Origin of the sequence: uncultured Chitinophaga sp. (genome assembly GCF_902168175.1) — a bacterium.
Lineage (GTDB): Bacteria > Bacteroidota > Bacteroidia > Chitinophagales > Chitinophagaceae > Chitinophaga.
Genome location: NZ_CABHOU010000076.1, coordinates 115,344 through 173,014 on the forward strand (window position 1 = coordinate 115,344; position 57,671 = coordinate 173,014).

The 57,671-nt window shown below is 47.8% G+C and carries 46 protein-coding genes (1 of these 46 only partly in view); 18 read left to right on the forward strand and 28 right to left on the reverse strand.

Translation table 11 applies throughout. The features are described from left to right. From QZT80_RS17775 to ppsA, 8 genes are all read left to right on the forward strand, one after another. Positions 1–865 carry the end of an efflux RND transporter permease subunit gene (locus QZT80_RS17775; protein ID WP_295125027.1) on the forward strand. The gene continues 2,360 nt to the left of window position 1, outside the view, so 865 of the gene's 3,225 nt are visible here — the last part of the coding sequence; its start codon lies off the left edge, out of view; the stop codon is at positions 863–865. 30 nt (positions 866–895) lie between these two features. Further along, positions 896–1,981 carry an efflux RND transporter periplasmic adaptor subunit gene (locus tag QZT80_RS17780; protein WP_295125030.1) on the forward strand — a complete coding sequence of 362 codons (1,086 nt, stop codon included), beginning with the start codon at positions 896–898 and terminating at the stop codon, positions 1,979–1,981. 236 nt (positions 1,982–2,217) lie between these two features. Further along, a complete protein-coding gene (locus QZT80_RS17785; protein ID WP_295125033.1) occupies positions 2,218–2,619 on the forward strand; it encodes a response regulator in 402 nt (133 codons plus the stop codon). 23 nt (positions 2,620–2,642) lie between these two features. Next, complete coding sequence (locus tag QZT80_RS17790) at positions 2,643–6,110, forward strand: CheR family methyltransferase (RefSeq protein WP_295125036.1); 3,468 nt, start codon at positions 2,643–2,645, stop codon at positions 6,108–6,110. 253 nt (positions 6,111–6,363) lie between these two features. Then, positions 6,364–8,865, forward strand: a complete 2,502-nt coding sequence (locus QZT80_RS17795) for a cation-translocating P-type ATPase (protein WP_295125039.1) — start codon at positions 6,364–6,366, stop codon at positions 8,863–8,865. A gap of 125 nt (positions 8,866–8,990) precedes the next feature. After that, positions 8,991–9,437, forward strand: coding sequence for an Hsp20/alpha crystallin family protein (locus tag QZT80_RS17800; protein ID WP_295125041.1), 447 nt, complete (start codon positions 8,991–8,993; stop codon positions 9,435–9,437). Between the two features lie 185 nt (positions 9,438–9,622). Continuing rightward, entirely contained in the window at positions 9,623–10,294 is a 672-nt protein-coding gene (locus QZT80_RS17805) for a BON domain-containing protein (protein ID WP_295125044.1), read from the forward strand. A 37-nt stretch (positions 10,295–10,331) separates the two neighbouring features. Continuing rightward, positions 10,332–12,722, forward strand: coding sequence for a phosphoenolpyruvate synthase (gene ppsA / locus QZT80_RS17810; RefSeq protein WP_295125047.1), 2,391 nt, complete (start codon positions 10,332–10,334; stop codon positions 12,720–12,722). A 94-nt stretch (positions 12,723–12,816) separates the two neighbouring features. On the opposite strand, the gene QZT80_RS17815 is transcribed toward ppsA, so the two are convergent. The 5 genes from QZT80_RS17815 to QZT80_RS17835 form a co-directional block, all read right to left on the reverse strand. Further along, entirely contained in the window at positions 12,817–13,758 is a 942-nt protein-coding gene (locus QZT80_RS17815; RefSeq protein ID WP_295125050.1) for a 1-phosphofructokinase family hexose kinase, read from the reverse strand. Next, positions 13,755–14,300, reverse strand: a complete 546-nt coding sequence (locus tag QZT80_RS17820; RefSeq protein ID WP_295125053.1) for a flavodoxin domain-containing protein — start codon at positions 14,298–14,300, stop codon at positions 13,755–13,757. The genes QZT80_RS17815 and QZT80_RS17820 overlap by 4 nt, the downstream gene beginning before the upstream one ends. A gap of 9 nt (positions 14,301–14,309) precedes the next feature. Further along, positions 14,310–15,146 carry a universal stress protein gene (locus QZT80_RS17825; protein WP_295125056.1) on the reverse strand — a complete coding sequence of 279 codons (837 nt, stop codon included), beginning with the start codon at positions 15,144–15,146 and terminating at the stop codon, positions 14,310–14,312. A 122-nt stretch (positions 15,147–15,268) separates the two neighbouring features. Further along, positions 15,269–16,093 carry a universal stress protein gene (locus QZT80_RS17830; RefSeq protein WP_295125058.1) on the reverse strand — a complete coding sequence of 275 codons (825 nt, stop codon included), beginning with the start codon at positions 16,091–16,093 and terminating at the stop codon, positions 15,269–15,271. A gap of 35 nt (positions 16,094–16,128) precedes the next feature. Beyond that, positions 16,129–16,959: a universal stress protein gene (locus QZT80_RS17835; protein WP_295125061.1), complete on the reverse strand. Its 831-nt coding sequence runs from the start codon at positions 16,957–16,959 to the stop codon at positions 16,129–16,131. A 324-nt stretch (positions 16,960–17,283) separates the two neighbouring features. Between QZT80_RS17835 and QZT80_RS17840 the strand changes: the two genes are divergently transcribed. Further along, positions 17,284–17,937 carry a BON domain-containing protein gene (locus tag QZT80_RS17840; protein WP_295125064.1) on the forward strand — a complete coding sequence of 218 codons (654 nt, stop codon included), beginning with the start codon at positions 17,284–17,286 and terminating at the stop codon, positions 17,935–17,937. A gap of 17 nt (positions 17,938–17,954) precedes the next feature. Continuing rightward, on the forward strand, positions 17,955–18,410 hold the full coding sequence (locus QZT80_RS17845) for a pyridoxamine 5'-phosphate oxidase family protein (RefSeq protein WP_295125067.1): 456 nt from the start codon (positions 17,955–17,957) through the stop codon (positions 18,408–18,410). Between the two features lie 138 nt (positions 18,411–18,548). Here the strand turns inward: QZT80_RS17845 and QZT80_RS17850 are convergent, their stop codons facing one another. Continuing rightward, complete coding sequence (locus tag QZT80_RS17850) at positions 18,549–18,899, reverse strand: hypothetical protein (protein WP_295125070.1); 351 nt, start codon at positions 18,897–18,899, stop codon at positions 18,549–18,551. 133 nt (positions 18,900–19,032) lie between these two features. Here QZT80_RS17850 and QZT80_RS17855 point away from each other — a divergent pair, with 133 nt between their 5' ends. From QZT80_RS17855 to QZT80_RS17865, 3 genes are read left to right on the forward strand one after another with little or no spacing between them, the layout of a single operon-like run. After that, on the forward strand, positions 19,033–19,797 hold the full coding sequence (locus QZT80_RS17855; protein ID WP_295125073.1) for a TIGR00730 family Rossman fold protein: 765 nt from the start codon (positions 19,033–19,035) through the stop codon (positions 19,795–19,797). Between the two features lie 35 nt (positions 19,798–19,832). Next, positions 19,833–21,407, forward strand: coding sequence for a PAS domain-containing sensor histidine kinase (locus QZT80_RS17860; protein WP_295125075.1), 1,575 nt, complete (start codon positions 19,833–19,835; stop codon positions 21,405–21,407). Between the two features lie 55 nt (positions 21,408–21,462). Further along, positions 21,463–22,530 (forward strand): response regulator, encoded by a 1,068-nt coding sequence (locus QZT80_RS17865; protein ID WP_295125078.1) that lies wholly within the window; start codon positions 21,463–21,465, stop codon positions 22,528–22,530. On the opposite strand, the gene QZT80_RS17870 is transcribed toward QZT80_RS17865, so the two are convergent. From QZT80_RS17870 to QZT80_RS17880, 3 genes are all read right to left on the reverse strand, one after another. Beyond that, positions 22,524–22,910 carry a hypothetical protein gene (locus QZT80_RS17870; RefSeq protein ID WP_295125081.1) on the reverse strand — a complete coding sequence of 129 codons (387 nt, stop codon included), beginning with the start codon at positions 22,908–22,910 and terminating at the stop codon, positions 22,524–22,526. The genes QZT80_RS17865 and QZT80_RS17870 overlap by 7 nt on opposite strands. Positions 22,911–23,024: 114 nt before the next feature. Further along, positions 23,025–23,861: a universal stress protein gene (locus tag QZT80_RS17875; RefSeq protein ID WP_295125084.1), complete on the reverse strand. Its 837-nt coding sequence runs from the start codon at positions 23,859–23,861 to the stop codon at positions 23,025–23,027. Positions 23,862–24,414: 553 nt separating this feature from the next. Next, entirely contained in the window at positions 24,415–24,630 is a 216-nt protein-coding gene (locus tag QZT80_RS17880) for a DUF2892 domain-containing protein (protein ID WP_295125088.1), read from the reverse strand. Between the two features lie 209 nt (positions 24,631–24,839). On the opposite strand from QZT80_RS17880, the gene QZT80_RS17885 reads away from it, so the two are divergent. Further along, a complete protein-coding gene (locus tag QZT80_RS17885; protein WP_295125091.1) occupies positions 24,840–25,358 on the forward strand; it encodes a hypothetical protein in 519 nt (172 codons plus the stop codon). Positions 25,359–25,369: 11 nt separating this feature from the next. Beyond that, positions 25,370–26,230: an ATP cone domain-containing protein gene (locus tag QZT80_RS17890; RefSeq protein WP_295125093.1), complete on the forward strand. Its 861-nt coding sequence runs from the start codon at positions 25,370–25,372 to the stop codon at positions 26,228–26,230. Positions 26,231–26,289: 59 nt separating this feature from the next. On the opposite strand, the gene QZT80_RS17895 is transcribed toward QZT80_RS17890, so the two are convergent. Next, positions 26,290–27,159 (reverse strand): universal stress protein, encoded by an 870-nt coding sequence (locus tag QZT80_RS17895; protein ID WP_295125096.1) that lies wholly within the window; start codon positions 27,157–27,159, stop codon positions 26,290–26,292. A 224-nt stretch (positions 27,160–27,383) separates the two neighbouring features. On the opposite strand from QZT80_RS17895, the gene QZT80_RS17900 reads away from it, so the two are divergent. Next, positions 27,384–28,244: a CHAD domain-containing protein gene (locus QZT80_RS17900; protein WP_295125098.1), complete on the forward strand. Its 861-nt coding sequence runs from the start codon at positions 27,384–27,386 to the stop codon at positions 28,242–28,244. Positions 28,245–28,309: 65 nt separating this feature from the next. Here the strand turns inward: QZT80_RS17900 and QZT80_RS17905 are convergent, their stop codons facing one another. Beyond that, positions 28,310–28,597, reverse strand: a complete 288-nt coding sequence (locus tag QZT80_RS17905) for a hypothetical protein (protein ID WP_295125101.1) — start codon at positions 28,595–28,597, stop codon at positions 28,310–28,312. Positions 28,598–29,096: 499 nt separating this feature from the next. Between QZT80_RS17905 and QZT80_RS17910 the strand changes: the two genes are divergently transcribed. Next, positions 29,097–30,653 carry a family 43 glycosylhydrolase gene (locus QZT80_RS17910; RefSeq protein WP_295125104.1) on the forward strand — a complete coding sequence of 519 codons (1,557 nt, stop codon included), beginning with the start codon at positions 29,097–29,099 and terminating at the stop codon, positions 30,651–30,653. Positions 30,654–30,835: 182 nt separating this feature from the next. Here QZT80_RS17910 and QZT80_RS17915 read toward each other — a convergent pair whose 3' ends face one another. From QZT80_RS17915 to QZT80_RS17925, 3 genes are all read right to left on the reverse strand, one after another. Beyond that, complete coding sequence (locus tag QZT80_RS17915; protein WP_295125107.1) at positions 30,836–32,068, reverse strand: efflux RND transporter periplasmic adaptor subunit; 1,233 nt, start codon at positions 32,066–32,068, stop codon at positions 30,836–30,838. Between the two features lie 11 nt (positions 32,069–32,079). Then, positions 32,080–36,435 (reverse strand): CusA/CzcA family heavy metal efflux RND transporter, encoded by a 4,356-nt coding sequence (locus QZT80_RS17920; RefSeq protein WP_295125110.1) that lies wholly within the window; start codon positions 36,433–36,435, stop codon positions 32,080–32,082. Between the two features lie 236 nt (positions 36,436–36,671). Beyond that, positions 36,672–36,992: a DUF6660 family protein gene (locus tag QZT80_RS17925; protein ID WP_295125113.1), complete on the reverse strand. Its 321-nt coding sequence runs from the start codon at positions 36,990–36,992 to the stop codon at positions 36,672–36,674. Positions 36,993–37,235: 243 nt separating this feature from the next. On the opposite strand from QZT80_RS17925, the gene QZT80_RS17930 reads away from it, so the two are divergent. After that, complete coding sequence (locus QZT80_RS17930) at positions 37,236–38,174, forward strand: alpha/beta hydrolase (RefSeq protein ID WP_295125116.1); 939 nt, start codon at positions 37,236–37,238, stop codon at positions 38,172–38,174. 68 nt (positions 38,175–38,242) lie between these two features. Here the strand turns inward: QZT80_RS17930 and QZT80_RS17935 are convergent, their stop codons facing one another. The 14 genes from QZT80_RS17935 to metE form a co-directional block, all read right to left on the reverse strand. Further along, positions 38,243–39,274, reverse strand: coding sequence for an LLM class flavin-dependent oxidoreductase (locus QZT80_RS17935; RefSeq protein WP_295125119.1), 1,032 nt, complete (start codon positions 39,272–39,274; stop codon positions 38,243–38,245). Positions 39,275–39,283: 9 nt separating this feature from the next. Then, a complete protein-coding gene (gene msrB / locus QZT80_RS17940; RefSeq protein WP_295125122.1) occupies positions 39,284–39,733 on the reverse strand; it encodes a peptide-methionine (R)-S-oxide reductase MsrB in 450 nt (149 codons plus the stop codon). Between the two features lie 71 nt (positions 39,734–39,804). Beyond that, positions 39,805–40,383: a TetR/AcrR family transcriptional regulator gene (locus QZT80_RS17945; protein WP_295125124.1), complete on the reverse strand. Its 579-nt coding sequence runs from the start codon at positions 40,381–40,383 to the stop codon at positions 39,805–39,807. 121 nt (positions 40,384–40,504) lie between these two features. Beyond that, positions 40,505–47,524, reverse strand: coding sequence for an autotransporter-associated beta strand repeat-containing protein (locus QZT80_RS17950; protein ID WP_295125127.1), 7,020 nt, complete (start codon positions 47,522–47,524; stop codon positions 40,505–40,507). A 310-nt stretch (positions 47,525–47,834) separates the two neighbouring features. Then, positions 47,835–48,230 (reverse strand): cupin domain-containing protein, encoded by a 396-nt coding sequence (locus tag QZT80_RS17955; protein ID WP_295125130.1) that lies wholly within the window; start codon positions 48,228–48,230, stop codon positions 47,835–47,837. Between the two features lie 45 nt (positions 48,231–48,275). Further along, on the reverse strand, positions 48,276–49,454 hold the full coding sequence (locus QZT80_RS17960; protein ID WP_295125134.1) for an NAD(P)-dependent alcohol dehydrogenase: 1,179 nt from the start codon (positions 49,452–49,454) through the stop codon (positions 48,276–48,278). An 8-nt stretch (positions 49,455–49,462) separates the two neighbouring features. Then, positions 49,463–49,933 carry a cupin domain-containing protein gene (locus QZT80_RS17965; RefSeq protein ID WP_295125137.1) on the reverse strand — a complete coding sequence of 157 codons (471 nt, stop codon included), beginning with the start codon at positions 49,931–49,933 and terminating at the stop codon, positions 49,463–49,465. Between the two features lie 11 nt (positions 49,934–49,944). Then, positions 49,945–50,508 carry a sugar O-acetyltransferase gene (locus tag QZT80_RS17970; protein WP_295125140.1) on the reverse strand — a complete coding sequence of 188 codons (564 nt, stop codon included), beginning with the start codon at positions 50,506–50,508 and terminating at the stop codon, positions 49,945–49,947. 259 nt (positions 50,509–50,767) lie between these two features. After that, positions 50,768–51,505 carry an SDR family NAD(P)-dependent oxidoreductase gene (locus tag QZT80_RS17975; RefSeq protein WP_295125144.1) on the reverse strand — a complete coding sequence of 246 codons (738 nt, stop codon included), beginning with the start codon at positions 51,503–51,505 and terminating at the stop codon, positions 50,768–50,770. Positions 51,506–51,529: 24 nt separating this feature from the next. Beyond that, the gene (locus QZT80_RS17980) at positions 51,530–52,588 is read right to left on the reverse strand and encodes an NAD(P)-dependent alcohol dehydrogenase (RefSeq protein ID WP_295125147.1); all 1,059 of its coding nucleotides are present in this window, start codon (positions 52,586–52,588) and stop codon (positions 51,530–51,532) included. Positions 52,589–52,673: 85 nt separating this feature from the next. Then, on the reverse strand, positions 52,674–53,555 hold the full coding sequence (locus QZT80_RS17985; RefSeq protein ID WP_295125150.1) for an AraC family transcriptional regulator: 882 nt from the start codon (positions 53,553–53,555) through the stop codon (positions 52,674–52,676). A gap of 326 nt (positions 53,556–53,881) precedes the next feature. Further along, positions 53,882–54,298 (reverse strand): 6-carboxytetrahydropterin synthase, encoded by a 417-nt coding sequence (locus tag QZT80_RS17990; protein ID WP_295125154.1) that lies wholly within the window; start codon positions 54,296–54,298, stop codon positions 53,882–53,884. 27 nt (positions 54,299–54,325) lie between these two features. After that, on the reverse strand, positions 54,326–55,282 hold the full coding sequence (locus tag QZT80_RS17995) for a 5,10-methylenetetrahydrofolate reductase (RefSeq protein WP_295125156.1): 957 nt from the start codon (positions 55,280–55,282) through the stop codon (positions 54,326–54,328). Between the two features lie 65 nt (positions 55,283–55,347). Then, positions 55,348–57,651, reverse strand: a complete 2,304-nt coding sequence (metE, locus tag QZT80_RS18000; RefSeq protein ID WP_295125159.1) for a 5-methyltetrahydropteroyltriglutamate--homocysteine S-methyltransferase — start codon at positions 57,649–57,651, stop codon at positions 55,348–55,350. Positions 57,652–57,671: the final 20 nt, after the last annotated feature.

The window sequence follows — 57,671 nt, forward strand, 5'->3', positions numbered from 1 at the left end:
CGAGTCGAAGGCTTACACTTACCAGGTGCAGGTGCAGGTGCCGGAGTATGTAATGAACACGATGGACGAGCTGAAGGAAATTCCACTGGTAAAGGGGCAGAGCAGCCCGGTTTTAGGCGATATTGCCAGTTTTACCACGGACTATGTACCCGGTCAATATGACCGTTCTGGCCCACGCCGTTTTTTAACAGTGAGCGCAAATATTCACCACCAGGACCTCGGCAAGGCAACAGTTGCAGTGGAGAAGGCAATAGCGGAAGCCGGGGCTGCGCCTAAAGGTGTAATAACGGAAGTGAGGGGTATGAGCAGCCTGTTAAACGAAACCATGGCCAGCCTACAGAATGGACTGCTGGTCGCCATTATCGTTATCCTGTTACTACTGGCGGCAAATTACCAGTCGTTTAAGCTGGCTTTTGCGGTTTTAAGTACGGTGCCCGCAGTTATTGCCGGTTCGTTAATACTGCTGCTTGTTACAGGTTCTACGCTTAACCTGCAGTCTTACATGGGCATGATCATGTCTACCGGTGTGTCGGTGGCCAATGCCATATTAATCGTAACAAACGCGGAAAACCTGCGTATCGGCTATAAAGATGCTGCCAGGGCGGCCGTAACAAGTGCCGGCATAAGGCTTCGTCCGATCCTGATGACAAGTTTTGCGATGATTGCCGGTATGATCCCGATGGCTTCCGGTATGGGAGAAGCCGGAGAACAGTCGGCTCCGTTAGGCCGCGCTGTAATTGGCGGGCTTGCGGCTTCGACTATTGCAGCATTGTTCATTTTGCCGCATGTGTTTGCATGGGTGCAAAACAGGGCAAGCGTTCAATCGCCCTCTTTAATGCCAGAGGAGGAAATCAGATCAAATTAATCCAGTCAGTTAATCAGAAAAAAAAATTAGATGAAACATACATTTTTTTTAGCAGTCGGAATCAGCTTTTTATGCGCCTGCGGCGAACGCCGGCAACCAGTCGATATGACAGGTAAAGCATCTGCCGGTAAAGAAAGCCATTATGAGATCGGTGCCGTTACCGCCAAACCTTTAGCGAGTTATGTTAAACTACCCGGACAGCTAAAGCCGTTCGAGGAAGTTAATATGTATGCAAGGGTAAATGGCTTTGTTAAAGAAGTGCTGACAGATCGTGGAGGGACAGTTAAAAAAGGACAGGTGCTGGTAACCCTGGAAGCTCCGGAGCTGGAATCCCAGTTGCAGGCCGCTACCTCTAAATATGTGCAGGCGCAGGAAAACGCGGTGGCCAGTAAAGATAAGTATCGCAGGTTGAAGGAGGCCGCTGCGGAAGAAGGGGCTGTAGCACCTCTTGAAATTGACAACGCCCTTTCCCGTATGAAAGCGGATGAAGCCGTGGTACTGGCAGAAAAGTCAAACGTCGAATCCATGAGGAATATAAGCAGTTACCTTAGCATTACTGCTCCTTTTAATGGAATGATCGTTCAGCGCAACGTTTCCGCCGGTGCCCTTGTGGGACCGGGTAGTAAGTCTAATGACCAGCCAATGCTGGTACTGCAGCACCTCGAAAAACTGCGGCTGGAAGTTTATATTCCGGAGGCATATGTAGATAAAGTAGATCTTAAAAGACCGGTAACATTCGTGTACAATGCCATGCCCGGTAAAGAAAATACCGCTACGATCAGCCGCTCGGCAAATGCCCTGGGCAGTCTCCGTTCCGAGGCGGTAGAAATAGATATCAATAACCGTGACCTGGAGTTGAAGCCGGGCATGTACGCAGAGGTGAAAATCCCTCTTTTATCTGCTTCCAAGTCTTTGCTGATACCCAATAACGCCATCGTACGATCTACTGAGCGGCAATACGTAATTAAGGTAGAGGATGGGAAGGCCAGGCTGGTCAACATCCAGGAAGGGTTAAGGACAAAAGATTCGACTGAGGTGTTTGGCGCTTTACAGGCAGGCGATGAAATTTTGCTGCATGCAACGGATGAAATTGCGGAGGGGGCAGAAGTTAAATAGTCTGGATTTAATAGACCGTTTATATTGAATTATTTATATGGAGATATAAAAAGGTCGGTTCTGCGGAGTTGTCAGATACGTTGCCCAAATATGGAATACTTGATGCGAATGTCAAAGAAGGAACTGCGAGGAAGATATTCCCCGGACTGTAGAATCGTTCAGCAGTTTTATTATTTTTGATCACTTTTTTAAAGCTAACGGTACTATTCCTTTTTTACACAATATTGGCCTCATTTATGCGTAAAGGAAATTTCAGGGTTCTTTTGGTGGATGATGATCCGGACGACCGGGAGATTTTTGGAGCGGCCCTAAGGGAAATAGACAACACGATTCGGGCTGTTTACGCGATCGATGGTGATGATGCGTTGGCCAAACTTTCAAAAATGGGCCTTTCCATTCCTGACATTATTTTTCTCGATATTGAAATGCCAGGAAACGACGGTATACAGCTATTAAGTATAATCAGGAATATGGAAGACTACCGGTATGTGCCAATTGTTATCTACTCCAATTCACAGCGACCTGAGGATATAAACAGGTCAAAAGGAATGGGGGCTAGTGCCTATATTACGAAACATTGCAGATTTGCGCTTCTATGTAAAGAACTTAGCCAAATTCTTAGTGAGTACATATCATAACGATTTAATACTATACTTAGACCGTGAACGAAGAAATCCGCATTATTGGCAAAGATGGCAGCGATTTGTTCCGCAAGTTTCTTGACATCCTGGAACAGAAAACTGGAGTTAATTTTCACAATTATAAGCCAACCACGCTTTCCCGGCGTATTATACGCCGGATGCACTTGCTTAATATTGAAAGCGCAGATGAATACCTGGTTTATTTACAAAACCATGAGCTGGAGCATCACCAGCTTTTCCGGCAACTATTAATCCACGTTACAAGCTTTTTTCGCGACGAACCGCATTTTGATTACCTGTGCAGTGAAATAATCCCACGTATACTGGCGGAGAAGACAGAAAATAATACCGTTCGTATATGGGTATGCGGATGTGCTACCGGAGAGGAGGCCTATTCTATAGCCATTTGTCTTTTTGAACACTTTAGCGAGTTATATGACCTGGGACGTGTGAAAATTTTCGCCAGTGATCTTTCTGCGGCCGCTATCGACAAGGCCCGAAGAGCCATATACTCCCCGGCATCAACAGCTAATGTATCGGAACAACGGCTTGAACGCTTTTTTAACAGTCACGCCGGAGGATGGCAGGTGAAAAACTTCATCAGGGATATGTGCGTTTTTGTTCATCATAATGTGCTTGCCGATCCACCATTTGCCAATATAGACCTGGTAAGCTGCCGTAATGTTCTTATTTATATGCAGCCTGTGCTTCAAAAGAAAATACTTTCGATATTTTCCTATGCACTCCGCCCAAACGCTTATCTTTTCCTCGGGAAATCGGAAACAGGAACGGGAGAGGGACATTTTGAGGCAGTAAACAAGACGTTTAATTTTTATATTAATAGCCACAGAAACAGAAAATTATCGCATGTAGGCCCTAAGCCTGCGCAAACAGACCGTGAAATGATCAATCTGGACAAACGCAATGTTTTTGACAAAAAAGATTTTCAGAAGGCTGCAGATGATATATTACTGGCCAGGTATATTCCGGCTGGTGTTGTGATAAATGAGAATTTTGATATCGTTGATTTTCGCGGGAATACGGGTTTTTATATTGAGCCATCCCCTGGAATAGCCAGCTTTAATATACTAAAGATGGTGCGCAAAGGTCTTTACTACGATTTGCAGGAATGCCTTCAGAAAGTGAAGGGAGAACGTTCGTATACAAAATGTGAGGGCATTGCGCTGGAGCATGAAGGGAAATTGCTGCGCATTACGATCGAAATACAGCCTCTTTCTAATACAAAAGAACGCTTTTACCTGGTGTTGTTTCAAAATGTTACGCCTCCCGAGCCGCCAACGCTTGGCCCTGATGACGGCATAAATAATACGCGTGACTTACGTATTCATCAGCTTGAACAGGAGTTAATGGAAAGCAGGGAACAACTAAGGGCCCTGAGCGAACAGCAGGAAGCTACCAGTGAGGAGTTTCAAAGTGCTAACGAGGAATTGAAAGCGCTCAATGAGGAGTTACAGACTTCACAGGAAGAACTGATATCGACGAATGAGGAACTGACCATCCGTAACAAAGAACTCAACCAGGTTAACCGGGAGCTGAATGCCGCCAGGGAGTACGCAGATGCTATTAATAATACCGTTAATGACAGCCTCGTGGTACTGGACAAATCACTCCGGGTTAAATCGGCCAACGCTTCGTATTACGCGACCTTCCAGACGAATTCACGGGAAACCGACGGACGCCTTTTATACGAACTTGGTAACGGGCAGTGGAATTTACCAGAGTTGCGCAGAATGTTAGAACAGGCGGTACTCGAAAAAAAGGAACTGGAGAATTTTGAGGTGACGCTTGATTTTTACCTTCTCGGCTCCAGGACGATGAAGCTTAACGCGCGCAAAATGTTGGATGATACGGATGAAGAGGGGTTGATATTGTTGATGATCGAGGATATAACAGCCGTTAAAGCAGCAGAGCGGCACCTGGAGGAAACAATAGCGAGGCTGGATTTTGCAATGAATGCCGGTAGTATTGGCTCCTGGGAAATTTCTTTACCAGATAAGCAATTTACTGCGTCGGCAACCAGTAAAGTGAACTTAGGTCAGCCGCCGGACGCGGAATTAACTTACGCAAAGTTTCAGGAGATTGTTGTTGCGGCCGACAGGGCGCTTGTGTCAAAAGCGATGGACATAGCGATTGCCACGCATGGTTTGTATAATGAAGAATTTCGCATAGAATGGCCGGACGGTACCTGGCATTGGATTAACGCGATCGGTAAGGCACTGTACAATGATGAAGGCGTGCCGGTGAGTATGATCGGCGTTATTGCTGATATTACGATCCGCAAAGACCTGGAGCAAAAATTACGGTATAGTGAGCAGCATTTCCGGACACTGTCTAACAGTGCCCCGGTAATGATTGCCATGAGCGGACCGAGTGGCGTATTCAATTTTTACAATGAGGACTGGTTGCGGTATACTGGTAAGGAGGAGAGCAGTGTTTATTCAGACAATTACTGGTTTGATGATATACATCCTGAAGATGTTGGCGCATTTATGGAGTTACAAAACAGTGCGTTAACATCCCGTAAGCGTTTTAACGCAGAATTCAGGCTCCGTCACAAAGGAAACTACAGGTGGATGTCGTGCAATGCGATTCCACGGTTTGAGCTGGATAACACCTTTTCGGGCTATACCATGGCGTGTATGGACATTCACGATCAGAAGATGACTAACGAAACGTTGGAAAGGCTGGTTTCTGAACGTACCGTCGAGCTAAGTGATGTAAACGAACTGCTACTGGATCGCAACCGGGAACTGGAGCAATTTGCTTTCGTTACCTCTCACGATTTACAGGAACCATTGCGGAAGATACGGATGTTCATAAGTATGTTGCTGGACAGATCGGAGGGGCAGAACTCAGAAATTAATGACTACCTGCGCAAGATCGAGGGATCGGCCGGTAGAATGACGGGGTTAATACAGGACCTGCTTAACTATTCAAGTTTACAGGAAAAAAGCCGCGAGTTTGTTCCAACAGATCTCAATCAGATTCTCCAAACTGTGTTGGCGGATTTTGACTTGCTGATGCAGGAAAAAGGGTCGTCTATTAATGTTGATACGCTTCCGTTGATTGAGGCCGTGCCGCTTCAGATGCGCCAGTTGTTCTATAATCTGATCAGCAATGCGCTTAAATTCTCTCAGCCAGGCCGCAACCCGGAGATCGCTATTCAGTCACGATTATTAACAGATGGGGAAGTGGAGGAGCGTGGCTTACATAATGGGACGGGCTGGCATCTTATTACTGTGAGCGATAACGGCGTAGGTTTTTCGCAGAGTTACGCCGAAAAGATATTCGTATTGTTTGAGCGGCTTCATGATCGTAAGAAATTCAAAGGTAATGGTATTGGCCTGGCGCTTTGCAAACGCATTGTGGCGAATCACGATGGCTTTATATCAGCTAATTCCATCGAGGGAGAAGGGACTGTTTTTGAGGTTGTTATACCGTTAAAACAAATCAGCGCAAATGCGTAGTTGTTGCAGCAAAATAGCAGGTACAGTTATCAAACCGTGATCCTGCGTCGTAATACCTGCTCCTGCATCGGTGGTGCGGGAGCGACCGCCCTGAATATTCCCTTATATTGCATAGTGAAAGTACCTGTACCCCCAGGTAAATAGAAGGCCACTTGGCGTGAGCGCAATCAAGGGCAGGTGTGATGGTCATCATGTCTGGCGTTAACCGGGTACGGTAGCTTTAGGTATTATACTATAGCTAAAAATATCGTTCATGCCTGATAAAGTAACGCAAATCAATGATATAAAGGGGCTTCGGCAAACAGAGGCCGTGCAATTGCAGGCCAGGCTGGGTAAAAACACTTTCAGTCATGGCAATTCCCACCAGCTGCTGCATGTGTTGTTGGATATTATCCGCGAACCGATGTTCATCCTCCTGGCCGTTGCCTGTTCGCTCTATTTTTTACTGGGGCAGGCGTCTGAAGGTTATATGATGGTAGGCGCTATCATGATCGTAACCGCCATCTCCTTGTATGAAGATATCAGAAGTACGCGCGCATTGGACGCGTTAAAACGCTATACACAACAAAAGGTTAAGGTAGTAAGGGACGGCCGGGAGCAGGAAATGCCGGCGGATGATCTCGTGCCTGGCGATATAATGATGCTCAAAGAAGGCGATATCATTCCTGCAGATGCTTTGGTGTTGCAGCAGAATGACTTTTCGGTAGACGAATCGCTGATAACGGGGGAGTCGTTCCCCGTTGACAAAAAGGAGGAAGGCGATGAAAGTAAGATCTTTCAGGGAACAACTGTAAACACAGGGCAGTGTTACGCCAGGGTGATAGCTATTGGCAATCATACGATATTGGGTAAATTAGGCAAATCGGTGAGTGGGTACGATAGTAGCCGTACTATCTTACAACAACAGGTAGGTCTGTACGTAAAACGACTGGCAATATTTGGCGGGATAGCATTTTTGTTGATATGGCTCGCCAATTATCTTCATAGTGGTGTAATGACGGAGAGCCTGCTGTTTGCACTCACACTTGCCATGGCCGCAATCCCCGAAGAAATACCCGTGGCGTTTTCTTCCTTCATGGCCCTTGGGGCTTACCAGATGAGCCGCCTGGGCATTATCACCCGTCGCCCACAGGTGATCGAAAACCTGGGCGCGGTAAGTACGATCTGCCTTGACAAAACAGGGACTATCACCGAAAATCGTATGCAGGTGAAGGAGGTATATGTTTTCCTGGAGAATAAACTCTTTTCTGCAGGAGATGGCCCGCTGGCGGCGGACGTATTAGGATATGGCAGGCTGGCCAGCGAAACAACACCTTTCGACGCTATGGAGAAGGCTATCCTGGAAGCATATCAAACCCGCGTAAAGGGTTTCCTGTATGAAAATCTTACACAGGTATATGAATATCCCCTGGAGGGCAAACCGCCTATGATGACCCATATTTATGGAGAGGGCAGTCAAAGGATCGCTGCGGCCAAAGGTGCGGCTGAAAGAATCCTCAAAGTTTGCCGGCTGGATGATGATACTGTTTCGACAATATCGGCGCAGGTAAAAGCGGAAGCAGCCAGGGGATACAGGGTGATAGGAGTTGCCTCTGCCACCTGCCCGGGGCAGGAATTGCCCGCAGTACAAGATGATTTCGACTGGCAGCTGCAAGGGTTTATCTGCCTCTATGACCCGCCAAGGCCGAACGTCAGCAACGTAATTACCCAATTTTATGACGCCGGTATTGCCGTGAAACTGCTCACCGGCGATTACCCCGAAACGGCTATGAATATCGCGGGTCAGGTAGGCATCATCGGATATGAACACTACCTCACAGGTAATGATGTGATGGCCATGTCGCCGGAAGACCTGCTGACCGCAGTGAAACAAACAACGGTTTTTGCAAGGATGTTTCCCGAAGCGAAAGAAAAAGTAGTGAGAATATTGTTGACCAATGGAGAGGTGGTGGCCATGACTGGCGATGGGGTAAATGATGCACCGGCTTTAAAAGCGGCGGATATTGGTGTAGCGATGGGCCAAAAGGGTGCTGAAACAGCGCGCAATGTGGCCGACCTGGTAATTACCGATGACGACATGGCCAAGCTCGTGGAGGCCGTTAAGCAGGGCAGGAGGATATTTGTTAACCTGAAGAAGTCGATACGATATATCATTTCTATTCATATCCCCATTATTATTACGGCCGCATTACCCATTCTCCTGGGATGGAAGTACCCGAATATTTTCACCCCTGTTCATGTTATTTTCCTCGAACTCATTATGGGGCCTACCTGCTCCATCTTTTTCGAGCGCGAACCGGTAGAGGCGGACGTGATGAAAATGTTGCCGCGTAAACGGAACAGCAGCCTGTTTAACAGGGGCGAGCTGTTAGTCAGTATCCTACAGGGAGGTGTGATTGCTATTGGCGTACTGGCTCTTTACTATATGGGGATGGTACAGGGCTCGCCGCTGGAAAAGGTAAGAGCAATGGTGTTTACTACGTTGCTGATCGCGAATATTTTCCTCACGTTTAACAACAGGTCCTTTACGGAAAGTCTGGTTGTAACTACACGCTATAAAAATAACCTGGCGATATGGGTTTTACTGAGTTCTATAGTTTTCGTAACCCTGATATTGCTCGTGCCGGCTATTCGCGGCATATTCGGCCTGTCACCCCTGACGTTGCCTGAGTTCAGCATATGCACGGCTACCGCATTTGTATCCGTCATGTGGTTTGAAGTATATAAAATAATTAATAAAAGTAAGATCGCGTAACCGGAATAGGTTAGCTGTTCGCATGACAGTTTTCATACAGGTGGTTGATCATCGTTCTCCAACACCAGTAGCAGGGGCGGTATATTTGAAGTGTCAAATATATTTTCACCTAAAAACTTACGTATATGTCACACAAATCATTAGCAAAAAGGGCAGAACATATTCCCGCAATGTGGAATGACTTCTTTAAACCTTTGAATGATCTTTTTGAAACAGACAACTTCCTCCCGAAACGGATGACAACGCCGGCTGTTAACGTTGCCGAAAGACCGGATGCATATGAATTATCCGTCGGCGCCCCCGGGTTAAATAAAGACGATTTTAATATAGATGTTGAAGGGAACATGCTTACTATCAGTTGTGAAAAGGAGGAGAATAAGGAGGAGAAAGATAAGGGGTATACCCGTACAGAATATAGCTACAGTTCTTTCAGCCGGAGTTTCACGTTGCCGGATGAAGTATTGCAGGAAAAAATAGAGGCATCCTACCAGAACGGCGTGCTGCTCGTAAAGCTGCCCAAGAAGGAAGATGCCAGGAAAGCATTGATATCCAAACATATCGCAGTAAAGTAGGCATAGCTAACTATCGGCCGGCCCCGTCATCTGGCGGGGCTTTTTTATGTCCGTTATCACAATCAACTACCGGCGTGACGGCCATCATCCAGCACAGGCTTTCCTAATCTTAATTTGGTGTTCACGCTATAATCCGGGGAAGACACCCGGTAATTTTTTTCCTCACTTTATAAATATCAATTATTATGAAAACAGATATCAAACTCCAGGAAGATGTAATGGAGCAACTCAGGTGGGAACCTTCGCTGAATTCAGCGGAGATAGGTGTTGCCGCTACAAATGGCGTAATTACCCTGTCCGGCAAGGTAGACTCCTACTATAAGAAAATAATAGCCGAAAAGGTGGTGAGAAGGGTAAGCGGTGTCAAAGCTGTTGCCGAAGACATAGTCGTAGGATTATCACCTTTTGATCAGAAAACGGATACAGATCTCGCCGAATCGGTTGTGCATACTTTTAAATGGGACAATGCGGTGCCTGACGAAAAAATTAGTGTGAAAGTGGAAGATGGTGTGGTGTCGTTATATGGGGAGGTCATGTTTGAGTACCAGCGTACGGCGGCTCAGAACGATGTGCAAAAACTGGTGGGAGTAGTGAGGGTCAATAACTTTTTAACCGTTGAAAAGCAGCCCACACCTTATGATGTAAAACGGAAAATTATGGCGGCCTTTCATCGCAGTGCAACAATAGATGCAAATCGTATTTCAGCAGAGGTATCCGGTAATAAGGTAACGCTTACAGGTATGGTAAGGTCTTTAGCCGAAGCTGATGATGCCATCGACGCTGCCTGGGCGGCGCCTGGTATTGAGGCAGTAGAAAACCTGCTGACACTGGAAGAAGGGGAGTTGGTGTATCAATAACAATATCGTCTATTATTTACAGTTAAAACAAATTGTTATGAAGGAGTATATCAGGCTTTTCCGGAATATCCGTATTGGCGATGTGCCTTCGGTGGGCGGTAAAAACGCCTCCCTGGGCGAAATGGTATCCGGACTGTCAAACCTGGGCATCACGGTGCCAGACGGATATGCAGTTACCGCGGAGGCATTTCGGGAGTTCATTCAGTATAATGCATTGGAAGAAGCTTTGCGCCGGTTGATGCAATCTCTTGATAAAACAGATTACGGCAACCTCAACCAGGTTGGGGCAAGGGCAAGAGAGTTGATGCTCGACGCGATTATGCCAGGTAGCATAGAGGATGCTATCATTAAGGCTTACAGGGAGCTTGCTGGAGGGCTTCCGTTGAGAGTAGCCGTACGCAGCAGTGCTACCGCAGAGGATTTGCCGCAGGCCAGTTTTGCCGGTCAGCATGATTCTTTTCTGAATATTGCAGGTGAGTTGGAGCTTGTGAAAGCAGTACAGCATTGCTTTGCATCACTGTATACGAATCGCGCCATTAAATATCGCGAGGATCAGGGATTTGAGCACGATAAAATTGCTATTTCCGTAGGGGTGCAAAAGATGGTACATGCCGACACCGGTTGTTCCGGTATTTGTTTTACACTTGAACCAGAAACAGGCTTCCGTGATATCATTCATATATCCGGTGGCTGGGGGCTCGGCGAAAACATTGTACAGGGCAACATAACGCCTGATGAGTTCTATTTATTTAAGCCTGCATTGCTTCAGGGTAAAAAGGCTATTGTTCAGAAAAAACTCGGAGCGAAGGAAAAAACGATGTGTTATGCGGAGGATGGAACGAAAAGGCCTGTCATCAACATACAAACGCCGGAGGAAAAGAGAAGCGTGTTTGTACTGTCCGACGGGGAGGTGACACAATTGGCCAACTGGGCCCGGATAATTGAGCAGCACTACCAGCTACCTATGGATATAGAGTGGGCAAAAGATGGCGATACGAATGAGTTGTTTATTCTGCAGGCAAGGCCGGAAACTGTTCATGCCCGTAAACAGGACCCGGTATTCAGCGTATATAGTATACTGGAGAAAGGGGAGTGCCTCGCTGAGGGGGAAGCGGTAGGTGAAAAGATCGTATGCGGTGTTGCACGCCTGCTATCGTCGCCCGACGATGCCGGCAGGTTACAACCAGGAGAAATCATCGTTACCGATCTTACCAGCCCCGACTGGGACCCTTTACTTAAAAAGTCCGCCGGTATCGTTACTAATAAAGGAGGGCGTACCAGCCACGCATCGATCGTTGCCCGTGAACTCGGTGTGCCAGCCGTAGTGGGTACCGGTGATGCTACCGCCGCCATAAAAGACGGGGAACTGATTACGGTTTCCTGTTGCGAAGGCAAGATGGGACACGTTTATCGCGGTAAGGCTGAAATTGTGGAACGAAAGGCGGATATCCGCAATATCCGTATGCCCGAAGGAACAGAGGTGATGTTGATCGCCGCCGATCCCGGCCAGGCTTTTCAGTTATCTTTTTACCCCAATGATGGTGTCGGACTAATGCGCATGGAATTTATCATCACTCATATGCTGGGCATACACCCGATGGCGCTGGTAAAATATGATGAACTGACAGATGCTGCGGTAAAGGCAAAAATCGATACGCTTACCCGGCACTACGATCACAAGGAGCAGTATTTTGTTGACAGGCTTTCCCAGGGAATAGCCACGATGGCCGCCGCATTTTATCCTAAGGATGTGATCGTCCGGTTTAGTGATTTTAAAACAAATGAGTATGCCAGCCTTACCGGCGGGCAATATTTTGAGCCGCGGGAAGAAAACCCCATGCTGGGATTCCGGGGCGCCAGCCGCTATTACAATGAACGGTATAAACCTGCTTTCGGGCTAGAGTGCGCTGCTATCAAAGTGGTACGGGAAGAGATGGGCCTCAGTAATGTTAAAGTGATGGTGCCTTTTTGCCGTACCGTTGAAGAAGGCCGGAAGGTACTCGATACGATGAAGGAGTTTGGGCTTGACCGCGAAAAAGATACCTCCCTGCAGGTTTACGTAATGGTGGAAATCCCTTCTAATGTTCTGCAGGCCGAAGCTTTTGCCGCCATTTTTGATGGCTTCTCCATTGGAAGCAACGACCTCACTCAACTTACGCTGGGCATTGACCGTGACTCAGAAATTGTATCGGGCCTGTTTAATGAACAGCATGCCGCAGCAAAACAAATGGTGAGTATGGCTATTCAGAAGGCAAGGGCTACCGGAACGCCCGTAGGTTTATGTGGGCAGGCGCCAAGCGACTTCCCGGAGTATGCACGTTTCCTGGTGGAAGCGGGTATCAACAGCATCGCTTTTACTGCCGACGCGATTTTTAAAGGAATTGAAAACGTCATTGCTGCCGAGCAGAAGATGGAAGTAGTATTCTGAGATGGGCGACCACCTAAAAGCCGGGTAGCTTCGCAGCTCCCGGCTTCTTCTTATAAGCAGGTTTTGTCAGTTTTATGTTGATGTGAATTACAGATTATACCTGAACTGCATGGTCTGTTTTAATCTGTTCATATAGCTTCGTTACATCTGCTTTTTTAAACAGCTGAGTACCGGCATTTAATGTGGCGGCAGTGCCACAGGCAACACCGAACTGAAGGACTTCCTGCCAGCTCTTTTCCTGTTGTAACATCCAGGTTATTCCGGCTACCATACTATCTCCGGCTCCGGAGGTACTTATTCTTTTCGCTGCAGGCGCACATATTGCGTAATGAGTGTCCCGGGTCGTAAGTAATGCGCCTGCCGCGCCCATCGATACGACCACTACCTCACATCTGTACCGGTGCAGGACTTTCCTGGCTGCTTTCAGTACGGTGGGCATTGTGGCGCAGCTGTGACCTGTGAGCGCTTGTAATTCGGATAAATTGGGCTTGATCATGAAAAGACCTGCTTTCAGGGCGAGTGTCAGCGGTTCGCCGGAAGTATCGAGTATCAGCCTGGCGCCACGTTTATTTGCGATTTGTGCAACAGTAGCGTAAAAGTCTGCAGGAATACCGGTAGGAAGGCTACCGCTGGCTACAATAACCGAGGGGAACGGGTCCATTGCTTTCAGCGCGTGCAGGCAGGCTGCAACAGCGCGTGCGGGCAATTCTTCACCAGGCATAATGAAACGATATTGAGCCCTTGTAACATTTTCTGTAATGTTAAAAGACTCTCGTGTGTTGTTCCCGGAGGAAATGGCCGTATAGGGAATTTGTTTGGCAGTCAGTAATTGCTTTAGTAGTCTGCCATTTCCTCCGCCTGCCGGAAACAGGGCGTGACTGTCTTCCCCCAGTTCTTTCAATGCCTTACTTACATTGATGCCTCCGCCGCCGGCTTCGGTATAGATGTTACTGCACCGCAGTTTTTTCTCCGGGACCAGGCGGTCCACAGCGGAACTCTTATCCACGGTGGGGTTCATGGTAATGGTGACTATCATATGGTGGGAACTGAGGTAATTACAAATGGGGAGTTTAACATCGTTTCCTGTCTGATAAGCGTCAGAAGGGGGGCGAGGTGTTCCTGCTTCACGTCATCGTAATCTGTTGTATGAAGTTTTTCGCCGCTTAACCTTGCCATTAAGGCACCGGCCTGTAGCATAAACTTATCTCTCCACCGCAGCTTGGCGTAAAGAAGTCGGCCAGGAAGGAATATGCGACGGCGAATATCCCATAAACTGACCGGTACATTGTCGCGGTAATACTGCTCCTGCTTATCGGTTTCGTTAGCAGGGGTGCCACAAACAATATACAGGTAAACTTTTTTCCCGGCGAGTTTGCCTTTGTTTTCTTCCAGCCAGCTCTTTATCTGGAATTGCCCGATGTAGATGCTGGTACCCAGGATCACGTAATCCGCATCTGCCAGGTCTTCGGCCGTTTCTGTGCCCGCCTCGCGTATTGTAAGCTGTAGTGCCTCCGAAAGCCAGAGCGCATATTGCCTGGCGGCGCCATACTTGCTTTTATAAAGGATTATACCCAACATAAATTTTTTTTAAGGATGTGTGATAAATAAAGGCGTGCGAAGTGTTCTTAGAATGCTGTCTGTTTCACTACGGTGGAAGAAACGTGAAAGAGCATTTCTGCCATAAGCGCCGAAGGTAACCAGGCAATCGCGCCGGTGTTCCAGCATAGAAAGGAAGGCAGAAGAGGGATTTCCTTCCAGAATTGTATAGGTAATATTGTCGTATTGAGGTTCGAGGTAGGCCTTCAGAGATGCCAGTTTAGGTATTTTACCCTTTCCGTCTTCATCTGCATATACTACCTGCACAGGCATATCCCAGTAATCAGGAAATAATTCTGTAAAACGGCGGATGGCATACATCGATGAGGCCGAACCATTATAGGAAAAAATCAGTTCCTGTATCCTTAACGGCTCTTCCGGTATAACCATCACCGGGCATTCAGCCTTAATCAAAGCGTCCATCACAAATTGAGGAGGGTTTGTATCTTCCAACATGGCAAACGAAGTATCGTGGTTGATCAGCAGCAGGTCGGCAAACCTGCTCTCCGCTATTACTTCATCAGAAGGCCAGCCAGTAGCCTCCCGGATCTTAATCTCTTTATCGGACCTGGCGCACATCGCTTTGAGTGCTGGCAGCTGCTCGTTCTTCATGCGATCCCTCAATGCAAGCCCTTCAGCCGCAATCCGTTCGGGGTCTGTATAGTTAGCTTCGGCATAAGTGTTAGCCAGTCTTACACCATAACCGGAAATGTCTTCTAAAAACAAGATCGTGAGTTCGCCACCGGTCTGCCGGGCAATATAACTGAATCCGTCGAGCTGTGTTTCTGAAAACTGCATAGCATCAATGGCCGCAATAATTCTTTTCATGGAATGAACTTTTATTTGTTCAAGATAAAGTGTGTCATACCTCTTATAGATGACCAGTTTCAAAAGGAGGGATGATTGTTGTCATCGATGAGCAGCCAATTTCATGCTGTTAAAAGAACTGGTTACCGGTGTGTAATAAATATCGGTATGGCGTGGTCCCTGATCACATCTGCAACGAAACTCTTTGAAAAATAGAGGGAAAGGCGGGAACGGCCATATGCACCGCAAACCAGCAGGGGATCTTTGATATCGTGGATCCAGGTATCAAAATATCTTGCGGGATCGGCTTCCAGTACTTCTATGGTCAGATCGGGGAAATGTCGTGCCGAGAGTTCTTTAATATAGTCTGCATCGGGTAACTGTGGATTTTTGGAGTCGGTACCATACAATAGTATCGTTTTAAGTGAACATAGATGGGGGAGAAGCGCAGCAAATTGTTTGATGGCATAAACGGAGTCTTCACTCCCGTCGAAAGTAAGCACAATGCTTTCCGGGAACCTGAATTTCTCTGGTGTGATCAGTACCGGACATTCCGCGTTATGCAGTGTTTCCAGCAAATAGTCATTGGGTTTGTCGGTACCAAGGTTGGCGTAAAAAGATTCATTACCCAGGATAAGTAAGTCTGCATAACGTGTTTCTTTCTGTAATGCTGCCATGGAAAAATCGAGTGATTCCCGGTGTACCCTGTATTCAATTCCGTTTCGTATACAATCGTTTTCAAATTGGTCTACTGTTTTCTCCACCGCTTCACGGCTGTAGGCTTCCAGCATCGGCACATATCCCGCTCCCATGTTTGCATAAGAAAATTCAGCCAGGTCGGGTAAGTCAAGCTGTGGCAAAAAAACGCCTGTCAGCAATACAGGTTCCAGTTCATTAAGGCGCATGCCCAGTTCAAAGGCCCCCGGCGAATAACTGGCGCCATCAAATGCAATTATGATCTTTTTCATGTCAGGTAAATTTTTACGGTAATAAGGTGATTTAATTATTTGTGCGCGATGAAAACCGGCTGGTCTGCGAATTGTAAAACAGGTATCGCATGGCTTGGGAATAATGTTCCGGAAATAGTGTTCCGCCCAAAAGCGCCCATTACGATCAGGCTGCGCTTTTTACCTATCAGGTACTCGAGCAGTCGGTTGTTGACGCGGGAATCTTCCAGGTGCAGGAATTGTACATGTGAGTAGTGTATATTCAGCCATTCTTTCAAATCGCTGATATGCCCTCCCGCAGGTTCATCCGGTGCCGTAACACAAACTGCTGTTACCTGGAGTTCGCAAAGTTCGGGGAACAGGTAGGTAAACTGACGCATTGCATACACACTGGAAGAGGATCCGTCGAATGTGAACACTATTTCATCTACTCCTTCAAATTCGAAAGGTGCCGTTATAACCGGACATTCCGCACCCGACATAACGCTCCTCAGGAAATCGGATGGCGCATTTTCCTGTTTCCCGGTAAAAGAAAGGCCTGGATCTGCAATGATCAGGTCTGCATAACGGCTTGCCCTGATCAGGGCTCTTACCGGTACATCTGTGTCCAATTGCACCGTGCAGTTTGCCTCACGGCTTTCACAGGCGCGTTTAAAGTCCAACACCGCCTTTTCTGTAGTAATGGTCCGTTGATTGGCCTGGCGGGTGTATGGATGCTCATTTGCGGTGACTGCCACCGTTGTTTCTTCGGCTAGAATAGCGTCGTGTTCACTTGACAGGAAAATGCCGGTTAAAGTTGAGTGTGTCAGCTTAGAAACGTAACAGGCAAAATCAAGCCGGTGAGCATTTTGTGTGGCAGCATCGGCCACAAATAATATCTTTTTCATATCATTTTAATTTTTATTAGAAAACGAAGCCAGCCTTTAATGATGGCTTTCATTGGAGTGGGCTCACCTGGTATTGAATAAACTGTTGGAGAGCCATGCTTCTGCTTTGTAGTGTCATACTAAATTATGGCCCTGGGCACCGTTTCTGAATGACGGCGCTCAAACGCCTGGTTAATTGTCGTCATCAGCCTGCCTGTCCCGCGGATATCCAGTGTCATGCCAGGGGGTAATGGCTGTCAGCTGGTCGCGGTATAGGGTGTGTTACTTTTGGATCAGGCGCGAGAGCAAAACAGCTACGCTTTTTAACAATGAAATGGTTGATGTATGAAAACAGATATGGAATTGCAACAGGATGTGCTGGAGGAAATAGCCTGGGACCCAATCCTGCATTCCTCCGCTATCAATGTGAGGGTAAGAAACGGTGTAGTAACATTAACCGGAGATGTACCTGACTATGGGAGGAAGCTGGCTGCCGAGAGAGCAGTGAAACGGGTGAAGGATGTAAGAGCGGTAGTAATCGAACTGGAGATAATGTTGCCTCATGGGAAAATACAACTGGATGATGCAATAGAGGATGCAGCGCTGAATGCGCTGAGATGGAACAGTTTTGTACCGGAAGACAGCGTGCAGCTAAAGGTGGAAAATGGTTGGGTAACACTTGAGGGCGAAGTGGAATGGCAGTTCCAGCGGGAGTCGGCAGCTGCTGCCGTTGAAGGCCTGATGGGGGTGAAAGGTGTAAGTAATCATATGAAAATCAAGCCCTGCATCTCTTCGGTAGTTGTTAAAGAGGGGATTATGAAGGCGCTGGCGCGTAGTGCAGGCATAGAAGCGAACACGATCGATGTGTCTGCAGTCGGTGGAAATATTGTACTGCGTGGCAGGGTACGTTCCTGGGGAGAGAGAAATGAAGTGGAAAAAGCCGTTTGGGCTACGCCAGGCGTGGTAGAGGTCCGCGATGAATTATCGATTGCTCCATAACTTTAAATACTATTTTAATGCTTGGTAACCTAACAATTGAGGAAATAGATCTTATACTGGCAGAGAATATCAACGGCCGTATCGGCTATTTGGATGAAGGGCGCGTATGCATCGTTCCTGTCAGCTACGCATTTAACGGGGAATACCTGGTGATGCACTCCAGGGAAGGACGAAAGATCAAGGCGATGCGAAAGCATCCGGAGGTCTGCTTTGAGGTGGACGAAGTACAGGACCAGGGGAATTGGAAAAGTGTGGTGCTTTGGGGATTGTACGAAGAGGTGACAGATGTAAAAGAGCGTTACTATGCCATGAAAAATCTGATTACCCGTTTGTTGCATGTAAAAGTAAGCGAAACGCTGGCCATTCACGATCACGCATTGGATGAGCCTCAAAACGCTGGAGCAGTGGAAAAGCGCCCTGTAATATACCGGATAAGGATCAAAGAGAAATCCGGCAGGTTTGAAGCGAGTTGATTTTTTTCGGGAAATGTAAAAATCAAAAGGCCGGCAATTCGCCGGCCTTTTCGGATGATTGCTATAGTGTGGGCTTACCTAATATGCCCCGTTCTTATCAATTTGTTTTTCCGGCAGGTAGTAAACGGCACCGGATGCCTATCTGCCTTCCTGGTTAAGTTTAGCCAGTGTCCAATCGTCTGTTCGGGTCGTTTCGGCCCAGTCGTTTCCTGCCCGCCGGAATACCTGTACGCTCATTCCCAGCCGGTGGCGGAAGTCGTACTCTACTTCTGCGGCAGTTCGCTGCGGACTAATGTCTATCCATCCGAATGTGTGTATCATCCGGATCTGCTCGATGGGCGTGTCCTTATCAATACGCTGAGATAGCGGACATGGCGCTCCATGTTCGTGCGGCTGCGTGAAAAATTCCAGTTTCAGGAACGGGTATTGTTCCTGAAATGCCTGCTGAATGTGACAGACGCGGTCCTCTTCCGTGATATGTATATTCATTATGCAGTGTTTTACTGATACCAAGTTAGTATGGATGTATGCACGTTGGAATGACCGTTATCAACCGGCCGGCTGATATCAGTTACCAGTTAAACGTTGAATGTGTTGCAACTTGGTGTTAAATTAAATGGATATGCAGGATAATACCACGACGGATGAGAGCGTGCAAACTAAGAGGAGATTCGCACTGGAAGACGAACGTTATTTTCTAGAGGGTCCGCGCTCAAGGCTGATGGAACTCTTTTTTACTTTCCGGGTAATTGGCGAATTTATCAGAGGATTCCGTGTGTTGCATTTCGTAGGGCCATGCATCGCAGTATTCGGGTCGGCCAGGGTGAAAAAGGACTCGATCTACTATGATGAAGCCCGGCAAATGGGCGCAGGAATTGCAAACCTTGGATTTACCGTAATGACCGGCGGCGGCCCCGGTATTATGGAAGCTGCCAGCATCGGGGCCAGGGAGGCTGGCGGCAAAACGGTGGGATGCAACATTATCCTGCCAAAGGAACAGAAACCTAATAAATGGCTGAATATTCAATATAACTGCCGTTATTTCTTCGTACGGAAGGTGCTGATGTTTAAATATTCTTATGGTTTTGTAATAATGCCCGGGGGAATTGGTACCCTGGACGAGCTTTTTGAAGCATTAACCCTAATTCAGACCGGGAAAATCATTAACTTTCCAATAGTATTGATGAATAAGGCTTATTGGGAGCCGGTGACAGCCTTATTGCATAAAATGCTGGAGGAGGGCATGATTGAGCCAGTGGATCTTCAGTTTATACTTATTACCGATTCAACTGCCGAAGCGATCGGTCACCTTAAGGAATTTTCAGTTAAACAATATCGCCGTAAAAGAAAAATGGCGTTTAAGAAATTTAGTTTGTTAGGGGAGTAGGAGTATTTGCTTCGCTGTTACATAAGGCCACACATATGCATAGTTTCGTAAATAACCTCGATATACCGTTCCAGTTATCTGTTTTTGCCGCTATTCTTGAGAGGGCTCCGGGGTTGGTAGCCATACGTGCCTGGCCCGAAGGCCGGTTGGTGTATATAAATGAAGCCGGTATGAAAATGTTAGGTACCACCGATTGGAACACGATAGGGAATATCCTGACGTTAAATGGTCTTGGCAAGTGTGATATGCTCCCGGGCGAAGCAGGCGTGATGAAAGAACACCGGAGCTGGGAAGATGCGAATAGGGTAGTGCATTTTGGTAATTATGAAAGATTGTTGGTGCGGCACGAAGGAAAGGACTATTGCTTTTTCCGGGTGTCGGAAACCGCAGCGGAAAATGGTTATCAACTTCAGCTTACTAAAGAGTTACAGCGGTTCGGGGCTTTGTTCGACTACGCGTCCATAGGTATACTGGTGGCAGGTAAGGCCGGAGAAATCATAATGATCAACGATTTCGCACTCGTGGAATTCGGGTATAAAAAATATGAATTACTGGGAAAAAAGGTCGAAGTTCTTATCCCTCAAAGGGTGCATGCCCGCCACGAAAAACACCGCGAACGATTTAATGAAGCACCTCAAAACCGTCCAATGGGTAGAGGTTTAGACTTATTTGCTGTACGTAAAGATGGTACGGAATTTCCTGTGGAGATAAGTCTTAGCCACTACGAGAATGAAGAAGGTAAGTTCGTAATTGCATACGTAAACAATATCTCGGAACGAAAGAAAGCGGAAGAGAATATTGAACGGATGAATAATGAGCTGGAACAAAAAGTAGAGGACCGGACGCACCAGTTACGCATGGCCCTGCAACAGCTGGAACAATCAAAAGATGAACTCACCAACGCCCTAGGCAAGGAAAAGGAACTCAATGAATTAAAATCCCGCTTTGTGTCGATGGCCTCCCACGAGTTCCGGACGCCGCTGAGTACCATACTTTCTTCCGCCTTTCTCGTACAGCAATATGATACAGACGAAGAAAAACAGCGACGTAACAGGCACCTGCAGCGTATTGTCAATTCTGCTAACCTGTTAACAGATATCCTAAATGAATTTTTGTCCGTCGGGAAAATCGAAGAGGGTAAGATCATGGTGCGGCCATCCAGGTTCGAACTCTCCGGGCAGGTGAATGCGATGATACAGGAAGTGCAGGGCATGTTAAAGAAGGACCAGGTGATCGATTTCAACCATGAAGGAGAAAACGTGGTGTATCTTGATCCATCCCTGTTCCGGCATATTTTTATGAACCTGCTCACCAACGCAGTCAAATTTTCATCCGCCGCCTCAGCGATCATGATAAAAACCATCGTGGAGGGCGCGCACTTTAGCCTTATTATCCAGGACCAGGGGATCGGCATGACCGAAGAGGATCAAAAACACCTGTTCGAACGTTTTTTCCGCGGCGCCAATGTTTCAAATATTCAGGGTACTGGCCTGGGGTTACATATTGTAAGTAAGTACACCGAAATGATGAATGGTTCCGTTACTTGTGAAAGCCAACTTGGCAAGGGAACCACTTTTACCGTTAGTTTTTCACTGGAGAGCGGCATTTAGCCAAACGGGCATGATAGTATAATTCAATGACACACTAAATTAAACAGCTATTTGTATGCAGGAAGCGAAAACCATTTTGCTGATCGAAGATAACCTGGACATCCGCGAAAACACGGAAGAGATATTGATTTGGGCTGGCTATAAAGTAATAACTGCTGAAAATGGTAAACAAGGCCTTGATTTAGCCTTCCAACACCGGCCCGACCTCATCATTTGTGATATCATGATGCCTGTTCTCGATGGCTATGGCGTGTTGCATATGTTACAGCGAAATAAGGATCTGGATAACACCCCATTTATATTCCTGACCGCCAAAACAGAACGGATAGATTTCCGTAAGGGCATGGAAATGGGCGCAGATGATTATATTACCAAGCCCTTTAATAGCATGGACCTTTTAAATGCAATAGAGATACGCCTGAAAAAGAGCGCAATCCGTCATAAAACGTTTACTCCCGATCCCGCAGGTGTGAAGCAACTGATGGAAGAGGCCGGAGTAAGGGGCAGCCTTAAAACATTGCCGGAGAACCGGGACGTGGATGTTTATCCGAAAAAGTCGATCGTTTACCGCGAGGGAAATCATCCCCTCCGCCTTTATTATATTCAAAAGGGGAAAGTACGGACATACCGCAGAAACGACGATGGAAAGGAACTGGTGGTAGATCTGTATAATGCTGGTGACTTTTTAGGGGTAGTGGCTATGCTGGAGGGGTCTGTTTACAAAGATACTGCTGAGGCAATGGAGGACAGCGAAATTGCGATCATACCTAAAGATGATTTTGAGGAACTGTTAAATAATAACTTCCCCGTAGCTGCTCAGTTTATTAAGATGTTGGCTAAAAACGTACTTGCAAAAGAACAACAGCTGCTTGGACTTGCCTATAACTCTCTTCGCAAAAAAGTGGCCGAGGCCCTTATGACCCTTTATCGCAAATACAATCCTAATAACGATCCCGGCTTTACTATCGACATCAGCCGCGAAAACCTGGCTACGATCGCAGGTACGGCCACAGAATCGCTCATACGCACGCTTGGTGATTTTCGGGATGAAAAGCTGGTGGAAATGAAAGACGGCACTATTGTTATATTAAATGAAGCGCGTTTGGCCAATATGCTTTATTGAACGTCTTTTTTCTCCTTGATGTACTGACTGAATTCCCTGTTCAGGTCACCAAAATTACGATGCACAATAACAATCCTCGCTTCCAGTTTTTCCTGCGCAACCAGCAATAGCTTCAAAATATCGAATGTTATAGCAGGATACTTATCAATGGCTTGCATTTGCTCTCTTATTTCATGTTTAAGTAAAATGAGTTGCTCATCAAGTGTAAAAAACTTGTTGAAGAAGTATTCCAGCTGATCAAGTTGCGCCTTGGGAATGCTGTTCCCTAATAATTTGGTGAGGCGGTTCTTAAATTGGATATTTTCAGTTTCAATCAGCTGTAGCTTGTCTTTCCAATATTCGTTCTGTTGTTTTAACTCGTCAAGCTTGTTTTGTTGCATGTGCTTTATCTTGTGTCGGCAAATTATATGGGTGTAATGTGGGTATTCATGATGGCTGGTAGCATTTAAAATGGTGGTGCATAGCTGCATGAACACATGCGTACTTCAGGGTAATTATTTATTGTGGGCAATAAAGAGTGGCAATGCCAGGTTCTTCATCAGCACATCCGCCATGCTTTCCCTGAACCAGCGCGATACCATGCCCCGGCGGTAAGCGCCGGCAACAACTAATGTGTCCGGCGTTTGCGGTGCCAGCTGGTAAAGGATTTTCTCTTCAGCCTCACCGTTTAACACGCGGTATTCTACGGATGGAAAATGACGTTTTACAAATTCGCGCATCAGGCGATTGTCGCCCAGGTGCAACCCGGTTCCCGGTGGATTGACAGATAAGATTTCGACAGGTAGCTGTTTGATCCAGGGTAGCAGGTAACAACACATTTTGATGGCGAATACAGAGGATGGCTCGCCATCGTAGAGCAATATCACTTTTTTTATATCTGTATACACGGGCGGCACCAGCAGCACCGGGCACTGTACATCGGTGAGCAGGTTGCGGATAAATTCAGTTGGCTGCGGCTGTTCCTCACGGCGGAAGTCTTCCTGCATGCCGATAATCATCAGGTCGGCATAGATACTCTCATGTAACACTTCCTGGATGGCAATGCTTTTATCCCGGTGTACACTGTACGTAAAACCCGACGCCTGGCAGGCCCTGACGAATTTTTCCGCAGCTTCATCTCTTTTTCGGGTATCGGCTGCCTCCAGGTCGGCAATTTGTTTGGGGCTGGCCCCTGATGTTATCATATTATACATGCTGAAGCTGTTGTAGATAAAATCGTCCGGGAATATACCCGTCAGATGTGCTTCTTCGTGCCTGGCAAGGGAGAGGGTATATTGAAGGGTACTATCTGAAAATTTGAGACCGTCTATGACGGCAGCGATCTTTTTCATTGTATACTTTTGACCGAAAGTACAGCCATGGGTAAGAACCTGCTATGACAATCATTACGTAGGTGGTTGATTGAAGTCATCCGGGATGCATGCGGATAAGTAGGAGACAGGGTCGATGAGATAAAACGAGCTTTTGATGGGTGTCACGCATTGACGTGATAGCAGTCAGCATTGTGGCCATCATCATAAGCTGGATCTGAAAAAACAATGAGTAACCCTATCATCCCGGAGATAAAGTACAGGTAAGTGTGTAGAGAAAGAATGAATTATTGGTCAGGCAACCGTTCCCGGCCCCAATGAGTTAGTGACCGAAACGCTTGTCGCACTGCCTAACGGCCGCACTGGCCGTCGATGCACCGGACTGGTCTTAAAAATCCGGAAAGGAAAAAGATGCCTCCGAAAACAAGGGCCGGCCATTGTCCTTCCAGGCCGCCACCGAAATAGATTAATGCAAGCCCGAACCCCCATCTGATGATGCGGCTGGCCCACAGCATGGCTGTGGCATTATTTTTTTTATGTATTCCCGTGTTCAAGCTTAACGAAGTTACGGAATTTAACTTTGAGGCCCCTTTTTCCTTAACGTGCTGATGCCTAAAAGGCTGTACAGCGGGCAAACACCGGCTATTGCAGTAATGAACAGTACGGCGCCGGCTATCAGCAGGATAATGCCTGTAACGCCTGTTACTATTTCGGCGTAGTAGAGGTAAGCAATGGCCATCGCGGCCACAAACCTGACCATCCTGTCGAATGAACTCATATTGTCTTTCATAAAAGTGTTTTACCCGCTAAAGGTAACGCGATGCGGCAAGAATGTTGGATGATGATGGTCAGGCCGGTGCATGAGTGCCCGCAGGATACCGGGGCGGCCTATAAATGATGAGGCTGACCACATTCAAACAGCGGCTTGATTGTTATCATCCCCGGATGGATATAACTGGGTTAAATTGTTCATGAAATGGATCTTTTTAAAACTGTGTTATGAACGGAAATATTTTTTCACCTGAATATATGCTCTCTAATGCCATTGCTTTGTTGCTACTTGGCATAGCCTTCCTGCGGCCGTTTACGGCCAAAGTGATATTGTCTGTTATTTTTGTTGCCGCGGCTATTGTAAACGGCATTACGGCCATTTACCATCCGCAGGCATACCTGTACTATGCGGACGTGGCAGCCCTTCCGGTGTATGAACGTTTCATACTCGGGTATTTTAGCACGCATACTACCTTGATCGTTTTTTCCATTGCATTTTTGCAGTTAGCAGCTGGTGTTTTTATGACCAGGCGTGGTCTCACCGGTACGATGGCTCTCGCAGGTTCCGCCACTTTTCTGCTTGCCATTGCCCCACTGGGTGCCGGATCGGCTTTTCCCTGCTCTGTTCTTCTCGCCGTTTCGTGCATTGTCCTGATTTTTGCGAAGGAGCAGAACAAGCTATCACTGGTTTCGAAAATAAAGAACAGGCAGGCGTTTTCCGTTAAACACATTCGCCAGTACCATTAAAAAAAACTGCTATGAAAAAACGGTTCCAGGTTACCAAATCTGATGGTAAGTCAACTCCTTTCGACGAGGACAAACTTACCGCATCACTTACAAGGGTGGGGGCTTCCCCGGAAATAGCAGGTAATATACTGGCAGAACTTCGACATCATGTTTATGAGGGTATTCCTACCGGTAAGCTTTACAGCATTGCCTATAAAATGCTGCGTTATTACTCGCGCCCCACCGCTGCAAGGTATAAATTAAAACAGGCCCTCTTTGAGCTGGGGCCTTCAGGTTTTCCCTTCGAAAAATATGTAGCCGAATTGTTTAAGAGGGAGGGATATCATACGCTTGTAAACCAGGTACTGGAGGGGAATTGTGTAAAACATGAAATAGATATTGCCGGGGAAAGGAACGGAGAACAACTTTTTGTAGAATGTAAATATCATTCCCGGCAGGGCAACTTTTGTGATGTGAAAGTGCCGCTATATATCAAAGCCAGGTACGACGACCTGGTCGCTCATTTAAAAATGCCCGGTCAGGGTAAATTATTTAACGGTAGTGTATGCCTTGTTACTAATACACGTTTTAGTGAAGACGCGCTGCAATATGGATTGTGTGCTGGAATAACGTTGATCTCCTGGGATTTTCCGCAAGGGATGGGGTTAAAGGATAGGGTAGATGCGGGTGGTTTGTATCCTGTTACCTGCCTTTCTTCGCTGTCAAAACCTGCCAGGATCTGGCTGTTGGATAAGGGGGTTGTGTTATGTGAAACATTATTGCAACATCCCGAATACCTGGAGTTTCCCGGGATGACACCCGGCCGTATCGCGCTCGTGATGGAGGAATTACAGGCACTCTGTGTGAAAGCAGGGGAAAAGGAGTTGGTATGACATACGACTTTAACGCCGGCTAAGGCATATATAACCTGCGGCTAAAATTAAAGGGTTGGTTAATTGGAAGGATGCTCGTTTGCTGGTCCTGCCGGTAATACCAGTAGCGGCACGCTTGTTATATAACTCATCTGTTTGGTAATGCTTGGGTGAAAAACACGGCTGATCAGGCTTCTTTGGTACGTGATCATGACCAGTATGTCTATTTGCTGCCGGGTAATATGATGCTGAAGTGTTTCCCCGAAGTTTTCTCCATATAGATGTGTAGTTTCAATGGCTGATTCATGATAACGTTCTTTCAACATCCGTTCAAAGCTGGCCGCGTCATGAGAATGTTCTACCATTGTAAAAGCACTATCCCGCTGCTCGTCTGTGTATACGGCCACTTTTACATCCGCTATGTATAAGGCTGCCAGCTCGAAAAGAAAGTTTAAAAGCTTCGGTTCTTTTTCAAAATGATTAGTGGCCAGCAGGAAGCGCTGGGGCTTCTTCCATTCATATTCATAAGGAATAGCAAGCACAGGGATGCTACTGTTGCCTATTACGGCCGCCGTTTTGCTGCCAGTTATTTTTTTCAAAATGCCGTTGGCGCCGAAAGTACCCATTACAATGAGATCTGTTTGTTCTTCTTTGGCTTCCTGCATAATTGCATCGGTAATCCCGCCCGCGATCAGTTTCGTTTTTACGGCGATGCCTTCCGCTTCAAGGATGCTTAATCTTAGCAAGTCCAGTTTGTCCCGGAGGTCTTGTTTCAGCGCTGCTTTGTATTCCTTGTTAACGCCCATGTAGTCTGTATACATACTGTCTGCCTCATCAAAAACATGTATGATGGTAACATCAATAGGTAAAGTTTTGGCCGATTGAACAGCGAAGTTAACCGCGTTTGCTGCACTGGCGGAAAAGTCGGTTGGTACCAGTATCTTTTTCATTTGTAACTGTTTATATGTTGGTAACCGTGTGTAGGATCGAATGTAAAGTAAGGTGATCGCCGGTAAGTCAGCAATGGCTGCTATCAATACATCGGCTGACAGCCGTTGGCTTGTCTCTTGATTTTACAGCGTTTGAGTTGGCTATGACGGTACGCGAATTCTAGTCCTTGCTATATGGGGTATGCGGTGGGATCCTGCAACGAAAATGATAATTAGGTGTGGGGATGATTGGCATCAATGTGTTTTGTATAACGCTGACCTATCTTACTCTTACTATTTTAACTAATGATATGAAGGCGTTAATTGAAACAATATATTTGGATGAGCAGTGGAGCCGTTTAAAATCCAGCCTTACCAGTTACCTGAAAGGTGGGAAACAGGATGAGTTGCACATCTTCAGGGTACAGGTTAAGAAGATACGTGCATTTCTGATCCTGTCAGATAGCACAACATGTTCTGCACTTCAGCGACGGTTTAAACCGGCAAAGAAAATTTCCAGACATGCCGGCGATATCCGCAGTACTTTCCTGAACTTAAAGATGTGCCGCGACGAACATAACATCCATAAAAAATCAAGAAAACGTCTCCACAGGCAGATGAAAAAGGCCGTACGTGATTTTAAAGCGGCTGGAGTTGCTAACAAAATGCGCTTGAAAGAGATGTGGCGGCAGATCAGGAAACGTATCCGTCCGATAGAAAAGGCACCTGCCAGTCTTTTTTATAAGCAGCAGTTGCAGGTGGTGGCTGGTATGCTTGCCATGCACGGGTCTGAAAACGAACTGCATAATTGCCGGAAAATCTTGAAAGTATTGATATATAACTATGCCTGGGCGGCAGGTCTGTTGGATGTTACACTCAATGTGGAGTACCTATCAAAGGTAGAGGACGCTATTGGCAAGTGGCACGATCACATATCTGCATCACGGCAAATGGTAAAAAGTGGCAGGAAGGTTCAGTATGATGATACTTCGCTAAGGGATCAAATTACTGATATTAGCCGGCATTTTTACGCGAATGCCACTCTTGCAGGGAATAGTGAGGCGTGGGTAACTACAAGTCTACAATCCGATTTCATCTTGAATTAACTATTAACGTAGAAAATATTCTTTGCGTATTTCCTCCGGAGAATGGGCATATTAGGGCATTATAATTAATATTCATTTTCCATGAAATCTTCCCGTACCGTGTAACCTGCTCCCATACCATTGCGTTGTTTGCATATAGCGGCACCAATCTGGTAGCAGAGTTCGGGATCTACATGCTGGTCAGCATTAACCGGACGTAAGCCATCCCGGTGATCGTCCTGCTGGAATACGATTTCATGGCCATCGACCAGCGCCCATATTTTATGGTTTCCATTTATATGGTGGATGTTAACAAGGACTTCTTTGATCTTTCCTTTGTAAGGAATCTGGAGGTTGTATTGTTCGTTTTTCATGGCATTTATTTTTGCAGGAGTGATCAGATCGATATCAATAGTAAAGTTAAATCCGGTTGATATTTTGTACACTGACGGGCATCATTGGTGGGCCTGACTGTGAAATGCCACACAGCGGCACAAATGCGGTTGCATTAACCATGAATCCGCTGAACTGTGGGGACAGCGTGAGTTGTGTTGGGTCTCAGCGGATTCACAGAGATACTTTCAAGCGGCAGATTGTGCGGCTTTTCGAATTCTGGGGCAACAAGGTAAGCCATTCTATTTCAATACGAACGGTGGCAAAGCAGGTCACAGTGATTTATCCTGAGTTAGTGGACCTTTTCTTTTTAAAGAGCTGATCTACAAGGGTTGCTTCACCCCAATTATTCTTTTAATAATATACCCTCACATTAAATATATTTTTTATTATCTTATATCCCGATAACCCGATTTTTAACCCTGCCACAATTCTATCCACGTTTAATTAAACTGAATTGTTGCATACACAAACCACGTTATGAAAGTAAAAGCTTTAACGGGCCTTGGCGCCCTAGTGTTGCTATTGGCCACGGCCTGCCAAAAAGAACCACCCAGGAAAAGCGAGGAATCGCTGCAGTTTGATACCAAATTGAGTGCGGCCCCACCGCTTGGTACATTAATCGATGGTGCTACTTACCGCATCAGGGGAATAACCTCGGCCGCACCTGCCGGGCCTGTTGTAGAGGTTACAGGTAATTCAAGTGCCGAAGGTCAGAAAATTCAGCAATGGTTATGGTTTCCAAACAATGGTCAGAGGTGGAGACTGGTGAAAATTGATGCGACTTATTATAAGCTCGTAAATGTGACGAGTAACAAGTGCCTGGAGTCTCCATCTTTCACATCCGGCGATATTTTACAGCAGGGTACAGATGATGGTGGCGATAATCAGGCCTGGACTATCGCGTACTCGGGCAGTAATAACATGTTTTCGCTGACCAATAAGGCCACGGGTATGAAAATGGTGCTGGACCCGCAAAGTAATACACTCGGCGCTAAAATCAGGCAGAAGGATACGGTTACCGGCACTCAGCATTTATTTAATTTTCACAACCTGAATTTTCAGAACCCGCTGATCAATGCCAGCAGACCGGATCCTTTTGTTGCGCAAAAGGATGGCTACTATTATTTTATGTACACCCGGGGGAATAATATTGGCCTGAGAAAGACGACCTCTATGTCTTTGTTGTCGACAGCGCCCGAGTCTGTAGTGTGGACTCCGCCTGCAGGCACGGCTTATTCTTCCAATATTTGGGCGCCCGAACTGCATTTCCTGTCCGGCAAGTGGTATATCTATTTTGCAGCAAATGATGGTACCGGCGATTCGCACCGCATGTTTGTACTTGAAAACCCTAATGCGGATCCAATGACCGGCACCTGGACATTTAAAGGAAAGATTTTCGATTCCAGTGATCAGTGGGCAATCGATGGAAGTATACTCACGGTGGGGGGGAATAATTATTTCGTTTGGTCGGGCTGGGAGAGTACCGCCAGCAGGTACAAGCAGTATCTTTATCTGCCTACAATGTCGAATCCGTGGACGATCAATGGCCCAAGAATCAGGATTTCTTCGCCCACTAATACCTGGGAGAAACATGAGCCTAATTCGATCGGGGCGGGTGTGAATGAAGGTCCTGAGATGCTGCAAAAAGATGCCAGCAGTCCGGTTTTTATCATCTATTCAGCAAGCCGTTATACCAGCGACAACTATTGCCTCGCCCAGATAGAGTTAAGAAGTGGCGGAGATCCTACCGTGGCGGCGGATTGGATCAACAAGAAACAGGTTTTTGTTAGAAATGACGCCAACTCGGTTTATGGACCGGGGCACAATGGTTTCTTCACCAGTTCTTATACAGATCCTAACGGCGTGACGAAAAAGGAAAACTGGTTCGTTTATCACGCCCGCAGCGTGGCCGCTACTACTAACGGACAGCGGGCACCGAGAATGCAGAAACTCACCTGGAATACCGATGGTTCACCAAATTTCGGTGTTGCTACAGCAACCGGTGTGGATATGCCGATACCTGTAGGGGAGTGATGATGGGCCACTAGTGTTTCCGAATTCAAAAGCCGTTCAGATCGAATGATTTGAACGGCTTTTTATATCTACCAGGTTGGCGCATTTCTTCAATACTGTTTTTATAGTGCCCCGTATTTTTGCAGGATAAAACTTGAGTACACCGAACACCTGGTAATGCTTACCCGTGAAGATGTAAAACATTAATGCCCCGCATGTTCCTCACTGTTCTTTAATTTAGAGAGCAGGTCATAAGTGCCGCTGAGTACTATTTTACCGTCGTACTTTTTGTTTTCAGGAAGAGTAACCTGCACATATCCCGCATCGGCATTACCTGTGGTTATTTCTACCAATTCATAGTAATACATTTGATGCGTTGCTTCGTCACCTTCCGTATGCACATGTACAGCGCCGTCTTTGTGCTCATGTTCCGGAGCTTCGGTGGCTACGAAAATGTATTTCTTGCCGCTATAATCCACGATCGCACTTTCCGGCAAAGCAAGTGTCATGGTTTCGCCGGTTTCGATCAGTGCTTTCAGGTAAGTACCCGGCAAAAAATTAGCGCTGCTGGTCGCGATCGCGTGTACGGTAACCGTTTTGTCGGGCCTGATTTCGCGACCTACGAGTTCCACTTTGGCAATTTGCTCTTTGCTTTCGCCGGCCATGGTAAAACGCACGCGTTGCCCGGGTTTTACGCTAGCCGCATCTTTTTCAAATACGTTTAATTCTACGTGCAAGTCGGTGCCATCCACGATCTCAAACATCACGTCATTAGGGTTCACAAATTTTCCGCCATTCACATTCACTTTGGTTACATATCCATTTACCGCCGAATATATATTTACCTGGCTGCGGATATTGGAAGGCGTTAACTGCGACGCGTTGATGTTGATCAGCTGCAGGCGCTGACGGAGCGCGCTTTCACGTGCCTGTGCTACCTGGTATTGCGCTTTTGCCTGCTGTAATGTTTTTTGCGAGTTTACGTTTTGCGCCGATAGTGTTTGCTGACGCTCATATTCGGCGCTGGTGAGTTCCAGTTGACTCCTGCTTTCCAGGTAATCCTGTTGCAACTGCACGTAGTCCTGGTTTTCGAGTACGGCAATCACCTGGCCTTTTTTTACGGTGCTACCTTGCAGGAGCGGGGTCGATTTCACGATGCCGCCCATTTGGGTAGTGATACTCACCAGGTTTTGCGGCGGCACGTCAATGTAACCATTTACTTTCAGCAGGCCGCTGATGACCTTCATTTCCGCAGTACCGAGCTTTACGTCGATAGCCTGTTGCTGGGCGCTGCTTACTTCTACTATGTTTTCGTTCTCCTCATGACCTTCTTCCGCTGTTTCAGTGGCGGGCTTCTTATTGCCGCAGGCAACTATTAGGCTGGTGGTGCCCAGTGTTATAGTGATGATCAGTATATATTTAAGTTTTGTATTCATCTTGATGTAGTTTATAAACCAGCGAGGTATTTTATGCGGTAAACTGATTGATTGTATTCATTGATCGCCTGGAGGTAACCGAAACGCAGGTCGGAAGAGGTACGGAGACTTTGAAGGTACTCTACATAACCTATTTCTCCATTCTGAAAGGCTAACTGTGCCTGTTTCAATAGCAGTGCGGCATTTGGAAGCGCATCCTTTTCGTAATAGCTCATGCTGCGCGCATTTTTCAGTAACTCCTGGTATGCCTGGCTAAATGCTCCTTTTAAATTCACTTCAGAAAGATTCAACTGTGTGGCTGCTACCTGTTTGTCGATGGCCGCCGCTTTAATCCTGGCGGAATAAGGTTTGAAGAATAGTGGGATGGCAATACCTGCCTGCACGCCCTGAAAGCGTTTACCGCCACCATAATACACGTCCGTTCCGTTTACGTTTTGCGTGCCGATGAGCGACTGGTTAAAGTAACCAAGGGTAAAATCCGGGGCAGATAAGGAGCGCTCGAGGCGCACTGTTCTGTCGGCAATTTCTACCTGTTGTTTTTGCTGCGCGATCAGGGGATTCGCCTGCGTTGCGCTGTCGATCATATCGGGTAGATATATTTCTGGAAGGAAATTTTGTGCAGGCTGACTAACTTCCTCACTGGTATTCAGTAGCCGTTGCAGTTCTGCGGTATAAGCACGGATGTCGGCCTCGTTCTTCTCCATCTGGTTACGCATTTCGTTATACTGCGTTTGTGCGGTAGTCGATTCCAGGAGGTTAGATTCGCCTGTTTCGTAGCGCAGGGTGGCGGCCTTTTTGAAGCTGCCGAAAATCGAATCCTGCTGCTGGTAAAGCGTTTGTAGTGCGCGGAAGTAGGATAGTTGCCCATACGCGCTTCTCACCTGGTAGGTCAGTTCGTTTTTGTCAACTGCCAGGTTCTTTCTCGCGCCTTCAATACGGGCATCGGACAACAGGCCACGGTTGCGGAATACACCAGGATAGGGGATGCTCTGCGATATGTTGATGTTATTGTCGTTTTTTATGCTGTTAAACTGTCCGTACTGCAAACCGATATTCGTTTTTCCAATATCTCCGGCAGTACCTTTAAGTGTTTGTTCACGGGTGATTTGCAGGTTGGACGATTTGATGCCTGCATTGTTACGGATGGCCGTTTCTACGGCCTGCTCCATGGTGAGGCGCTGTGCTTTTACGCCGGTAGATAACAATAGTATGGCAGACAAAAGCAGCATGGTAGCCGGTACTTTAGGCACTTTGGGTTTCCAGTTTTCAAAGTAAGTGTACAGGACAGGCAGCACGATCAATGTAAGAATAGTGGAGGTTATAAGTCCTCCGATTACTACCGTCGCCAAAGGTTTCTGCACTTCCGCACCAGCTTCAGTGGAGAGTGCCATAGGCAAAAAACCGAGCGATGCCACGGTGGCGGTCATCAGTACCGGGCGTAAACGCATTTCGGTGCCTTTCAGTACAATTTCATCGAGCGTATACATACCTTGTTTTTTTAACCGGTTAAATTCGGTGATGAGTACAATGCCGTTCAATACCGCCACGCCGAAGAGCGCAATAAAGCCCACGCCGGCCGATATACTGAACGGCATGCCACGAAGCAGCAGCGCAAAGATGCCGCCGATCGCGGCCATCGGTATCGCGGTGAAGATCAGGAACGATTGTTTCACAGATCTAAAAGTGAAATACAACAATAGCAGGATGAGGGCCAGTGCCGCGGGTACGGCTACAGACAGCCTGGCTGTTGCGGCTTTCAGGTTTTCAAACTGGCCGCCGTAAGTCATGTAGTAACCTGCGGGTAGTTTGATCTTGTTTTCAATCTCATGCTGTATTTCGGTCACTACGCTTTGAATATCGCGGCCACGCACATTCAGGCCCACAATGATCCTTCGTTTGGTGTCTTCCCGCTGTATCTGGTTGGGACCCAGTTTAAACGATACATCGGCCAGTTGTTCCAGCGGCACCTGGATGCCGGTGGGAGAGGTGATATAGATGTTTTTTACATCCTCGATGCCCTGACGGTTTTGTTGTAAAAGGCGCACCACCATGTCGTAACGCTGTTCGCCTTCGTACACCAGTCCGGCCGACTGCCCGGCAAAAGCTGCATTCACGGCCTGGTTTACGGTTTCTACGCTCAGGCCATATTGAGCAATACGGTCGCGGTTAATATGTACCACGATTTGCGGTAACCCTTCTGCCTGTTCCAGGTACAGGTCTTTCGCGCCATCCACCTGCGATACAATAGCGCCGATCTTTTTAGATAAATCAGTCAGCACTTCAAGATCATCTCCAAAAATTTTTATACCGATGTCCTGCCGCACGCCGGAGATCAGTTCGTTGGAGCGTAGCTGTATCGGTTGGGAGAAACCGAAGCTAACGCCCGGCACCAGTTTCAACGCCTCGCTCATCTTTTCCGTAAGTTCCTCGCGGGAGGTCGCAGATACCCATTCGTCCTTGTCTTTAAGTACGATAGTGAGGTCGCAGGCTTCCATGGGCATTGGGTCCGTCGGGATTTCAGCCGCACCTATCTTGCCTACTACTTCTTTCACTTCCGGGAATTTCTTCACCAATATGGCGGAGGCCTGGTTTACTTTGTCAACGGTTTGCATTAATGAGCTGCCCGTGAGCAATCTTGTTTCCACAGCAAAATCGCCTTCTTCCAGGTTCGGTATAAACTCGCCGCCCATACGGGTGAAGATAAAGATGCTCACGATCAGCAGGCCTAACGCGGTAAAGGTGACCAGCAAACGCCTTTTCAATGCACCCTTAATGATCGGATAGTAGCGTTTATGGAAGAAGTCCATCATTTTATCGGAAAAATTCCGTTTATGCGTTGTGTTCTTGCTCAGGAACAGGGCCGACACCATTGGTACATAGGTCATAGACAGGATAAACGCGCCCAGGATGGCAAACGAAACGGTTTGCGCCATAGGGCGGAACATCTTGCCTTCTATGCCCACCAATGCCAGGATGGGCAGATAAACGATGAGTATGATGATTTCGCCGAAGGCGGCCGCCGAGCGGATCTTTACGGCGGAATCGTATACTTCTTCATCCATCTGCTGCTGTGTAAGTCTGCCCCCTTTGCGCAGGCCCAGGTGGTGCATGGTAGCCTCCACGATAATTACGGCTCCGTCTACGATGAGGCCGAAGTCGATGGCGCCCAGGCTCATTAGATTGCCGGTTACGCCAAAGAGGTTCATCATCGCAATAGCAAACAGCATGGCCAGCGGAATCACGGAGGCGACTATAAGGCCCGCCCGCAGGTTGCCCAAAAACAGTACTAGTACGAAAATAACGATCAGTGCCCCTTCAATGAGGTTTTTCGCAACGGTGCTAATGGCGCGGTCTACCAGGGCGCTGCGGTCGAGGAATGCTTCTACAACAACACCCTCCGGCAGGGATTTGCTGATGCGGTCTATTCTTGATTTTACTTCCTTCACCACTTTGTTGGCGTTTGCTCCTTTCAGCATCATCACAATACCGCCTACGGCTTCGCCGCTGCTTTGCCTCGTAGCACGTGTCAGCGCACCGTAACGGATCGAGTTGCCGATTTGTACGGTGGCTACATCACGAATAAGGATAGGCGCACCCGCTTCACTGTTTTTCACCACGATTTTATTGATATCATCGAGATTGCCCACCAGACCTTCAGTGCGGATAAAGTAGGCGGTAGGCTTTTTGTCAATGTAGGCGCCACCTGCGTTGCGGTTGTTATTTTCCAGCGCGTTAAATACTTCGCTGATGCTCAGGTTATAGCTGCGTAGTTTATCGGGGTCGAGGGCAATTTCATATTGTTTTAAGAGCCCACCGAAACTATTCACTTCCGCTACACCGGGTGTACCCAATAGTTGGCGGCGTACGATCCAGTCCTGTATGCTGCGCAACTCCCTTGCCCCGTATTTTTGCTCGTAGCCAGGCTTGGGATGTATTACATACTGGTAAATTTCACCCAACCCGGTAGAGATGGGCGAGATCTCCGGGTTGCCGAGGTTGGCGGGAATATTATTTTTGGCCTCCGCCAGTTTTTCGTTTACCTGTTGGCGCGCCCAGTATATGTCTACATTATCATGAAAAACGATGGTCACAACCGAAAGGCCAAACCGCGAAATAGAGCGAAGCTGCTCAATTTCAGGGATGGTAGACATTACCTGTTCCACCGGGAAGGAGATAAGGCGCTCTACCTCCTGTGCCGCCAGGGAAGGTGATGAAGTAATGATCTGCACCTGGTTGTTCGTGATGTCCGGTACTGCGTCGATCGGCAGTTTCTTTACGGCGTAAACTCCCCAGATGATCAGTGCGAGCGTAAACAGCCCGATGACCAGCTTGTTTTGTATCGAAAATTGAATGATTCTATTGAGCATGTTGCTTTTCCCGTAAATGTTTGATGGCAGGTAAGGCCGCGTACCCTAATACACAGGTGTGTTGTAAATAAGCCCTCCATCCATCATGGGACGGTAGGATGCTCTCAACAGCACACCGCTTTTCAGGTGGTAGTACGCCAACTTTCGGAATGACTTTTTAACAGGTCATTGCCATCGCATTTGATAAATAAATTGGAAATTTTGGCCGGAATAGGCCCATCAATCCTGTAACAGGATTAAGCAACAAACCGGGGAGGCTGCCAGATAGAAGCGGATACGCCTAACTTTTCAGATTGCGTGTAAACGGTGTATCGTTGTTTGTAAGTGGTCTGAATGAACGTAAAGTCAACCGCGTGTTGCAAAACAGTATGGGTGGCGCAGCAGCTGCACTCACAAAAAGGGCCGCATTGATCTATATCTTTATGCGTATCGTCATGCGAGTTGGCCAGGTGTTGTTCTATCTGCGTGCCATCAGCCGACAACGTAAAGCTGTCCGAGCAGGGTATTAACGCCTGCATCATGATAACGATGATAACCAAGATAGCACTTAATCGCATGTAGCAAATATAGACGTTTTTGCTTACGTGGAACATGATAAGGAAGTATTGACCGTTCGATATTAGGGTTAAATTCCCTGCCATGAGGGATTTAGGCGTATTAAAGAATGTTTGCATAATTGTTGCAATTTGCTTGTAGTAAGTGAAGGATGCCCCTGTCGCATTTACCCCTATCATTGTCGCAATACCACGCCGGATGATGTAAAAGCAGTGCCGATATTTGTATCGTAAACCACATATGATATGAACAAGCTTACTATTACCAGTTTTTTATTCGCAATGCCATTGGCCCTGTTAGTTTCCTGCCAGCCTCGTCCTAAAGAGGATCAGTCTGTTTTAGCTGTAAAGAATGAAACAGCAGATAGTGGGCATATAAAACCCGCAGAAACCGGTTATGCAGATGTCAACGGATTAAAGATGTACTACGAGGTATATGGCAGTGGCAAACCTATTGTGTTGTTGCATGGCTCTTATATGAATATTCCGCTGAACTGGTCGCATGTTATACCACAGTTGGCGAAAGACCGGAAGGTGATTGTAGCAGAAATGCAGGGGCATGGCCGTACAAAAGACATTCCGCGTGAAATGAGTTATGAGGGTATGGCAGATGATGTATCAGGATTACTCAAACACCTTAAAGTAGATAGTGCCGATGTGCTGGGATACAGTATGGGAGGCGGAGTAGCTTTCCAGGTAGCCGTTCGCCATCCTGAGCAGGTACGCAGACTGGTCGTGTTATCTGGCGTCTACGCCAACAATGGCTGGTGGCCCGAAGTAGAAGCCAGTTTTGCCACTATGACACCCGAGATGTTCAAAGGTTCACCTATACAGCAGCAATACGATAGCCTCGGTAACGACCCTGCTGGTTTCGATGACTATATAAGAAAGGTCATCAGGATAGATCTGAAACCTTATGACTGGAGCAAAGAAGTGAAGGCCATAAAAGCCCCGGTCCTGATGGCTATTGGCGATGCAGATGGTGTGCGATATGAGCATGCGCTGGAACTATTCCGCGCAAAAGGCGGTGGAAAGATGGGCGATTTACATGGATTGCCGCATTCGCGACTGGCTATTCTACCCGGTACTACGCATATCGGTATGATGCAGCGTATGGATGTGCTGATACCGATGATTATGGGTTTTTTGGATGCAGATTTAAATGCACCGCCGCCTACTTTTTAACATTGCCAGGCTACAAAATAAAGAGGCTGCTCAAGCGAGACAGCCTCTTTATTTTGTAGCTAAATTATTTACGCTTTGACCAATTCTTGCCCCTGTCTTTCCATCATGACTTCAGCCAATATTTCAAAAGACCGCAGCCTGAATTGATGATCGTATGCATTCGTTACCACCATTAGTTCATCCACCCCCGTTTCCGCTAAAAATCTGTCAAGATTTTCGGCAACCTGCTCCTTCGTTCCTACAAAACAGTAGCGTAACAGGTCGCGGAACATCGGCTCCTGCAGTACACGTTGCAGGTCCGGCGTAAGCTCGGCCGGTGGCTGAAGCGGTTCACTTTTACCGGTGAAAACACCCAGCATCATCTTTACCAGCGAAGTGAAGTTTTGTTGTGCTTCAGTTTCTGTATCGGCGGCAATCACATTCACGCCTGCAATGATGTACGGTTTATCGAGTACGGCGGAGGGTTGAAATTCTTTCCTGTAAGTAGCGATCGCCTGCAGGAACATGCCGGTCGCAAAATGGCTGGCAAAAGCATAGGGGAGGCCCATTTTTGCCGCCAGGTGCGCACTGTCGAGGCTTGAGCCGAGGATATAGAGCGGTACGTTGGTGCCTTCGGCCAAAACGGCCCGCACTTGCGATGAGGTGTTATCTGTAGAAAAATATTGCTGTATCTGTTCAATTTCACCGGGGAAATTGTATACCGCCTTCATCCTGTCGCTGCGGATAGCGTGTGCCGTTACCTGGTCTGTACCGGGCGCCCTGCCCAGCCCTAAATCTATCCTGTTCGGGAACAGTCTGCCTAACGTGCCGAATTGCTCGGATACGATCAGTGGCGAGTGGTTGGGCAGCATAATGCCGCCTGATCCTACCCTGATGCTTTGCGTATTACCGGCTACATGGCCGATTAGTACAGATGTAGCCACGCTGGCGATATGTACAAAATTATGATGTTCGGCCAGCCAGAAACGGCGGTAGCCCAGCTGTTCTGCCCTTTGCGCCAGCTCAACGCTATGCTGAAGCGTTTTTTCGATGCTTCCACCCTGTGGTATAGTTGCCAGTTCCAGGATGGACCAGGCAACTTGTTTTTTTGTAGTCTCCATTGTCAGGTTTTATAACTTCTCTTTTTCTAAGGATAATGCATTCATGCAATATCTTAATCCGCTTGGTGCAGGCCCATCCGGGAACACGTGGCCCAAATGCGCGTCGCAGGTGTTACAAACAGCTTCGATCCGCACCATGCCGTATGTTTCATCCTTATGATAGGCTACTGCATTTTCGGTTATCGGCTGTGTGAATGATGGCCAGCCTGTGCCGCTGTCAAATTTTTCGCTGGCATCAAAAAGTAAAGTGCCGCAACATACGCAGGCATATTTCCCAGGTGAGAATAATGAGCACATGTCAGAGCTGTGCGCACGCTCGGTGCCACTTAAGCGGGTAATCTTAAACTGGTCGGGCGTAAGCTGTTGCTTCCACTCTTCATTCGTTTTTACCACCTTTTTATCAGGTACCGGGTTACCTGTACTGGCAAACCCTACAACATCCGTCCATTTTAACATCATAAACTTCTTTTTTTGTGATAACTATGTATACTGATGTTTTGAAATGATTGTTTCAAAACGAGGTAATTTTTTTATTTGGATAACTGATGGATGAAATACTGTGCCATGTTCCTGATCTTATCCGCATCCTTATGAAGGATATAAGATTCGTACCAGCCTGTCAGCATGCTTATCAGGTAATCGGCCAGCAGCTCAGGGTTTTCGGTATCCGATATTTCCTTTTGACGGATGGCACTATTGATCAGCAGGCATAAGAAACGGTACGTGTTTTCACCATCCATTTTAAGTATTTCCTTGATCCTGATATCTTTATTGGCTACCTCAAACGCAGTTTTTACCGCCATACAACTGTTACGCTCGCTGGTGATCAGGCCAACCGCATCATTTATATATTGAGTCAATATTTGAAGAGGAGAGGCGTTGCTTTTTATACGCCGCTGAAGGTCTTTATTCCGGATATCGGTATAATGCCTGATGCACCTCACAAACAGCTCCTGTTTATCACCAATGGTATTGTAAAGGCTGCTGCTATTGATTTTCATAGCATCGGTCAGGTCGCGGAGCGATGTTCCGTTGTATCCCTTCTCCCAAAAAACCTCCATGGCGTATTGGATAGCCTGCTCTTCATTAAATGCTACGTTGCGCGCCATAATCTGTGCTTTGAAATGCAAATATACGAATTCTGAAACAAATGATTCAGAATGGTAAAAGTGGCGTAAATGAAGAAGCCGCCTCGGACCCGAAGCGGCTTCTCTTTTTCTAAAATTAAGATTACTGCTTAACGAGCTTCACTGTTTGCTGAACACCTCCCTGGTTCACTACCACCAGGTAAAGGCCGGCTTTATAATTCCTGCCAATTTCAATAGCAGTGCCGGTCGGTATCACCTTTTTAGCTTCTACCAGGTTCCCCGTCAGGTCGTACACGTTGATGAGCAGACTTCCGTTGTTCGGATTTGCTTTCACAACCACGTTGGTATGGGTGGCGGTGGGGTTAGGTGCAAGGGTTACGCTCATCTGGCTATCATCGCTGTCGGCCATGGTTTGTTCAGGGGCAGATGAAAGGCCGGGCAGTACTAAGGTGAAGCCACTGTTGACGCTTACATTTCCGCCGCTCAGTACCTGCTCTGCATTAATGATGGTGTACCAGTTGCTCGCAAACCATAAACTACCGTATTTATTCCTTACGGAAATGGCAATGGCATCATTGCTGCCGGAAGCACCGCGATCACTCATTTCAACGAACATCGTGGCGGTTTCATCTACCAACACTGGTACTAGTGGATTGGTGATGTCCGTTACCACAGCCTTGCCGGTGAATAAGGCCTTGGCAGGTATCAAACCCAACGCTGGAGTGGCGGTTAACAGGGTGGGGACATTCCCTTTCACCTGGTAAACGCGTATGCCATTCGCTTCGGTGCGACGAATGATCGTATTAAAGCTGCCTTCCAGTTTCTTTGTGTTTTTGTTATACCGCACATGGAAGCCGAAGTTGTTTTTGCTGCCCGCGTCACCGGCTTTTGTGCCTGCGGAACGGCTCAGTTGAACAAAACCTCCGCCACTTACAAAGTCGCTGACCGATCTGGCTACGGTAACGATGGTGTTTTCTTCTGAAGCATTGCGCTGGTAAGCACCACCTGCCACAACGCCTATCGTGAATTCCCTGGCATTATTAGCACCCAGCTCAACGTTCCAGTTGTAAGTAGCGGTCCCTATCCTGGGGTCGCCTGCATTTACCAGTGTTACCGGAACGGTGGCGATGGCAGTATTGGTAGCCCGGTCGATAAACGTAACGGTGGCATTCCTGATATCACCGGCAAATGGATCGGCAGCATTTGCTTCGGCGGTAATATCGCGGATGGTCGCGGTTAATGTTACGGTGGAGGCGGAACCAGTACCGGTGCCTGCAAACGTGCTGCCGGAATAATACATCCTGGCATCTTCCGGAAGAATGGTGAACGATGTGCTGTCCGCAGCCGCCAGGAACAATGGGTCGCCGTCGAACACGGGCGATAGGGTGTAGGTGGCGGGCGACTGGGAAACAATCAGGGTAGCAGTTGCTTTTCCACTGGCATCGGTCGTAGCATTCACGGTTTGGTTGCCCAAATCGAAATGGATTGTTTTGCCTGCGAGTACTGTGCCTGTTTCCTGGTCGGTGAGTATTGCCGCTAACGCCTGCTGATCGGAGTATTGTTCGGTACTGTCGCCGCTGTAGGTGATGGTAACGGCACGTTTCTTCACCGTTACCAGTGCTTTGGCAATTGCCGCATTACCCGTAGCGTCTGTTACGGTAAGTGTAACTGTATCTGTTCCAACGTCCGCCGTGGTGAAATGAGCAGGGGAAACTTCCAGGGTAACTTGCCCGCTGTTATCTGATGAACTGTCATTTACCTGTGCTGCACTGATGGATGCGGTGCCATCAAGTCTCAGTGTTACTTCCACATCTTTGGCCCGCGCTATGGGTGCTTCCAGGTCTTTGATGGCGCCGGACTGGCCCACCACGAAGCTGCCAAATGTCGTATGACCTGCGGCAGTGGCGTAGTACGGACTTGCGTAAGTGCCCGCGCCTGAAATAGTGGCGGGTGTTTCTATCCAGCTGTGGTTGCTGTAGCGGCCTTGTACAAGCGCGCCGGATGTTGTAAGATTAGCAGCCTGACTTACAGGCAGCCAGCCAAAACCGGCGGTAAGATTTGTTACGCCTGCGGTTGTTGGTAAGATGTTGTATTGTCTTTTCACGATCCTTGTAGTATCTGTAACGGGCAGGTCTGCACTGGGCTTAACGCCTACACCAATTACATCTGCAGTACCTGCATTCGTTAATCTCACCGGACTGTAAACGTTACCAGCCCCAATGTGATAAGTAACCGCACTGGTGGCGACCCTCGTTTTCAACTGGCCATCGCCTTCGATGTTGAAGTATACGCCGGGTGTAAAGTTGTTGTTGGTCACCACCAGGTTGGTGGCGGTATTGCTAGAGCCGATCGTCCTTGCTCCAGCATCTGCAATACCATCTTTCCCGATATTGAGTGCTACCGTACCTGCAGATGGTGTGGTGGCAGAGGTGATAAAACGAATGGCGTTGCCCATCAGCCATCGGCCGTTGATATTAATAGTAGTGGTGCTGCCTAATGTGGCATGACCCACTATACAGGAAGTGCCTGTTGACCGCATATCGAGCGTGCCGTTGATATTGAATGTATAGTTGCCAAATTCGCCAATGGTGTTGGTGGTAGGACTGCTGCCCGCCTGCAGGTAACCGGAACTGCCCATCGTTACTGTTTTTTCTTCATTGATCGTGATCGTGATGTTATCATCGTTCTGGGAGTCGGTGGTCCATGGCAGGGTAGTAGAAGTAGAGTAGTGAGCGCGCATGTAGCTGGCCAGGTTAAGGTTAGCATCTATCACCACTTCTACTGTTTTGGCCTGGCCGTTTACAGTGAAGGTGTTCAGGTAGAATGTATTGGTGCCGGTGATAAAGATCTTGCCATTCGCTCGGTAACCTTCAAAGTTCACCCTGTTGGCCGACGTGGCGCTTGATCCCACGGTGCCAAAGTTGTTCACGCTGCTGATCACCCGAAGATTTCTGGCAGCAGCCGTGCCACTTCCTCCATCGCTGGTGCCGGAAATAAGCGCGCCGCCATTTTCTACCACAAGGTTGTTTACGGCTGTGGTAGCGTTCAAGGCCACGGTATGTCCTGTTTTGATAGTTACGGTGGATACGGAGCCTGATGGGGGCACGGTGGTGCTGTTCCAGTTGTTGCCGTCAAATACTTCCCAGAGCGATGTAGCAACGGATGAAGTTCCCCAGTTGCCGCTGGCGGATGAACGATAGTCGCCCGCTACTGTTTTAGGGATGTTGGCCGTCTGGAAATTCCATACGGTCCCGGTGGTGGTGCCGTTAATGTTCTTCGCATCGATGCGCCAGAAGTATTGTGTATTGGGCTCCAGGCCGGCAGGTATAAAGGTGGCGGAGGATGCTGGTACATCGCCCAGTTTTACCAGGTTGCCTGTGTCTGTACCAAGGTATACTTCATAAGTATCCGCATAATTGCCATTCCAGCTCATAGAAAATGCCTGGTTGTTCAGCATGATATTGCTGGTGCCATTCAGTGGGGAAGGTGTGGTAGTTGCGGAGGGGAGTGTGCCCGCTGCTGGCGTAGTAACCGAAGCGACGGTGTTATAGACCGACTCGCTTAGGGCGCTATGTGCTTTAATCCTGTAGTAGTAGGTGGTACCCGCCTGCAGGCCACCGTCGTTAAACGCGGTAACATTAGCGGCAGGATGGGCGATGTCCACGAAAGTCTCGTTGTCAATACTCCTTTCCAGGATGAAATAATCTTCGTTGTCGGAGTTGTCTGTCCAGTTGCAGTTGATAGTACTTGCAACGCCTGCAGGCGCTACGGGTGCATTTAAACTAAGGGCGGATGGCGCCTCTACGAAGTTCGGACTTTGCACGGCCACTTCGCCCGTACCAGGTTTAAATACCCAAAGTAAATCAGGCCCCGGTGTAGCGGGAATAAATTGCGTAATGTTACCCTGCACCGCTCCGGCGGTATTGAATATTTTAAATTTATCGCCGGAAGCAGGTGTGCCGGTAAAGTTGATTTTAACCGTGCCGCCATACACCGCGTCTTTCGCGACGCTTATCACATCCCAGGTGTTGTTTGTTTTGTTGATGTCGATGCTCGTGATAGCGGTAGTTTCAAGCGTAAGGTTGTCTTTCAGCGTAAAGGTGCTGATAGAGCTATCGCCGGGTTCAAGTGTGCCTGCAACCGCTACTGCTGCTGCAATAGCGCCCTTGCCTGCTAATATCCCTTCTGCCTGCACCGTTACGTTCGCAATACCGGAATTGGTGCCGTTTACGATCAGTTTTCCTTCTTCCACGGTTGTAGTGCCGGCGTAAGAGTTGTTACCGTTCAGTCGCCATAACCCGGCGCCTGTTTTAACGATCGTAGTGGTGCCGCTGCCTTCAGAGGCATATCCATAAAGATGATTGTTGATAATGCCGTTAAAGGTTTCGTCGGTGCCGGCACCTCCTACAATATAAGTCGTAACGCCATTACCGAAGCTCGGAGATTTGGTGCCGCCACAGGAGAGGAATGTACCCGAATTGCCCGACAATCCTCCTATAGAAAATACGTTCTCATTGCTGTAGGCAGCAATTTTTGTATTACCGGTAGTCACAATACGGTTGTTCGGGAACCCGGCACTGTTGTCGATAGCCAGCAAGCTATAAGTATCTTCTGTGTTAATGCCATGGGCTACAAGCGTGCCGGAAAAATCGCTCCAGTCGCCCTGGATGATTTCACGCAAGTATGGAATGGTATAGTGAAGGGTACCACCGCCGTGTACCGTCATGGATAAATTAGCGAGGCGATAAGGCTCAAAGCCATTGACGGTGCTATCATCTACATATAATTGAAGCGGGTAGTTTTCGTAGATCGTGGTACTGCCATTCGCGGTGCGGTAGGTGCCGTTGTGAAGGCGGAGTATGTTCGCGGTGCCTATCCCCCTGTTGTTGTCGATAATGTTTCCTTCCTGGGTAGCGCTGCTCACAGGGTTTACTTCTAGTATGCCACCGGTGATAATCGTTTCCCCGGCATATGGGTTGGCATTTTTAAGAATCAGCTTACCAGCACCGGCTTTTATCAGGCCTCCATCGCCGGAGAGTACGCCATTAAATGTAACGGTAGCAGCACTGTTGCTGATATTGAACTCGCTGCTGTTATCGAGTACGGCATTTCTGTCGGTGCTTGTTGTGGCGCCAGTATATAACCAGCTTCCACCTTTCCATACCCAGTTAAATCCATAGTTGGCAGATGCGCCTATTGAACTGGGAGCGCCGCCGTTCGCGAGCGTGTTAAGTTCGATAGTGCCGCTATGTAATACGGTGGCACCTGTGTAGGTGTTCCTGGTAAGTAAAGAAAGTGCACCGCTGCCCGACTTGTTAACCGACTTCGTGCCGGTTATGTAACCCGCTCCGGAGAAGCTGTAGTTGGCGGCACTGTTGATCAACATATCCCCGGCGGCCATCGGTGCGGTGATGTTGATGGTGTTGCCCGCGCCATTAAAGGCAACGCTGCTGCTGTCTGTAAACGGGAGCGGCGTATTTGCGCTGTCACGCCAGTTTTGGGTAGTAAGGTCCCAGTCCTGACTGATGGCGCCTGTCCAGGTTAAGGCAGCTGCAAATGTGTTGGGATTTAATACCGGTACTTCAACCGGTTTTGCCTTTGCTATAAATTCATTGGAGTATCCGGATGTTCCACCTGCATTAAATGCCTTCACCCTGAATGTGTCCGATTCCTCCGGTTGCAGGCCGGTTATAGCAAAGTAGTTTTCATCGATGCCGGTAGCGCCGGTTTGCTGCCAGGTTCCATCCACCATTCTTTCCACCACATATCCCTGTTCTTTTTCCGTATAGTCGAGCCAGGAAATATAAACGGTGTTTTGGGTGGCGGAATCCTGTTTCAATTTCATAGGCGCCCGCAGGTAAGGTTGCGAGTTGTCGCCGGTAATGCTGTTAATATAACGTTCAATATTCGTGTAGCCCGAGCTGTTGATAACCATGGCATCATCCGCAGATGGATTGGTGTCATTCAAGTTTTCCCATTCATCTGGCATGCCGTCGTTATCGGTATCAATGCGGGTGTTGCCGCTCCACAAATTCCAGGTTGTAGGCGCGCCAAACGGAAGAGTGTTTTCATTCGCGATCAGTTCTCCTTTTTTACCGAAAGATGTTACTTCATTAATCACGTAATAATCTGCATAGTCACGGTAAGGCAAACTTGCGCCCACGGCCGGCAATACGGTATTGATCAACTCATTGGCAGGTGTCGTTGGCAGACTGGGATAAGGATAAGGGCTGGCCTGGAAATCGGGAGGGCCTACATATTCGCCCGGTGGAATTACATAAGGATTGAATACACCGTCGCGGTTGTTGTCAGAAATATTGCCCGAAGCATAAATATGATAATTCAGGTTACCCAGGTTGAAAGGAGCTACGCCCTTTGATGGCCCCTGTATAAAACAGTTGTTGATGGCATTGGCGTAGGAGTGCCCTTCCGACTCTCCGCCCATAATATAAGCCCCGTCTTTCCAATTATAAATAATGTTGTTCACGTATTGGTTAATGCCTTTTATTTTGTTGTTACGCGTGCTGTTGTCTACATATAAATTCCGGTACAGCGTAACACTATCTACCTGCATTAACCCGCCGGCAGAGTGGGTGAGCAGTCCCTGCGAGATAATACTGTTCTGGATCGTAATGTTTTTGGCGGTAGCCGCGTTGATGGAAAAGTTTTCATCCCTGCCCCATGATACAGAGCAATGATCGAAAATGATATTCTGCCCATCTGCCAAACCATTGGCGTCTTTACCGGCGTCGCCTACAATGCCCATACGTATGCGCATGTACCGGCAAATGGTATTGTCGGCCCCGGAAAAGCTCCAGCCGTTTCCATATACCGTAATCCCTTCGCCCGGCGCAGTTTGCCCGGCAATATAGATGTTGCGTGATACCACGATGCGCGAAGTGATCCTGATCACGCCCGCCACATCAAACACAACGATCCTGTCAGGCGCGCTTACTGCATCACGCAGAGAGCCTGCGCCCGCATTGTTCAGGTTTGTTACATGATAAACAGTACCGTTACGCCCGCCGGTGGCGTATCTGCCAAAACCTTCCGCACCGGGGAAAGCCAGTGTTTGCGCATGAATGGGGATGTCGGACAAGGTAGAAAATATCAGGATGAATAAAGACAGGTATGCCCGTCTGAAAGTGTAGCGTTTTTTCATGGAATTACAATAATAACGTGATGAATTTTCAATCGTGGATTCAGGCTTGCTGGCCATTTTTGGGCAATACTATTCCTGCTCCTGCCTCAAGGTTGTATGAGGCAGAAATACGTGTATGACGAATTTTAGATTTATAGTTTAATTTAGAACGACGGTGGGGAATCTCTGTCCTGTACTATCCTGAAATAGCAACGCATTATCGATTAAGCAGGATGATATTGGTTTTTATTGGGTGGGGATAGATGTTTTCCAGGGCGTTTAAAGAAAAACAGCCGCACAAAATACTTGTACAGCTGTCATTTATCGTCATCTACTTTTTATACTGCTCATCCGTTACCTGCTCCATCCAATCCACTACTTTGCCATTCAAATTCTCCTGAATGGCAATGTGCGTCATCCCGTTAGTGGGAGTGGCGCCGTGCCAGTGTTTTTCATCTGGCTCAAACCAGATGACATCGCCGGGATAAATGTTTTCAATGGGGCCACCTTCACGCTGTACCCAGCCACAGCCGGCGGTAACGATCAATGTTTGACCGAGCGGATGTGTGTGCCAGGCCGTTCTGGCGCCAGGCTCAAAGGTTACACTGGCGGATGCGGCGCGCCTGGCGTCGTTGGGGTCAAAGAGCGGATCGATCCTGACCGCCCCGGTAAACCAATCCTCCGGGCCTTTGCCGGAAGGTTTGGTGCCGACTCTTGTAATTTGCATGATGAATGTTGTTTGTTATAAGATTAAATGTACTGTTATTATGTGTTAAATGGTGGATGCGTCAATCACATACCGATATCTTGCTTCTTTGTTTAAAACTTTAGTCCAGGCTTCATTTACGGCCGCTGCTTTAATTACCTGGATTTGCGGAAGCACTTTATTGTCGGCACAGTAGTGCACTACCTCCTGTGTTTCGGGTATACCGCCTATCAGTGACGCGTTGAAATTAACCCGTGTATTAGCCAGTCCGATATTGCTCAGCATTAACTCGAAGCCAACAGGCATGCCTACCTGGGTATAAAAGCCGCCGGGTTTTACTACTGAAGAATAGGCCGCAACGTCATATTGTACAGGTATGGTGGAAATCATATAGTTCAGCATTTTTTTGTAGAGCTGAAGTTTGGCGGGGTTATCGACTATGATCACTTCTTTTGCACCAAATGCGAGGATATCCTTTACCTTATCGGGAGATGTGGTAAACGCGTACACTTCTGCACCCTTTGATACGGCAAGTTTCACCGCCAGGTGACCCAGTCCGCCGATGCCTGCAACCCCAACCTTATCGCCAATCTTAAAATCTGCTTTCATCAACGGGGAGTAAGTGGTAATGCCGGCGCAAAGCAGTGGGGCGGCTTCCTGCAGACTGATGTGCGCGGGGATATGTACGGCAAAATGGTCTCTTACAACGATATTGGTAGCGTATCCACCCTGGCTGATGCCCGAAGGCGAGGTGGCATCGGGCGCACCGTAGGTGAAGAGCGTTTTGCCGTTGTCGCAATAGTGTTCTTCGCCGTGTTTGCAACTGTCACATTCCATGCAACTGTCTACCATACAACCAACACCGGCCCTGTCGCCCACTTTAAATTTTGTTACATTCCTGCCTACTGCCGCCACAATTCCTGCGATCTCATGTCCCGGCACCTGTGGATACTGCTGTTTGCCCCAGTCCCCTTTCATTTGATGAATGTCGGAATGGCATATAGAAGCGTATTTAATATCGATAAGAATATCGTTATCCCCGATCGGGCGGCGATCAAATTCCCACAGACTGAGTTTACCGGAAGCATCTTTTGCCGCGTAACCTTTCGATTTTATGTTGTTGCTCATTGTTGTCAAGCTATTTCTTTGTGAGAAAATGGATAAGGGGCTGGCGAGCATCAGGCCGGTGCCGGCGAGAGAAGCCTGCTGAATGAATTTTCTTCTGGATGTATTGGATTGTTTCATGGTCATTATCAGTTTTTGTTGTTGTATACGGAGTCGGTTACCGGCTCTTTCCAATCCACGATGCCTTTTTCAACGTTAGGCACAATGTACATTTGCTGCATGCCGGTGTCCGCGCTCGCGCCATGCCAATGCAATATGTTGGGAGGGCATTTTACCACATCACCTTTTCTTATTGTTTGCCTTGGCTGTCCCTCTAACTGGTGATAACCCACACCATCTGTGATTATGAGTATCTGTCCGGCAGGATGGATGTGCCAGTTGCTTCTTGCGCCTGGTTCGAAGTATACATTGCCCACCAGTGTGCTATAAGTGCTGTCTGCGGCAACGAGGCCCGTATTCCAGGCCTTACCGGTAAAGTTGGCAGCAGGTCCCGCTTCTCCTTTGGGGAAAATGCCATTTGCGACGGTAGGGGCGGCAGGTTCTTTGCAGGCGGTAATCACCATGAATGAGAGGAGAAGTGTTTTTATCATACCATTCATAAACATATATTTTAGATAGATTTAATAATCCTGGCAGGCACGCCACCCGCAATAGTATTGTCGGGCACATCCTTGTTAACAACGGCTCCGGCTGCCACAATTGAATTTTCACCAATTGTTACACCGGGTAAGATTGTTGCACCTGCGCCTATCCAGGCATTTCTTTTAATCACTATCGGGTGAGATATTGTGGCTCGCCGCGCGGCAGGGTCTGTAGGATGGTTGGTGGTGATCAAATTCACTTTCGGGCCGATCAGCACATTGTCTTCAAGTGTGATGCCGCCACGGTCCATAAAGGTGCAGGCGTGGTTCACAAATACGTTCTTCCCAATAAAGATATTCTCTCCGAAATCGCTGTAAAATGGCGGGATCAGGAAGAAAGTATCGTCTACAGGGCGACCGGTCAATTTATTGAATATCGCCCTGATTAATTCCAGATCATCGGTTACCAGGTTGTTCAGTTCGGCTGTAGTCCGCATGGCCTTCCTGATAATATCGAAAAGCTGTGGATAGTCCGGATCGTTCAGGGGGATTGTTTCGCCTGTTTTATCTCGCTCAAAAATAGTTTTACTCATATAGTAATCATTAATACAAAGTTCCAGCATTAATTAAGGGGAAGGTTAACGATTATCACACCATTCATTAAGAATTTCAAACCTACAGGCAGTTTGTACGGTGAGGTTTATAGAGGTTATGGTTGAAGAGATCGTTTTCCAGTAGGGGCTTAGAATAGATGCCTGTCTTAAAAGGGAGGTAAGTTTTTATTGCTGTTTCAGTTTGGACGATAAAGAATCTTTGCGATGGTTTTTTACAATATGGAAGGCAGATGGCTTTTTATCTGTCCGGGAAGCTTATTCCCGTAACTTCCCTACACACTTCCAGGAAGTGCTCCTGCAATTGCAGATCGTCTGCTCCGGTATGATAGGACTGTTCTTCACGATGAAAGAAATATTTGCCCGACACATTTGCTTCCTTGCCTTTGCCATCTGCCAGCCAAACCTGTGTTTCAAAGCCTTTTTGAAGGTCGTCCGGTGCGCCTGCTCCGCCCATCTTTGTAGGTACCCATCCGGGATCAACGGCGTTCGCGTAAACGGCAGGCCATTTGCGGGCCACGGCTTTGCACAACATTAGAACGTGCAGTTTGGTATCAGAATAACTAATGCGGTTAATGTTGTTTTTGATATCGGAAGAGTTTGCGTGCCCTCCCAGGTGCATTCCCGAACTGAGGTAGATGAGGCGGCGGGGCATCTTTATCAGTGAGGTCAGGATGTAGGGCGCCAGCGTATTTACTGCGAGCAGTTGCGCCGCTGGCGCCTGGTAAACCCCGGCATTATGGATCACGACATCAAACGGCCCCATCCCGTTCACTTCGGCGGCCAGCCTTTTCGTAGCTTCCGGCTCGCACAGGTCGGCGAGTAATACCGCTTTTGCGCCCGGTGTTGCGTTCAGCGCCTCTTTGCCTCGGGCTTCATTCCTCGCATGCAGCACCACCTCGTGCCCTTTGCTGATTAATGACTGTCCGGTAAATTGTCCCAGCCCTGCTGCCGATCCCGTGATAAATATCCGTGCCATAATGCGTTAATGTATATCTTAAACTTAACCTTTTAGCGAAGCCATCTCAATCACAAAGCGATACTTCACATCACCTTTTAACAGGCGCTCATACGCATCATTAATCTGGTCGATATTGATCATTTCGATATCGGCTGTAATGTTATGCTCACCACAGAAATCAAGCATCTCCTGTGTTTCGGCAATGCCGCCGATCATAGAACCGGCAAAGCTTTTACGACCCATAATCACGCTGAAGGCAGCTACCGGTAATGGAAGTTCTGGTGCGCCCACTAATGCCAGCGATCCGTCTACGCGCAGCAGGTTAAGATAGGCGTTGATATCATGTTCGGCGGATACGGCATCAAGGATGAAATGCAGCTGGCCTCTGAATTTCTTCATCTGCTCAGGATCTTTCGATAATACGACTTCATCGGCACCGAGGCGCTGGGCTTCGTCAAATTTACTTTGAGAGGTAGTGAAGGCTACTACATGTGCACCCATTGCTTTGGCGATTTTGATGCCCATATGGCCCAGGCCACCAATGCCTACAACGCCTACTTTCTTACCGGGACCAACGTTCCAGTGTTTCAACGGGGAGTAGGTGGTAATGCCTGCGCACAGAAGCGGCGCTGTAGCGGCGAGGTCGAGATTTCCTGGTATACGTAATACATAGTTTTCGTCAACTACAATACGTTCGGAATAACCGCCGAAGGTAGGGGTGTTTGCGAGGTGTTTATCGGGTGAGTTGTAGGTGCCAGTCATACCGGGTTCGCAGAATTGCTCCAGGCCTTCTTTACAGTACTGGCAATCACGACAGGAGTCCACGATACAGCCAACGCCTACTACGTCGCCTACTTTGAATTTATTGACATGGCCGCCAACGCTCACTATTTTACCAACGATCTCATGACCGGGTACGCATGGGTACACGGTGCCGTGCCATTCGTTGCGGGCAGTATGCAGGTCGGAGTGGCAAACACCACAAAAAAGGATCTCGATCTCTACATCATGAGGGGTAGCTACGCGGCGTTTAATGTCCATTGATTGTAATGGAGCTTCCGCTGCGCTGGTGCCGTACGCTTTTGTGTTCTTCGTTTCCATATGTTGTTATTATTTTTTTAATTAGCATTACAGATATCCAGCCAAAAGGTTGGCTGTCCTGCCTGTAATTAATCCAATATTGATGTTAAGCCTGCTGCACCCGGAGTGATTTCGGATTGGTGCCGGTTATCTTTTTAAAGAAGTTGTTAAAGTAGGTCGGATACTCAAAGCCCAGCGCATATGCAATGTCTGCAATGTTCCACTCCGTATGTTGCAACAATGCTTTAGCTTCTGTAATGATGCGCTCTGAAATGTGAGTGGTGGTCGATTTTCCGGTAGTGTCCTTCACGGCGCGGTTCAGGTAATTAACGTGAACAGACAACTCCTGTGCGTAATCGTAGGCGGTTCGCAACGTTAACGGCCGGTCGGTGGTTTCGATCGGGAACTGCCGCTCCAGCAACTCCAGGAATACACCGGTAATGCGGGAAGAGGCGTTCGTGTGCCTGTCGAAGTTGTCAGACGGCTGCAGTTTCAGCGACTCATGGATAATGAGGTGGATATAGTTGCGGATCAGCTCGTCCTTATAGGTATAATCCGTTTGCTGCTCCTCGATCATCTTAATGAACAGTGTGTTCAGGAATTCCCTTTGCACTTCTGTGATGTTCAGGACTGGGGTGCCACCTATCTTGAAGAACGGGGATTGTTGCAGACTTTCAGAGCGCTCCGACTGTTTCAGGAATGCTTCTGAAAACAGGCAGGTGTATCCCACGTAACTCGTAGAAATCGTTTCCCAGGAGTAGGGGATGTGCGGATTGCCGAAGAACAGGATGGTGCCGTCCATTTCATAACTCCTGTCTGCGTAGTGGATGATACTTTTGCCTGTTGTCAGGCATATTTTATAAAAGTCCTTGCGGCTGTATATTTTAGTAGCACTCCCGTCACTTTCAATTTGAAACGCATTAAAGCCCTTTAGCTTTAAGTGATTGTTGTATTCAGACAGTGATCGGGGTGCATTGGAACTACTCATATCCTAAAGTTAAGAAAATCAATGCAGCCGGTAGCCGGGTTTTATGTGGTACAGGCTGCTGTAACCGGATCCGAGGCAAAGGTAGCGAGGGTCGGGCGGATTGGGTAACGATTATCAAACAAATTATTAAGAATTTCAAACCTTTTGGCGTCGTTGAATGGCTGTAAAGCCGGAAAGCGGGCCGTTGGTAAACGAGCCCGCGTAAGCATGTTTTGAATGAAATGATGGGATTTTACCAGCTCTCTCTCTATACTCCCAGGTAACTCTCTTCACACTTTAAGGTAACTTCAGGTCCTTTAGTTAATATAGTATTATTGATGGTGCCGTCAGCCAAAGCACTCCGCACTATTGTTCTCCGTCTCGGCAAGCCTCACCGAATGCAGGAAAACACCCTCATAAGCCTCTAAAGGCCCCTGCAGCAGCTTAAATATCTCGACACAAAGTAATTCCGTGGAAGCCATCTTGTCTGCCATAAAATCCACGTCCAGGTTAAGATTCTTGTGGTCGAGCTTTTCGATCACCAGGTCATTGATGATCACCTTCAATTCTTTAAGGTCGATGATGTAAGGCCGTTCGGGATTTACTTCGCCTTTTACCGTTACAAAGAGGTCGTAGTTGTGGCCATGGTAATTCGGGTTGGCACATTTGCCAAACATTTTCAGGTTTTCTTCTTCAGTTAAATCCTGCCGGTACATACGGTGTGCGGCGTTAAAGCGCTCGCGGCGGGTTAGAAAAGTCAGCATTACTTAATAATATTCGCAGGTTTCTTGTTATTGTGCAACTGGTAAAGCCGTAGGCTGCCTGATACCTTTTGCTTCCAGCATCGCGCCAATGGTATTGACCATATAGATAGATGCTTCGATCTCGTCCTTCCTGATGGCCACACTTTCGATGTTAAAACCGAAGGGTACACATTGAGCAGAACAGAATTCGGTCAGTGCTGCTGCAATGTCCAGGCAAACCTGTACTGACTTGTCGAGCATGTTGCCTGCATTTCGCAATTCTTCCTTTAGCGCCTCCGGAACGTGTATGCCCAGCCACTCCATGAAGTGCAGTGTTTTCTCTGAACCACAGGCGGTGAGCGTAAAAATAACGGTAGGTGGAACGACCTGCTGTTCATTGCAGGTGCGGCAAAGATCTGCGATCACCTTCTTCGCATAGTCAACATTGAACACGCATTGAGAAACGAAATAGGAAACGCCGCAGGCAGCTTTATCGAGAATACGCTTGTCTTCGTCTTCCAATTTTGCATGCCTTTCAGGGATGGTGACTGCTCCCAGTACGGATGTATATGCATGCTTTTTCCAAAGCTGGTAAGCCTCGGGCAGTGTGGTTTTAACCGGATAATCGGGTGCGGGCAGGCCTACGAAAACAGGATGGAAGTTTTCTGCCTCCAGGTTTTGCAGCCAGGCGGATAATGCAGCTGCTGTGTATTTACCCGCAGGGCGATAGATGATCTTCGGGATGTTCAGTGTCTTCAGGTAGCTGCTGGCAAACCCGAAAGGATCTAAGGCGTTTAAAAAGGGGAAAGGCCTTTCTACGGAAGTACGTGCCGATTCGTCCTGCACATCATATACGATCAGTGCATCGATATCCAGCGGCACGAGTCGTTGCATCGTTCTTTCCGCAATTTCTGCTACGCGTTCTGGTGTTGTTTCTGCCTTGGGAGGCGTAATGCCGTATGTTAAAATCCCGGACTGTCCGGACCTGATCTTCTCCAGGAACATAAGTTAGAGTCGTTAGTAGTAGGTAGAGAATGGCTGCGAATGTTGTTCATCCGCAGCCTTTAATGTTATATTGCTGATGCCACGCTGATCAACTCACGCGCCTCTTTGGCTGCCTGTACCATGTTTTCCAGTGCGGCTTTGGTTTCAGGCCATTTGCGGGTTTTAAGGCCGCAGTCCGGATTTACCCAAAGGTTTTGCGCAGGTAACAGGTCGGCTGCTTTTATTAACAGCGATACCATTTCTTCCTTGCTGGGTACGCGTGGTGAGTGGATATCGTATACGCCGGGCCCGATCTCGTTCGGGTACTCGAAATGCGCAAAGGCATGTAACAGTTCCATCTGCGAACGGGATGTTTCGATAGTGATCACATCGGCATCCATAGCGGCGATATGTTCGATGATATCATTGAACTCGCTGTAACACATATGGGTGTGGATTTGCGTCTTGTCTTCAACACCACTGGCGGTAACCCTGAACGCTTTTACGGCCCAGTCGAGGTAATGCGGCCGTTTGGCTTTACGTAAGGGTAAACCTTCACGGATCGCGGCTTCATCGATCTGCACAATGCCTATACCTGCTTTTTCCAGGGCCACTACTTCATCACGGATAGCCAGTGCAATCTGGTTGGTGGTGATATCGCGCGGTTGATCGTCGCGTACGAACGACCATTGCAGGATGGTTACCGGGCCGGTCAACATACCTTTCATTAGTTTGCTGGTTTGTTTGGCCGCGAAGGTGATCCAGCGGATGGTCATGTCCTGCGGACGGCTAACATCGCCATAGATCACCGGTGGTTTCACGCAACGGCTGCCGTAACTTTGTACCCATCCGTTTTTGGAGAACAGGAAGCCGTCGAGTTGCTCGCCGAAGTATTCCACCATGTCGTTACGCTCAAATTCGCCGTGTACGAGTACATCGATTCCCAGTTCTTCCTGCCAACGGATGACTTCTACGGTCGCATCTTCAATGGCTTTTTCATATTGTTCAGGCGTGAGGTCTCCTTTTTTAAACTTCGCACGCAGCTGGCGAATGTCGTCTGTCTGCGGGAACGAACCGATAGTAGTGGTAGGGAATGCGGGCAGGTTAAAACGCTCACGGTGCAGTTGCTGGCGTACGGGGAAGGCGCTTTTACGGGTAGCATCTGCATCGGTGATAGCGGCTACGCGATCTTTCACTTCCTGTTTGTGTACTTTTTTAGACGTTCTTCTGCTTTCGATGGCTTTTTTGTTAGCGTCCAGTAATGCCTGGTTACCTTCAGTGATCTGCTTCAGTTCAGCTACTTCGTTCAGTTTTTGTTTGGCGAAGGCCATCCAGTTTTTGATCCCGGCATCTATCGCAGTTTCCTGGTCAAGATCAATAGGACTGTGCAGCAGCGAGCAGGAGGGAGCGATCATCACGCGGTCGCTGCCGAGTTTTGCAAGGGCTTTATTGATTTGCGCCAATGACTTCTCATAATCATTTTTCCAGACGTTCCGGCCGTCTATCACACCTAATGAAAGCTGCAGGTTGGCAGGGATGAGTGCCAATACTTCGTCCAGCTGTTCGGGCGCACGTACCAGGTCGATGTGCAGTGCCGCAACCGGAAGGTTAACTGCTACCTGGGTATTGTCGAGCAATGCTTCGAAGTAAGTAGCTACCAGCAGTTTCACGCCGCTTACCTGGCTGGCGATAGTGCGGTACGCATATTCAAATGCTTCTTTATCCCGCTTGGAGAGGTCGAGTGCGAGGCTGGGCTCATCCAGCTGGATCCACCGGGCGCCCTGTTGTTGCAGGCGATTGATGATCTCCACGTACACAGGCACCAGGTCTTTAATCAGGTCGATGCGCTCAAAGCCCTGCTCTTTCTCTTTGCCTGCAAGTAAGTAACTAACAGGCCCCACCAATACGGGTTTAGCCTTGTCGCCAAGGGTTTTAACGGCGGCAGTATATTCATTAAATACTTTTTCCGAGTGTATCTTAAACGACTGTTTGGCGGTAAATTCCGGAACGATGTAGTGGTAGTTAGTATCCATCCACTTGGTCATTTCCATGGCGGTAATGTCCAGGCCATCCCGCTGGTATCCCCTGGCCATAGCGAAATACAGGTCGATCTCATTATTGCCTTTTACACCGGAAACGGGTGCATAACGTGGAGGTATAACCCCTAACAGCATGCTCATATCGAGCACCTGGTCGTAATAACTGAAATCATTACAGGGGATAAGGTCAATACCGGCTTTGAGTTGCGTTTGCCAGTTTTCTTCCCTGATCGTGCGGGCTACCTGGTGCAGTTCATCGAGGCCAATCTTGCCAGACCAGTACGATTCACAGGCTTTTTTTAATTGTCTTTGGGTACCGATACGCGGGTAACCGAGGTTTTGCGTTAGCATCTTTTTCAATGATTTAATGC

Bases quoted from the DNA above. Each gene is read 5' to 3' on its own strand.
- QZT80_RS17780 (WP_295125030.1), top strand. From the start codon at position 896: ATGAAACATACATTTTTTTTAGCAGTCGGAATCAGCTTTTTATGCGCC.
- QZT80_RS17785 (WP_295125033.1), top strand. From the start codon at position 2,218: ATGCGTAAAGGAAATTTCAGGGTTCTTTTGGTGGATGATGATCCGGAC.
- QZT80_RS17795 (WP_295125039.1), top strand. From the start codon at position 6,364: ATGCCTGATAAAGTAACGCAAATCAATGATATAAAGGGGCTTCGGCAA.
- QZT80_RS17800 (WP_295125041.1), top strand. From the start codon at position 8,991: ATGTCACACAAATCATTAGCAAAAAGGGCAGAACATATTCCCGCAATG.
- QZT80_RS17805 (WP_295125044.1), top strand. From the start codon at position 9,623: ATGAAAACAGATATCAAACTCCAGGAAGATGTAATGGAGCAACTCAGG.
- ppsA (WP_295125047.1), top strand. From the start codon at position 10,332: ATGAAGGAGTATATCAGGCTTTTCCGGAATATCCGTATTGGCGATGTG.
- QZT80_RS17815 (WP_295125050.1), bottom strand. From the start codon at position 13,758: ATGATAGTCACCATTACCATGAACCCCACCGTGGATAAGAGTTCCGCT.
- QZT80_RS17820 (WP_295125053.1), bottom strand. From the start codon at position 14,300: ATGTTGGGTATAATCCTTTATAAAAGCAAGTATGGCGCCGCCAGGCAA.
- QZT80_RS17825 (WP_295125056.1), bottom strand. From the start codon at position 15,146: ATGAAAAGAATTATTGCGGCCATTGATGCTATGCAGTTTTCAGAAACA.
- QZT80_RS17830 (WP_295125058.1), bottom strand. From the start codon at position 16,093: ATGAAAAAGATCATAATTGCATTTGATGGCGCCAGTTATTCGCCGGGG.
- QZT80_RS17835 (WP_295125061.1), bottom strand. From the start codon at position 16,959: ATGAAAAAGATATTATTTGTGGCCGATGCTGCCACACAAAATGCTCAC.
- QZT80_RS17840 (WP_295125064.1), top strand. From the start codon at position 17,284: ATGAAAACAGATATGGAATTGCAACAGGATGTGCTGGAGGAAATAGCC.
- QZT80_RS17845 (WP_295125067.1), top strand. From the start codon at position 17,955: ATGCTTGGTAACCTAACAATTGAGGAAATAGATCTTATACTGGCAGAG.
- QZT80_RS17850 (WP_295125070.1), bottom strand. From the start codon at position 18,899: ATGAATATACATATCACGGAAGAGGACCGCGTCTGTCACATTCAGCAG.
- QZT80_RS17855 (WP_295125073.1), top strand. From the start codon at position 19,033: ATGCAGGATAATACCACGACGGATGAGAGCGTGCAAACTAAGAGGAGA.
- QZT80_RS17860 (WP_295125075.1), top strand. From the start codon at position 19,833: ATGCATAGTTTCGTAAATAACCTCGATATACCGTTCCAGTTATCTGTT.
- QZT80_RS17865 (WP_295125078.1), top strand. From the start codon at position 21,463: ATGCAGGAAGCGAAAACCATTTTGCTGATCGAAGATAACCTGGACATC.
- QZT80_RS17870 (WP_295125081.1), bottom strand. From the start codon at position 22,910: ATGCAACAAAACAAGCTTGACGAGTTAAAACAACAGAACGAATATTGG.
- QZT80_RS17875 (WP_295125084.1), bottom strand. From the start codon at position 23,861: ATGAAAAAGATCGCTGCCGTCATAGACGGTCTCAAATTTTCAGATAGT.
- QZT80_RS17880 (WP_295125088.1), bottom strand. From the start codon at position 24,630: ATGAAAGACAATATGAGTTCATTCGACAGGATGGTCAGGTTTGTGGCC.
- QZT80_RS17885 (WP_295125091.1), top strand. From the start codon at position 24,840: ATGAACGGAAATATTTTTTCACCTGAATATATGCTCTCTAATGCCATT.
- QZT80_RS17890 (WP_295125093.1), top strand. From the start codon at position 25,370: ATGAAAAAACGGTTCCAGGTTACCAAATCTGATGGTAAGTCAACTCCT.
- QZT80_RS17895 (WP_295125096.1), bottom strand. From the start codon at position 27,159: ATGAAAAAGATACTGGTACCAACCGACTTTTCCGCCAGTGCAGCAAAC.
- QZT80_RS17900 (WP_295125098.1), top strand. From the start codon at position 27,384: ATGATTGGCATCAATGTGTTTTGTATAACGCTGACCTATCTTACTCTT.
- QZT80_RS17905 (WP_295125101.1), bottom strand. From the start codon at position 28,597: ATGAAAAACGAACAATACAACCTCCAGATTCCTTACAAAGGAAAGATC.
- QZT80_RS17910 (WP_295125104.1), top strand. From the start codon at position 29,097: ATGAAAGTAAAAGCTTTAACGGGCCTTGGCGCCCTAGTGTTGCTATTG.
- QZT80_RS17915 (WP_295125107.1), bottom strand. From the start codon at position 32,068: ATGAATACAAAACTTAAATATATACTGATCATCACTATAACACTGGGC.
- QZT80_RS17920 (WP_295125110.1), bottom strand. From the start codon at position 36,435: ATGCTCAATAGAATCATTCAATTTTCGATACAAAACAAGCTGGTCATC.
- QZT80_RS17925 (WP_295125113.1), bottom strand. From the start codon at position 36,992: ATGCGATTAAGTGCTATCTTGGTTATCATCGTTATCATGATGCAGGCG.
- QZT80_RS17930 (WP_295125116.1), top strand. From the start codon at position 37,236: ATGAACAAGCTTACTATTACCAGTTTTTTATTCGCAATGCCATTGGCC.
- QZT80_RS17935 (WP_295125119.1), bottom strand. From the start codon at position 39,274: ATGGAGACTACAAAAAAACAAGTTGCCTGGTCCATCCTGGAACTGGCA.
- msrB (WP_295125122.1), bottom strand. From the start codon at position 39,733: ATGATGTTAAAATGGACGGATGTTGTAGGGTTTGCCAGTACAGGTAAC.
- QZT80_RS17945 (WP_295125124.1), bottom strand. From the start codon at position 40,383: ATGGCGCGCAACGTAGCATTTAATGAAGAGCAGGCTATCCAATACGCC.
- QZT80_RS17950 (WP_295125127.1), bottom strand. From the start codon at position 47,524: ATGAAAAAACGCTACACTTTCAGACGGGCATACCTGTCTTTATTCATC.
- QZT80_RS17955 (WP_295125130.1), bottom strand. From the start codon at position 48,230: ATGCAAATTACAAGAGTCGGCACCAAACCTTCCGGCAAAGGCCCGGAG.
- QZT80_RS17960 (WP_295125134.1), bottom strand. From the start codon at position 49,454: ATGAAACAATCCAATACATCCAGAAGAAAATTCATTCAGCAGGCTTCT.
- QZT80_RS17965 (WP_295125137.1), bottom strand. From the start codon at position 49,933: ATGAATGGTATGATAAAAACACTTCTCCTCTCATTCATGGTGATTACC.
- QZT80_RS17970 (WP_295125140.1), bottom strand. From the start codon at position 50,508: ATGAGTAAAACTATTTTTGAGCGAGATAAAACAGGCGAAACAATCCCC.
- QZT80_RS17975 (WP_295125144.1), bottom strand. From the start codon at position 51,505: ATGGCACGGATATTTATCACGGGATCGGCAGCAGGGCTGGGACAATTT.
- QZT80_RS17980 (WP_295125147.1), bottom strand. From the start codon at position 52,588: ATGGAAACGAAGAACACAAAAGCGTACGGCACCAGCGCAGCGGAAGCT.
- QZT80_RS17985 (WP_295125150.1), bottom strand. From the start codon at position 53,555: ATGAGTAGTTCCAATGCACCCCGATCACTGTCTGAATACAACAATCAC.
- QZT80_RS17990 (WP_295125154.1), bottom strand. From the start codon at position 54,298: ATGCTGACTTTTCTAACCCGCCGCGAGCGCTTTAACGCCGCACACCGT.
- QZT80_RS17995 (WP_295125156.1), bottom strand. From the start codon at position 55,282: ATGTTCCTGGAGAAGATCAGGTCCGGACAGTCCGGGATTTTAACATAC.
- metE (WP_295125159.1), bottom strand. From the start codon at position 57,651: ATGCTAACGCAAAACCTCGGTTACCCGCGTATCGGTACCCAAAGACAA.